Origin of the sequence: Gemmiger sp. An194, assembly GCF_002160145.1 — a bacterium.
In the GTDB taxonomy this organism is placed as follows: Bacteria; Bacillota; Clostridia; order Oscillospirales; family Ruminococcaceae; genus Allofournierella.
In genome coordinates, this window is the sequence record NZ_NFKA01000010.1 from 57,672 (window position 1) to 106,495 (window position 48,824).

Consider the following 48,824-nt stretch of genomic DNA (forward strand, 5'->3'; position numbering starts at 1 on the left):
CCGCTGGGTGAGTTCGAGAAGGAGGACATCCGCCAGATCGCCCGGGACCTGGGCCTGCCCTGCGCCGACAGCCCGGACAGCATGGAGATCTGCTTCATTCCGGACGGCGACTACGCCGCCTTCATCCGGGGCCGTGGCCTCGAGGACAAGCCCGGCCGCTTCATCGCGCCGGACGGGAAGGACCTGGGCCCCCACAAGGGCGTGATGCACTACACCCTGGGCCAGCGCAAGGGCCTGGGCCTGGCGCTGGGCAAGCCCGCCTTCGTGAAGGCCATCCGGGAAAACGGCGACGTGGAGCTGGGCTGGGCCGGTGATGAGTTCTTCTCCGGCATGACCCTGCGGGACGTATGCTGCGCCGCCGGTGGCGAACTGCCCGCCGGGGATTACCTGGTGAAGATCCGCAGCGCCGCAAAGCCCGTCCCCTGCCACTACGACGGTAACGGCCTGGTGCGTTTCGAAGAGCCTGCCCGTGCTCCCGCACCCGGCCAGAGCGCCGTGTTCTACGGCGGCGGCTTGGTACTGGGCGGCGGCTTCATCGACCAGATTCTGGACTGATCTTTTTTCAACAAAATCAAAAGCAGCCTCCTGCCGGAATACCGCGCAGGGGGCTGCTTTTTTGCTCTTTATTTGTTCGCTTCGTTCTTGTCCGTCTTGGGTCCGAGACGGCGGCGGATGTCGTCGATGATCTCGGGGCAGACAAACTCGGAGATGTCGCCGCCCATGGTGGCCACCTCCCGCACGATGGAGGAGGAAAGATACATATACTGAATGTCGGTGGTCATGAACATGGTCTCCAGGGTGGGGCAAAGCTTTTTGTTGGTGAGCGCCATCTGGAACTCGTATTCAAAATCGCTCACCGCCCGCAGGCCCTTGATGAGGGTGCAGGCCCCCACATGGGAGGCGTAGTCGGCCAGCAGGCCGCCGAAAAAGTCCACCCGCACGTTGGGCATATCCTTGGTGACCCGGCGGGCCAGCTCCACCCGCTCGGCGGGGGTGAAGGCGGTGTTGCTCTTGGCATAGTTCACCAGAATCAGCACGATCACCTCGTCAAACAGGCTCGAGGCCCGGCGGATGATGTCCAGGTGGCCCTTGGTGATGGGATCAAAGCTGCCGGGGCAGATGGCAATGCGTTTTTCCATAAAGCGTGTTCCTTTCCGCTGGGGGCCGCTGGGCCCGCTGTTGGCCATTGCCGCTGCGCGGCATGTGCTCTTAAGTATACCCCCGGAAAAGCAGCCTTGTCAATTGCCTTTTGCCGCCTGTCAGTCCTGCTCGCACAGCTCGCAGAGCTTCTGGTAGAAGGGGGTGTTGTCCAGTGTGGCGAAGTAATCCATGGGGGTCTCGGCCCGGCGGATCACCTCATGGCTGCCGTCCTCATGCAGCAGCACCTCGGCGCTGCGCAGCTTGCCGTTGTAGTTGTAGCCCATGGAGAAGCCGTGGGCGCCGGTGTCGTGGATGACCAGCACGTCGCCGATGCCGGTCTCGGGCAGGGCCCGGTCGATGGCGAACTTGTCGTTGTTCTCGCACAGACCGCCGGTCACATCGTACACATGGTCGCAGGGCTCGTTTTCCTTGCCCAGCACGGTGATGTGATGGTACGCGCCGTACATGGCCGGGCGCATCAGGTTGGCGGCGCAGGCGTCCAGACCCAGGTAGTCCTTCTGGATGTGCTTTTCGTGGAGCACGGTGGCCACCAGATGGCCGTAGGGGGCCAGCATGAACCGGCCCAGCTCGGTGAAGATGGACACATCGCCCATGCCCGCGGGCACCAGGATCTCCTCGAACTTCTTGCGCACGCCCTCACCGATGGCAGCAATGTCGCTGGCGGGCTCCTCGGGGCGGTAGTCCACGCCCACGCCGCCGGACAGGTTGATGAATTTGATCTTTGCGCCGGTGGCCTGGTTCAGCCGCACCGCCAGACGGAACAAAATCTCGGCCAGGGCCGGATAATAATCGTTGCTGGTGGTGTTGCTGGCCAGAAAAGCGTGGATGCCGAACTGCTTTGCACCCTTCTTCATCAGCTTTTCAAAGGCAGAGGCCATCTGCTCCTCGGTCATGCCATACTTTGCCTCGCCGGGGTTGTCCATGATGTCGTTGCCCATGCTGAACACGCCGCCCGGATTGTAGCGGCAGAACACGGTCTCCGGCACGCCGGCCACCCGGTCCAGGAATTCCACATGGGTGTAGTCGTCCAGGTTGATGTAGGCGCCCATCTGACGGGCCTTTTTCATGTCCTGAGCGGGGGTCACGTTGGAGGAAAACATCACATCCTGGCCGGAAAAGCCGCAGGCCTCGCTGAGCAGCAGTTCGGTGTAGGTGGAGCAGTCCACCCCGCAGCCCTCCTCCTGCAAAATCTTCAGCAGCGCCGGGGTGGGCGTGGCCTTCACCGCGAAATACTCTTTGTAGCCCTTGTTCCAGGCAAAGGCCGCATTCAGGCGGCGGGCATTTTCCCGAATGCCCTTTTCGTCGTAGATATGAAAGGGCGTGGGCACGTCCTCAATGATCGTCTGGGCCTGCTCCAGGCTGATGAACGGATGCTTTTGCATGATGATTTTCTCTCCCTTTCCCGCGGGGCTTGATTCGCCCGGTTTACTCGCGCAGCATTTATTTTAGCACAGTATAACACAAAAGGAACCCACAGCGCAACGACATGTTTTGCAGGCAGCAAAAAAGCCCTTCAAACCAAATGTTTGAAGGGCTTTGACCATGGAGCTGCTAAGCAGATTTGAACTGCTGACCTCATCCTTACCAAGGATGCGCTCTACCGACTGAGCTATAGCAGCAAGATGGCGACCCGGATGGGGCTCGAACCCACGACCTCTAGCGTGACAGGCTAGCGTTCTAACCAACTGAACTACCGGGCCATCTTTGAGTTGCCTTGTGGCGACTCTTAGTATTATACAGACACTTCCCTCAATTGTCAACCACTTTTTCAAAAAATTTTTCAGCTTTTTTTACGCCACTTTTTTGCCCCAAAAACCGGCGGCGGGCGGGGCGTTTTGCCCATTCGCCCGCCGCCCGGAAAAGGGGTTTTACTGCACCGTTTCCAACAAACCGCACACTTCCAGCAGCCGCTGGTACTCCAGCAGCATTTCCCGATTGCCGCCGCCCAGCTCGGCGATCACCTGATCCGCCACCCGGCCGCAGCTGCGCGCCCCGTCGATGTAATAGCCGCACAGCGCCTCCTGCATCTCCTTGTCCGGCTCGGCCTCATGGCGGCGGTTATATTCCCGTACCAGGGCCAGCTTGTCCGGCTCGTCCAGCATCCGCTTTTCCAGCGATTCCAGCGGGTCGCCAAAGAGGCGGCGGTACACCGGGCCCTCCTCGGCCCACTGCACCCGGCCGGGCAGCAGGGCGTTCAGTCTGGCCAGCGGCTTTGCCGGGTCCAGCCCCGCCTGTTCACACAGCCGCCGGGCAGCTTCGGTATAGAACTCCTTCAGCGCCCCCAGCTGGGCCGCCAGCTCCCTGGGGTCACTGTGGACCAGCATGGCCCGCTGGGTGATGGCCTCCATCCGGGCCATGAGGCGGGTGCACTGGTGGTTCAGGATCAGCCGGGCATCCCCTTTTTGCAGATCGCACAGGGTATACACATACACCGCCGCCAGCAGGGTGGAGAATTTCAGCACGTTCATATCCATCCGCTCGATGGTGTCGGCGCTGGTGTGGTAGTATTTGTCCGGCCACTGGCCCAGCATGATGCTGGGGATACCCACCTGCGGGTCGCTGAGAATGAAGTGGTCGCTGCCCAGGCCGAAGGGCACCGCATCGGTGCGCACATTCTGCAGCAGCAGGTCCTCCCGGCTGTTTGTCTCCTGCTTGAGCTCCTGCAGCAGCAGGGTGGCCAGGTCCCCCTCAAAGCCCGGCATGGCAAAGGGCAGGCCGGTTACAGTGATGGGGCCGGTGGTGTCCTCCTGTTTTGCGCCGATCATATCCAGATTGATGCCTGCGGTGTAGAGGGACTTGTCCCGCCCGTCGTTCAGATAATTATAAGTGCCAGTGAACTCGGGCACCAGAATCATCCGGATGGTCTTTTTCAGCGGCGGCAGCTGGCCCGCCTCCACCGCGTCCCGGATGGCTGCCATCAGGGTCATGGCTCCGGCCACGCCGGAGGCATTGTCGTTGGCACTGGCGCAGGGGTGGCACAGATGGGCGCAGACCAGCACACTCTCCTCGCTCTCGCCGGGCAGCACCGCCTCCACCACCTCGCTGGTGCCGTTTTCCAGCGTGGCCTCCACATAGGCGTTCACTGCAAGATAGGGGCTTTCGCACTCCCCTTTTTCAAAGGCCTGCCGCCGCTGGCGGCACAGCTTCTGCAGCCGCAGCGAGGTGCGGGGCGACACCACAAACCCGAAGGCCTGCCGCTCGCCGGGGGTGTGCTCCCACCAGTAGGAGGTGTAGTTCAGCGCGTCCAGCAGCTCCTCCGGAATGCGCACGTGGGGCGTCTCGTTCAGATAGTCCGACACAAGGCCCAGCGCGCCCCGCTTCTGGATGGCCCAGCTGAATTTGTTGATGTGCTGGTGGGTGAACAGCACCTTGCCCTCCAGGTCCCAGCCCTCGTAGGCTTCTTCCCCGCAGCCCTCAGTCATCTCCACCAGGTCCAGCGTTTTGTCCCGCCAGTCGCAGGCGCAGCTTTTCTGGATCAGGGAGATGGGCTCCACCGAGTAGTCCGCCAGCACAAAGCCCTCCGGCCCGGCCAGACGGCACCAGCCCGCGGTGCAGTTCCACTCCTGAAACAGCCGGTAGCTGCCCGCGTAGCCCCCTGCCGGGGCCGGATAGGAAATCACCCGGGCCTGCACGCCCCGGCGGTTCAGCCAGTCGCAGCACCAGTTGGCCGCGGCCCGGAAGCCGCCGCTTGCCTGGATGCGGTGGAAACTGCTCACCTCTTTCACGATCTGATACAGCCCCCGGGTCTGTATCCGTTCCTTCATTGTCTTTATGGTCTGCTGCATCATCTGCCGCGCACCCCGTTTCGTTTTTTATTCCATTATATCACCCTGCCGAACCGATTTCATCCGCTAGCGCAAAAAAGTATATGGACAAAAACCAATCCCCCGAAGCGCCGCTCCGGGGGATTGCTGCAAGGCTTATGAAATTGGCTCAGTTGAAGCCGAAGATCTTCTGGCTGATTTTGTAGGCGGTCACTGCGAAGGCACGGCCCACCGGATTGTTCCAGTTCATGGCCTGGCCCATCACGCCCCGGCGCAGCCGGTAATAGGCCCAGGGGTCGTTGGCCTTGATGTGGTTCCACAGCTCCTGCTTCTTGGCCAGATTCTCGGCGGTGCCGCTGCGGATCATCAGGATGGAGGAAACCACAGTGATGATCTCCAGATAATTGTACAGGTACTGGCGCAGGCGGGTGTTCTTGATGCTCTGCAGGCGTACCTGCTGCAGCATCAGCTTGTTCACCTTGATCTGCTGGTCGATGCGCTTGATCATCACGCTCTCGTTCACCGACTGATCGCCCCGGCCGATGAAGTAGTGGTAGAAATCCACATTGATGTAGTAGATGCTCTTCACGTACTGCATGGGCACGTACACGAACAGGTTATCCACATAGAAGGTGTGGCGGGGCAGATCCAGACCGCTGTCGATCAGCAGCTGGGTGCGGTAGATCACCGAGTGCATCAGGATGTACTGGCCCTTGTGGAAGCGGCCCACCTGATCCCAGCCGATCACCTGCTCTTCGGGCAGGGCGTTGCCGTAGCTCATCACCTTTTTATGGCGGGCGCCCACCTTGTCGTACACAAAGTTGCTCACCACCAGGTCCACCTCCTGGTCGCCGTGCACGAAGCCGCGCAAAGCGCACAGGATCTTGGCAAAGGCCTCTTCATCCACCCAGTCGTCGCTGTCCACGACCTTGAAGTAACGGCCCCGGGCGTTTTTCAAGCCGGCCATCACCGCCGCGCCGTGGCCGCCGTTCTCCTGATGCACCGCACGCACGATGCCGGGATACAGTCGCTCGTATTCATCCGCAATGGCAGCGGTATCGTCCTTGGAGCCGTCGTTCACAATCAGGATCTCCACCTCGTCGCCGCCGGTGAGCAGGGTATCCACACAATGGCGCATGTAGTCCTGCGAGTTGAAGCAGGGCACTGCGATCGATAACAGTTTCATGTTTCACACACCTTTATATTGATTTGCCGCCCGCCGCCCCTCAACGGAGAGAACGAACCGGCCCGCAAGCTGTTTTGGTCATAATTTTGACAAAATGTTACTTGTATATCATCGCGCGAACATCGTTCAAAGTCAAGTGAATCCCACAAATTCATGCGACTTTTCTCCATTTTTTACAACTTTTACACCAAAAACGGCGCATCCCGCCAAGGGATACGCCGTTTTTTGATGATTTTAACAGGAAGCTTCTCTGCCCGGTCAGCAGGTGGCGCCGCCCTTCATATGCTTCTGGGCAGCCAGGTTCTCCTGCTTGCGGGCCAGCAGCTCATCGCTCAGCAGCTGGCGCTGCACCTCCTCGAAGCCGATGCGGGCCACGGTGTCGGCAAAGCGCTCGCCGGTGATGCCCTGCTCGCGGAACAGCAGAATGGCCTTTTCGATCACATCCAGCACCTCCTGGCGGTCGGTAAAGACCTTATCCAGGTAACGGCCCTGGGCAACCTTCTTGCCCCAGCGGCCGCCGATGTAGACGCGGTAGCCGTCGATGTGGTCCTCCACGGCCTTGAAGGGGCACTTGCCCACGCAGCGGCCGCAGTGGTTGCAGGCCTCGGGGTCGATGTGGATTTTGCCGTTCTCCATCTTGGCCACGTGGATGGGGCAGGTCTCCTCGATCTGGCAGACCTTGCAGCCGCGGCACTTGTCCAGCTGGATCTGGGGAATGCGCTGGCCGATCACGCCCAGGTCGTTCAGGTCCGGCTTGACGCAGTTGTTGGGGCAGCCGCCCACGGCGATCTTGAACTTGTGGGGCAGCTTGACCTCATGGTAGCCCTTGTAGAACCGCTCGTGGATCTCCTGAGAAAGCCCGAAGGTGTCGATCAGGCCGTACTGGCAGGTGGTGCCCTTGCAGGAAACCACCGGGCGCACCTTGCTGCCGGTGCCGCCCATTTCCAGGCCGGCGTTCAGCAGGTACTCCCGCAGGGGCTCGATGTTGGCAAAGGGCACGCCCTGAATCTCCAGAGTCAGGCGGCTGGTCATGGTCACCTCGCCGCTGCCGAACTTCTCGGCGGCCTGGGCCACTGCCATCTGCTCGGCGGCGGTGAGCTTGCCGTTGCGGGTGATCACCCGGCCGTTGAACTTGTCCGGGGTGCGCTTGTCCCACAAAAAGCCCAAGGCCTTCACCCGGGTGACCTCAGCGGAGGACACCTTCGCGCCCACAGACTCCACACGCACGTCATTGAAGAAGCTGGCGCCCTCCAGCACCAGAGTATTGGTGTAGCCGTAGCTGCGCAGCCGGTTCTGCATGAAGTAGGCCCGCTTGCCCTTGTTGCACACGATCAGCAGCTTGTCGTCCTTGTCCAGACCCTCCACCGGGCCGTTCAGGGTCTCCAGCTGCACGAAGGTGGCGCCGTGGATGCTGGGGGCGGGGGTGGCATCCACCACCCGGTAGCCCTTGGCCGCGCCCGCCTGATACTCGGCGGGGGTGATGCTGGCGATCTTGCCCTCCAGCTTGTTTTCCAGCAGATACACCGCCTGCACAAAGGGATGGATGGCGGTGGAGAAGGGCGGCGCATAGGCCAGGTCCAGATTGTCGAAGTCCTCCAGGGCCGCGCCCATGGAGATGCCGGTTACCGCGATGTCCACCATCTTGTCCACCGCGCCGGGGCCCAGCACCTGGATGCCCAGCAGCTTGTGAGTGGCCTTGTCGGCGATGAGCTTGGTGGCAAACCAGGCGGAATCCGGATAGTAGTGGGCCTTGTCGTCGCTCACCAGCAGGGCGGTGGCCACGTCATAGCCTGCCTGACGGGCGGCAGCCTCGGTCAGACCGGTGCGGCCGCAATTCAAACCGGGCAGCTTGACCACGCCGGTGCCCAGCACACCGGGATAACGCTTGTTCTCGCCGGTCAGCGCCAGGGCCAGAGTGCGGGCCTCCATGTTGGCGGAGGAGCCCATGGGCGACCACTGGGCCGCGCCGGTGAGCCGGTTGGTCACCAGAGCACAGTCGCCCGCGGCGTACACATCCGGCAGGTTGGTGCGCAGCTGGCCGTCCACCGGGATGGTTCCCTTGACCATCTCCAGGCCGCTGCCCTCCAGAAAAGCGGTGTTGGGACGGATGCCCGCGCTCACCACCACCACATCGGCAGGCAGAGTGCCCGCCTCGGTCTTCACGGCGGTGACCCGGCCGTCGCCCAGAATGACCTGGGCCGCGGTGCCGGTCATCACCCGGATGCCGGCCGCCTGCAGCTTCTTGCGGGCAAAGCCGGCCATTTCCTCATCCAGCACGCCGGGCATGATCTGACCCGCCACGTCGAGTACCGTCACATTCAGCCCTTGAGTCAGCAGGTTCTCCGCCGCCTCCAGGCCGATGAAGCCGCCGCCGATGACCACTGCGTTCTTGGCGGCGTTCTGCTCCAGATAGCCGCGCAGAGCGATGGCGTCGTCCGGGGTGCGCAGCTTGAACACGCCCTGCTGGGCCGCGCCCTCGATGGGCGGGATCACGCTGGACGCGCCGGTGGCAATGATCAGGGAATCGTATTCATAGGTCTCGGTCTCACCGCTGGTCAGGTTCTTGGCGGTCACGGTCTTGGCCGCCGCGTTCAGGCCCACGGCCTCCCGGCCGGTGAGAACCTTGGCGCCGGTGAGGGCGGTGTACTTTTGCGGGGTATTCACGATCAGCTCGTCACGGGTCTCAATCAGGCCGCCCACATAATAGGGCAGGCCGCAGCCCGCGTAGGAGATGTCCCGGTCCATGACCAGAATGGTCACATCCGCGGACTGATTCTGCCGTTTAATTTTGGCAGCAGCCTTGGTACCGGCGGCAACGCCGCCCAGGATCAACACCTTCATTGCTCTTCCTCCTGTTCTCTCAAATCGCCTGTGCTCTTAACCGTGGCAGTGACCGCCGCAGCTGTGGGAAGCGCCGTGGCTGCCGCAGTCGTGGCCCTCGCCCTCCTCGTGGTGATGATTGCAGGTCACATCGCCGTTCATGGGCAGAGCGCCCTGCAGCAGCTGCTCCACCACTGCGTCGGTGCTGCCGGCCGCGCCCGCGTATACCGCGATACCCGCCTGGGCCAGCGCCTGGCGCGCGCCGCCGCCGATGCCGCCGCAGATCAGCACCTGCACACCCTGGGCCTGCAGAAAGCCCGCCAGCGCACCGTGGCCCTGGCCATTGGTGTCCACCACCCGGCTGCCGGTGATCTGCTTGCCCTCGGCCTCATACAGCTTGAACTGCTCGGTGTGGCCAAAGTGCTGGAATACGTTGCCGTTTTCGTAAGTAACCGCGATTTTCATTCTTCTTCAACCTCTTTTACGCAAAGAAACGGCCGCCCACGGGCAGCCAAAGGCCCCGGTCCGACCGCGCTTTGATAATTTTATACCTCTATATTACGCCTTTCGGGGCAGCTTTTGCAATTGACAAAGTCACAAAAGCTGCCCCGAATCACTTTATTTGTGCGCAGGCGTAAAATAATATTCCCCCGCTTGGTCCCGGTGGCCCCGCACACCGAACACCCGGTCGATGCGGCCGGAGGCGAACATCTGCTCCGGCGTTTCAAAGGCCACCAGCTGCCCGGCCTCCATCAAAGCGATGTGATGGCTCACCCGCAGCGCCTGAGCCAGGTCGTGCAGCACCATTACGATGGTCTTTCCCTGCTCGTTCAGCCGCTGGAGAAGGCTCAGAATCTCGAACTGGACCCCCAGGTCCAGATAGGTGGTGGGCTCGTCCAGCAGGATGATCCGGGTGTCCTGCGCCAGAGCCATGGCGATGTAGGCCCGCTGGCGCTCGCCGCCGGAAAGCTCCCGCAAATCCCGCCCGCGCCATTGCTCCACTCCGGCGGCCTGCATGGCCCGGGCCACCTGCTGCCGGTCCTCCGGGCGCATGCGGCGGGAAAGGCCCAGGTAGGGGAACCGCCCGTGGGCCACCAGTCTTTCCACCGTGATGGCGGGCACGTCCCGCACCTGGGGCATCAGCGAGGCAAACCGGGCAAACTCCCGGCGGTCGTAGCCCTCAACCGGGCGGCCTGCCGCCAGCACCTGGCCCGCGGAAGGGGTCAGCTGCCGGGCCGCCACCCGCAAAAGAGTTGTCTTGCCGCAGCCGTTGGGGCCGATCAGGGTAGTGATGCGCCCTGCGGGGATGGTGAGCGACACATCCCGCAGGACCACGCCGCCCTGATACCCGGCGGTGATGTGCTTCAATTCAATCATAGACCCGGCTCCTTTTCTGACGCAGCAGCAAAAACAGGAAAAACGGCCCGCCCAGGAAGGACATGAGGATGCCCACCGGCAGCTCGAAGGGGGCAAACAGCACCCGGCCCAGGCTGTCGCACGCCAGCACAAAGGCCATGCCCAGCAGCGCCGAGGCGGGCAGCAGAAACCGGTTTTCGCCGCCCACCAGCCGCCGGGCCGCATGGGGCACCAGCAGGCCCACGAAGCCCAGCAGGCCCGCAAAGCTCACCGCCGCGCCTGCCAGCAGGCTGGAGGCCAGAATACACAGAAAGCGCACCAGACCCACCCGCATGCCCAGCGAGGAGGCGGTCTCCTCCCCCAGCTGCAAAAGGTCCAGGTCCGCCGCCAGAAACAGCGCCAGCACAAAGCCCGCGCCGATGTAGGCCGCCGCGGGCCACAGAGAACTGAGGGCCACGCCGGAAAAGCTGCCGGTCATAAAGCCGGTGGCTCCCACCACCTGGTCCGGATAGAGCAGGGTGATGGTGTCGATTCCGGCGGAGAGAATCCCGCTCACCGCGATGCCCGCCAGCACCAGCGTGACCCGGGAAAGCCCCGCCTTTGCCGCCAGGCCGTAGATGAACAGGGTGGTGAGCAGCGCCCCCAGAAAGGCGGCCGCCGCCATGATTCCCGGCACGCCGGGCAGTAAAGTGGCCGCCGCGATGGCGAAAAAGCCTGCACCGGAGTTCACGCCGATCACGTTGGGGCTGGCCATGGCGTTGTTCAGCACCCCTTGAATGAGGGCACCCGCCACCGCCAGCGCAAGGCCCGCCAGCATGCAGGCCAGCGTGCGGGGCAGGCGCACATACACAAAGATGCGCCAGGTGGTGGAGCCGGTGTCGCCGGTGCGCAGCACCTGCCACAGCTGGCCCAGCGAAAGGGTCTGGCTGCCGCTGCACAGGCTGATGGCCGCAGCAACAACCGCAGCCACCGCCAGCACGGCCAGCACCGTCAGCTTGCCTTTAGCCGATCTGGCCGGCAAGCTCCGGGTAAAGGATCTTGGCAAGATATGCATAGCTCTCCCCCCAGCGTGCATTGGGCTTGTAGTGGAACAGGTCCTTGGGCAGGGTCAGGCAGCGGTCGTTCTGCACCGCGGTCAGCTGCTGCCAGGCCGGATTGTTCTCCACATTCTGGGCCATGTAGTCCATGGCCTGCTGCTCCGAGCCCATGGTGGTGATGAAGATGTAGTCCGGGTCCTCGGCGATGATCTCCTCCAGGTTGATGTCCTCCAGAAGCGACTCATGCCGGGCCACCATGTTGTCGGCGCCCAGGTCCTCCAGCATATAGCCCACCATGTTATCGGCGCCCTTGGCCTTCACACCGGTGGAGTAGGCCCGCAGCAGCAATACCGTGGGACTTTCCTCGTCCTTTACCAGCTCACGGATCTGATCGATCTGTTCTTTGACTGCCAGTCCGTTCTGCTCGTACAGGTCCTGACGGCCGGTGAACTGACACAGCTGGGCCAGCATATCCAGGTATTCCTCAAAGGAATCCACCCGGTAGTAGGCATGGGTGATGCCCGCCTGGGTGAGCGCCTGGTCCATGTCCACCTGGCTGGAGGTGTCCGCATTCATAATCACGAAGTCCGGGTCGGCGGCGATGATCTCCTCCAGATTGGGCTCCTTCACAGTGCCAATGATGGCCACCTCCTCGCCCAGGTCCATGCCCCGTTCCTCAATGGCATCCTGGGTGGCGCCCACCAGGGTACCGCCCGCCAGGGTCCAGGTCTCGGCGTAGCTGCCGTAGGTGGCCACCACCCGTTCGGTACTCTCCACCGTGACCGTGTTGCCCACCGCATCGGTGAAGGTGTAAGCCCCGTCGCTCTGGCTGGTGCTGCCCGGCTGAGCCTGCTGGGAGGCCGCACTGGCCGCCGCGCTGCTGGCCGTACTGCTGCCGCTGCTCTGGGCCGTGCCGCAGCCCGCAAGCAGGGCGGCGGAAAGAGCCGCAGCCAGCACAGCCGCGCCGATCTGTTTGCCTGTTTTCATGTTTGATTCTCCTTTGTGCGTGGCAATAAGCTTAGTCAAAAATCTGCCGGGCCACGTCCGCCGAGCATTTGGCATCCTTCACGTAGTAATCCGCACCGATCATTTTAGCGTAGTCCGGCGTGAGCACCGCGCCGCCCACCATGATCTTGCAGTCCACTCCGGCCGCCCGCAGCGCCTCGATGGTCTGCTGCATGGCGGGCAGGGTGGTGGTCATCAGGGCGCTCAGGCCCACCAGCTTTGCGCCGTGGCGGCTGGCCGCCTCCACCACCGTTTCCGGCGGCACGTCCCGGCCCAGGTCGATCACCCGGTAGCCGTAGTTTTCCAGAATCACCTTCACGATGTTCTTACCGATGTCGTGGATATCGCCCTTCACGGTGGCCACCACGATGGGGCCCTTCTTCTCGCCGGAAACACCCTGCTTTTCGATGGCAGTCTTCACCTCATCGAAAGCCACCTGGGCCGCTGCCGCGCTCTGCAGCAGCTGGGGCAGAAAGCAGGTGCCCTTTTCAAAGGCGTCGCCCACCTGGTCCAGCGCCGGGATCAGCACCCCGTTCACCAGCTCCTGGGGGTCGGTGGTCTCCAGCGCCAGCCGGGCCGCCTCGCCCGCTTGGGCCTTCAGACCCAGAATCACCGCGTCCTTCAGGTCCACCGGCGCGCCGGGCTGGGCCGCAGTCTGCACCGGGGCGGCGGTCTGACCGCCATAGGCCGCGATGTACTCCGCCGCGCCCTCGTCCTGGGCGGTGAACACCCGGAAGGAGCGCACCGCTGCCATCATGGAGGGCTCGTTGGGATTCATGATGGGCAGGTCCAGCCCGTGGGCCAGTGCCGTGCCCAGGAATGCCGTGTTCAGCTGGGGCCGCATCGGCAGGCCGAAGGACACGTTGGAAACGCCCAGCACGGTCTTCAGGCCCAGCTCTTCCTTAACGGTGCGCACCGCCCGCAGGGTGTCCCACACGTCCTGCTGCTGGGCGCTGGCGGTCAGGGTCAGGCAGTCGATGTACACATCCTCTTTGGGGATGCCCGCCTCAAGCGCCGCGTCCAGAATGCGGCGGGCCATCTCCACCCGGTCCTCCGCTTTGGCGGGGATGCCGCTGTCGTTGAGGGTCAGGCCAACCACCGCCGCGCCGTACTTTTTGCACAGGGGCAGCACCGCCGCCAGCACCGCGGGCTCGGCGTTCACCGAGTTCACGATGGGCTTGCCGTTGTAGACCCGCAGGCCCGCCTCCAGCACATCAGGACGGGTGGAGTCCAGCTGCAGGGGCAGCTCGGTCACGCCCTGAATGGCGGTCACCGCCCGGCGCATCATCTCCGCCTCGTCGATCTCCGGCAGACCCACGTTCACATCCAGAATCTGCGCGCCCGCCTGAGCCTGCTCCACTGCCTGGCCCAGCAGGTAATCCATGTCACCGGCCCGCAGAGCTTCCTTCATCTTCTTTTTGCCGGTGGGGTTGATCCGCTCGCCGATCACGGTACCAGGGCGCACCTTCACCGCCTGCATGGCCGAGCAGACCCAGCTTTCCGGCTGGTAGGCCGCCCGCTTGGGGGCACAGCCCGCAAAGCATTCCGCCAGCTCCTTCAAATAGGCCGGGCTGGTGCCGCAGCAGCCGCCCACAGCGGCCACGCCCAGCCGCTTGTACTGTTCCATCTGGTCCCGGAAATCCGCCGGGTGCAGGTCATACAGACCGGTGGCCGGGTCGGGCAGGCCTGCATTGGGCTTTGCGAACACCGGCAGACGGCAGGCGGCGCAGAGCCGCTCCACCAGAGGCATGATCTCGGCGGGGCCCAGCGAGCAGTTGATGCCCACCGCGTCCGCGCCCAGGCCCTGGGCGGTCACCGCGAAGCTTTCCACCTGACAGCCGGTAAAGGTCCGGCCGGTGGACTCAAAGGTCATGGAGGCCATCACCGGCAGATCGCAGGTTTCCTTTGCGGCCAGGATACCCGCCTTCACCTCCAGCAGGTCGGTCATGGTCTCAAAATACACCGCATCCGCACCGGCGGCAGCGCCCGCCGCCACCACCTCTTTGAACAGGTCACAGGCCTGTTCAAAGGGCAAAGTGCCCATGGGCTGAAGCATCTCGCCCAGAGGGCCGATGTCCAGCAGAATTTTCGCATTGGTGCCCTCGGCGGCCTTTTTGGCGCACTGCACTGCGGCGGTGACCACCTGGGCCACCGTGTAGCCGCAGCCCGCCAGCTTTTTGCCGTTGGCGCCGAAGGTGTTGGTGCTGATATAGTTGGAGCCAGCCTCCAGATAGGCCTTATGGATGCCGGTCACCACCTCCGGATGGGTCGCGCTCCACACATCCGGGATCTCGCCGGGAGCCAGACCCGCCTGCTGCAGCATGGTTCCCATGGCCCCGTCCAGAATCCAGACGCGGCTCTCGTCAAACAATTTATTGGGCACAGGGTTTGCCCTCCTTTCGTTTTGTGCAGGTCTCCCGCAAGGCGCAGGTGGCGCAGCCCGCCAGCTTTCCCTTCACCGGGTGGTCCGCCGCGCCGCACAGGGCGGTGATGCTTTTGCCCGGGGTAAGCACACAGCTGGCAGTGGAGCAAATCCCTGCCTGACGGCCCGCGTCCAGCCACTGCACAAAGGCAGGCTGCACCGTGATGGGCCAGTCGCCGTAGCCGGGGGAAAACCGCCCGGTCAGGTAGCGCCCTTCAGACTCCAGCAGCGTCCGCTGCTCCGCCTCCAGGGCATCGGCCAGCTGCTCCACCAGGGTGCTTGCGGCAGCGTCCAGCACCACGCCGTAGGCCATATCGGTGGCCATGGCCCGGCGCAGAGCGCTGTCCACCCCGGCGCCCAGGGTCACCGCCAGCAAAAGGCCCTCGTCGCAGCCCTTCAGATGAGCAGCAATGTCCCGCCCGGCCAGCAGGGGAGAAAGCTTGTCCGCGCTCACCCGGCGCACGGCAGCCCGGGGCGCAGCAGTTCGCCACAGCTCGGCGGCGGCTTTGTCCAGCAGAGCGTCCACCGCCGGAGGGACCTCCTTGCCCGCGCCGCCCAGATACCGCAGCGCCTCGGCCCGGTCCAGCGCCGGGGGCAGCGGCCGGATCACGCCTTGGCCTCCGGCAGCAGGTCCCGGATGCCCTCATACACCCGGCGGGCCACCTCGGGGTTGTTCATGGCGTACAGGTGCACGCCGTCCGCGCCGCCCTCGATCAGATCCCGCAGCTGCTCGATGGCATAGTTGATGCCCGCGTCGAACAGGGCGGCGTCGTCGCCGTCGTACCGGCTGATCATCTTGGTGAACCGGGGCGGCAGGCTGGCGCTGCTCAGGGCCACGGTGCGCTGCACCTGCCGGGCGGACACAATGGGCATGACGCCCGCCTGCACCGGGGCCTGGATGCCTGCCTTGCGCACCAGATTCATAAAGCGGTAGTAGCGGGCGTTGTCGAAGAACAGCTGGGTAACCAGATGCTCCACACCCGCATCCAGCTTGTATTTCAGATTCTCCACATCCTGGCGCAGGGTCTCACTCTCCACATGGCCCTCCGGGTAGCAGGCGCCCGCCAGATAGAAATCCCCCTTGCCCTTTACAAAGGTGGCCAGATCGCTGGCATGGAAAAAGTCCTTGCTGCGGGGAGCATCGGGGCAGATGTCGCCCCGCAGGGTGAGCACGTTCTCAATGCCTGCATCCTGCAGCGCCTGCACGGTTTCGGCCACCTGCTCGCGGGTGGAGTTGATACCGGTCAGATGGGCCAGCGGCTCCACCCCCAGCTCCTGCTTCAGGTGCCGGGCAATCTGCACGGTGGACAGACCCGCCTTGCCGCCGCCCGCGCCGTAGGTCACGCTGATGTAATCCGGCGAGAGGCCGGCCAGCTTCTCCAGCGTGGGATAGAGACTTTCGGGTGTGGCCCCGTTCTTCTTGGGCGGAAACACCTCGATGGAAAACACACATTCTTTTTGCCGGAACACCTGCGACAGACGCATAGCGCTAGCCCTCCCCTTCTATTTGCTTTGGTTTGGGCAATACCGCACAATTCCAGGTGGTGGAGCGCGTCAGAAATTTTTTGTGATATGAACCCAAAAGCGCAGGCAATCCTTGGTGGATTGGCGAGCATTTTGGGAAAATAGCACGGAAAATTCTGGCGCGACACGCCGCCTGAGCCGTTAGGCGTGAATTGTGCGGTGTTGCCTCTTTATTGCATTAGCAGTAACAATTGTTCTATTATAGCATAGATGCCGGGCTTGAAAAAGTTTTTTCTTTTTGTCTGCAATAATCCGGCCTGCCCAGGCGTATTCCGTGCAGCAGGCGCAACAAACCGCCCCCGCCCGGGCATACTAGGCAGTGCGGCGGCCCGGCGGCCTGCATTGGTTTAACACAAGAAAAAGGAGTTATTTTTATGAAAAAGCTTGCAATCACCCTCACCGCCCTGACCCTGGCCCTGGCTCTGGCCGCCTGCGGTTCCACCGCCGGCAGCTCCTCCAGCACCGCCACCTCCGGCGCGGCTTCCTCCTCCGCTTCTTCCTCCGCTTCCTCCTCCACCTCTTCCGAGAGCAGCTCCACTGCCGCTGTGGACACCAGCGACCTGACGAGCCTGATGGACGCTCTGTTCAGCGGCATCGCCGAGGACCAGATGCCTATGCTCATGCCCCAGGAGGACGGCAGCAAGTACGCCCCCATCACCGAGGAGAACTCCGAGTACAACACCGGCGTTGCCCTGAGTGCTTATAAGGAGGGCATCTGCGCCGAGGCCGCCATCAGCGCCCAGGCCCATTCCGTCTGCCTGCTGAAGGCCAACAGCGCCGACGAGGCCGCTCAGCTGGCCGAGGATGTGGCTGCCAATGCCAACCCCAACAAGTGGATCTGCGTGGGCGCCGAGCGCACCATCGTTGCCTACTCCGGCGATACCGTGCTGCTGGCCATGAGCTTCAACGATCTGGCCCAGACTGTTCTGGACAACTTCACCGCCCAGTTCGGCGCTGAGAACGTGACCGTTGTGAAGGACGAGGCCAGCGCCGACATGGCCATGCCCGAGGGCGACATGACCTCTGACCCGGTGGCCGCTATGCCTGAGGACGCTTCCGGTGCGCTGTAAGCCGGTTGCGATCAGCTGCGCGGCGGCCGCCCTGCTGCTGGCCGCCGCGCTGGCCCTTCCGCTGGCCGCCCAGCGCCGCCAGCCGGACGAAAACGGAATGTATCAGCAGGAGGGCTACTGGGTGCAGTATCTGGGTGAGCGCAACGAAAAGAGCGCCGATTCCTTTGTAAAAAAGATAAACGGCCTGTGCGACACCCTGCTCACCGAAGAGAACAGCGTCTTTTGCTCCATCATTCCCGATAAATCCCACTACCTGCCGGACGAGGGCTGGCCGGTGCTGGACTACGACACACTGGCCCGACAGGTGCAGGCCGGGCTGGATGACTCCATCACCTGGATCGGCCTTGCGGACCGCCTTACCCTGACGGACTACTATAAAACCGACGCTCACTGGAGGCAGGAAACGCTGCAGCCGGTGGTGGACGCACTGGGCGAGGCCATGGGCTTTTCCCAGGACCTGTCCGGCTGGGAGGAGAATGTGTTCGAGGGCTTTGTGGGCAGCTACGGCAAGTACATCCCTGAGGGGGCCGAGCCGGAAACGCTGGTCTGGCTGACCAGCCCGGCCACCGAGACCGCCCGGGTGGATAACTTCCAGTACCCGGACGCCACCGCGGTTTACGACACCTCCAAACTCAGCGGTGCGGGCAGCTACGATATGTTTCTGAATGGGGCCACCCCCTTGCAGACCATCGAAAACCCGAACGCCGCCACCGACCGGGAGCTGGTGATTTTTCGGGATTCCTTCGCCAGCAGTCTGGCCCCGCTTTTATGCGAACAGTACCGCACCATCACCCTGATCGACCTGCGCTATATGGTCAGCGGTCTGGTGCCCCAATACGTGACCTTCACCGACCAGGACGTGCTGTTTCTGTTCAGCAGCTGGGTGGTGAACGAGAGTGCCATGCTGCGCTGAAACAAGGCCGCTTTTCCGCCCCGGGAAGCCCCGGAACGGAAGGCGGCCTTTTGTGCGCCCGGTTTGCAAAAGCGGGTGGAGTATGGTAGGATATTGGCAAGAGAATTTTCGCCCGGAAAGGGGGCTTTTAGCCATGAAGATCATGGAATCCGCCGAGGATTATCTGGAGACTATCCTGGTGCTTCTGCACCGGAAGGGCCACGTGCGCTCCATCGACATCGCCAACGAGATGTCCTATTCCAAGCCCAGCGTTTCCACTGCCATGAAAAAGCTGCGGGAAAACGGTTACATCCATGTGGACGAGATCGGCCTGATCACCTTGACCGACGAGGGCCGCGCCATCGCCGAGAGCGTGTACGAGCGGCACACCCTGCTCAGCCAGGTGCTCATCGACCTGGGTGTTCCCGAGGACATTGCCCGCGAGGACGCCTGCCGTCTGGAGCACGACCTGCATCCGGTCAGTTTTGAGCGGATCAAGGAATGCTATCATCGCCACAAAAAGGAGGCCTGAACAGGGCCATGCCGCGGGCAGCCCATCACTCACCGGGCTGCCCGCCTTCTGCTTTAATATAAACCAAACAGATACGAGGTGTTGTTTGCATGAATTACGAAGAAATCCGCGCCCAGAGCGCACAGGCCGTGCGGGAGCTGCTGGCCGCCGCCAACCTGCGGCCGGGCAGCATTCTGGTGGTGGGCTGTTCCTCCAGCGAGATCGTGGGCAGTCAGATCGGCCACGGCTCCAGTCTGGAGGCCGCACAGGCCGTGTATGAGGGCATTGCGCCGGTGCTGCGCGAGGCCGGGGTCTTCCTGGCCGCTCAGTGCTGCGAGCATCTGAACCGGGCCATCATCCTGGAAGCGGAGGCCCTGCCCGCCGGGGCCGAGCCGGTGAACGTGATTCCCCAGCCCAAGGCGGGCGGCAGCTTTGCCACCACCTGCTGGCAGCGGTTTGCCCATCCGGTGGCGCTGGAGGTCATCCGGGCGGATGCGGGCATGGACATCGGCGACACCCTGATTGGCATGCATCTGAAGGCGGTGGCCGTGCCGGTGCGTCTGAGCCTGCGCCGCATCGGTGAGGCCAATCTGGTGTGCGCCCGCACCCGCCCCAAATACATCGGCGGCAGCCGGGCTGCCTACGCCGAAGCGTAAAGGAGGCCGCCGCAATGAACGAACTGCATGAACAACTGGCCCAGCGCACCGCCCAGGTGCGCCGCCGCATGGACGAGGCCTGCCGCGCCGCCGGGCGTGCGCCCGACTCGGTGCAGCTGTGCGCCGCCAGCAAGACCCAGACCGCCGACACCGTGCGCGCCGCCTGGAACGCAGGCATCGATGTATTCGGCGAAAACCGGGTGCAGGAGCTGGTGGAAAAACGGGCCGCCGGGGCCTACGGCTCCACCCCGCTGCATTTCATCGGTCATCTGCAAACCAACAAGGTGCGCCAGGTGGTGGGCGCGGCCGATCTGATCGAGTCGGTGGATTCCGAGCATCTGCTGCTGGCCGTCCAGAAGGAGGCCGCCCGCCAGGGCATCGTGCAGCCGGTGCTGCTGCAGGTGAACATCGGCGCTGAGGCCAGCAAGGGCGGCGTTGCCCCCGAGGGGCTGACCGCACTTTTGGAGCAGGCGGACGGAATGGAGAACATTCTGGTGAAGGGCCTGATGTGCATTCCCCCGAAGGAGACCGACCCCGCCGCCCAGCGCCGCTGGTTCGCCGCCATGCGCGCCCTCTTTGATGAGGCCGCCGCCCGTTGCTGGACCCGCACCCGTATGGAGATTCTGTCCATGGGCATGAGCGGTGATTTTGAGGCCGCCATCCAGGAGGGCGCCACCCTGGTTCGGGTGGGCACCGCCATCTTCGGGCCCAGAGCCTACCCCCTGCCCGCCGAGCCCTGAGCCCCTGTACCTTCTGCCCAAAACAACTTGCTGCCCCGGCCATCCGCCGGGGCTTTTTTGCGCCCGTCTCCCCCGCTGCAATCTGGCAATATACCACAATAAAGTGGTAGCAAAACGCACTGTTCTTCCGCTTTTTTCACAAAACAGGGGCAATTTTCTGCATCTTTTCACCAAGCTTTTTGCCATGGATTTGCCCCCACCGCACACAATTGCCGAACCTTGCCCCAAACCCTTGCAATGCAGCCAAAGCGTTGTATACTTTTATTTATATTGCAAAATCGTTCTGTCCTTTTGAACAAAGGCGTTTGGGAGCGATGGGAAAGGCGGTCGTTTTGGATGAAACAGTTTAAGGTGCCGCGCAGGCTGAGGAACCTGCTGCTGGTGCTGGCGGGCAACGCCCTTTATGCCCTGGCGGTGGACATGTTTGTTCTGCCCTGCGGGCTGATTACCGGCGGTACCACCGGCCTGGCCCTGATCGGCCAGCACTGGCTGGGCATCTCCATCTCCACCTTCGTGATGATCTCCAACGTGATCATGTTCATTCTGGGCGCGGCGGTCATGGGCCGCTGGTTTGCCTTCAACACGGCGGTGTCCACCTTCTGCTACCCCATTTTCCTGGAGCTGTTCAGCTGGATTCCCGGCATTGGCGACATGACCCGCGACCCCATGCTGGCCACCGTGTTCGCCGGTGTGATGATCGGCGCGGCCATCGGCCTGGTGATCGGCGCGGGCGCTTCCAGCGGCGGTATGGACATTCCACCCATTGTGGCCAACAAGTTCTGGGGTGTGCCCATCTCGGTGGTCATGTACGGGCTGGACTTTGCCATCCTCATCGGGCAGATGTTCTTCGCCGAGAACCGGGAGCAGATTCTCTACGGCATCCTGCTGGTGCTGCTCTACACCATCGTGCTGGACAAGGTGGTGCTGATGGGCCACTCCAAGATTCAGGTGAAGATCCTCAGCGAAAAGAGCGACGAGATCCGCCAACTGATTCTGAAGGTTCTGGACCGGGGCTGCACCCTGCTGCACGCCCAGACCGGCTACGCCCGCAACGAGTGGGATATGGTGCTCACCGTCATCACCAACCGGGAGCTGGCCAAGCTGAACCACCTGGTGCAGGAGGTGGACCCCCAGGCCTTCATCATCATCGACTCGGTGAATGAGGTGCACGGCCGCGGCTTCACCCTGCGCAAACAATACAAGTAAATCTTTGCTTTCTGATGCGTCTCATCTGAGACGCATCTTTTTTTGCTCTTTTGAGGGCAGGCCTTCAGTTTTTTGCATTTTTTTGCTTGTTATCTTGACATTTTGCTTCGGGTGTGGTAAAAAGAATCAGGCATTTGTTAGTCAGAGCTAACTAAATGCAGTTTAAACTAACCAATTACAGTCGCGGCTAACCGCCGCGTGACCACTATCACCAGGAGGACACACTGCCTTGATGATTAACAAACGGCTGATCGGGATGGTCAGCGATTCCAAACAGCACATTGCAAAAAACGTGGCGTTCCAGTGGGCGGCGCTGGCGGCAAACATCGCCATGCTGCTCACCATCGCCCGGTATCTTTCCCGGCTGCTGGCCGGGCAGCCCGCCTCGCTGGCGGCCACCCTGCTGGTGGCGGCTGCCGCCGCGGCGGTCCGCTTTGTCTGCGCAAGGCAGGCGGCGGTCTGCTCCTACCGGGCCAGCCGCAGCGCCAAGCAGGCGCTGCGCCGCACCATTCTGGAAAAGCTTTTGCGGCTGGGGCCGGGCTATTCCAGCCGGGTCTCCACCTCCGAGGTGGTGCAGGTGACGGTGGAGGGCGCCGAGCAGCTGGAAAGCTACTTCGGCGCGTATCTGCCCCAGTTCTTCTACAGCCTGCTGGCCCCGCTGACCCTGTTCTGCGTGCTGGCCCCCATCAGCCTTTCGGCGGCGGTGGTGCTGCTGATCTGCGTGCCGCTGATCCCGGTTTCCATCGCGCTGGTGCAGACCTTCGCCAAAAAGCTGCTGGCCCGCTACTGGGGCCAGTACACCGCATTGGGCGACAGCTTTCTGGAAAACCTGCAGGGCCTGACCACCCTGAAAATCTATCAGGCGGACGAGGAGCGCCACCGGCGGATGAACGAGGAGGCCGAGCGCTTCCGGCGGATCACCATGAAGGTGCTCACCATGCAGCTGAACTCCATCACCATCATGGATCTGGTGGCCTACGGCGGCGCGGCGCTGGGCATCATCGTGGCCGCCCGGCAGTTTGCCGCCGGGCAGATCGGCCTGTTCGGCTGCTTTGCCATCATCATGCTCTCGGCAGACTTTTTCCTGCCCATGCGTCTGCTGGGCTCCTACTTCCACATTGCCATGAACGGCATGGCCGCCTCCGAGAAGATCTTCAAGCTGCTGGATCTGCCGGAGCCCCAGGCCAAGACCGGCGTGATCGACCCCGCTGACTGCACCCTGCGCTGTGAGGATGTGCGCTTTGCCTACGATGCCGAGCGTCCCATTCTGAAGGGCGTGGATCTGGAGCTGCCCCGCACCGGTCTGGTGGCCCTGGTGGGCGAATCCGGCTGCGGCAAATCCACCCTGGCGGGCCTGCTGGCCGGCCGTCTGGAGGGCTACGCGGGCAGTATCACAGTAGGTGGTCAGCCCCTGAGCGAGATCAGCCTGGAAAGCCGGATGAAGCAGATCACCACCGTGGGCTTTGCCGCCCGGCTGTTCAAGGGCACCGTGGCCGAGAACCTGCGCATGGCGAAGCCCGATGCCAGCGACGAGGCTCTGTGGCAGGCGCTGGAGCAGGTGAAGCTGGCGGATTTCCTGCGCAGCGAACAGGGGCTGGAGACCCCGGTGGCCGAAAAGGGCGCCAACTTCTCCGGCGGTCAGTGCCAGCGGCTTGCCCTGGCCCGTGCCCTTCTGCACGACAGCCCCATCTATATTCTGGACGAAGCCACCTCCAACATCGACGTGGAGAGTGAAAATCAAATCATGGCCCTGGTGCACCGGCTGGCCGAGACCAAGGCGGTGCTGCTCATCTCCCACCGGCTGGCCAACGTGACCGGCGCGAAACGCATCTACGCGCTGGAGGAGGGCCGGGTAGCTGGCTGCGGCACCCATGCCCAGCTGCTGGCCGCCTGCCCCTGCTATCAGCGGCTGTGGAACAGCCAGCAGGCGCTGGAACACTACACCCCCGACATCCAACAGGAGGCTCTTGCATGAAAAAACGTTCTGATCTGGCGGTAATGCTCCGGCTCGTGGGGCTGGTCAAGCCGCTGATGGGCTTTATGGCCCTTGCCATCGCCATGGGCGTGGCGGGCTTTCTGTGCGCCCAGTTCATCCCCATCTTCGGTGGCTTCGCCATCGTGAAGGCGCTGGGCGGCGCGGGCCTGCCCGCTCTGGGCGTGCTGTTCGCCTGCATGGGCGTGTTTGCTCTGGCCCGCGGCGTGCTGCGCTACGCCGAGCAGGCCTGCAACCACTACATCGCCTTCAAGCTGCTGGCCCTCATCCGGGACAAGGTCTTCGGTGCGCTGCGCCGCCTGGCCCCCGCCAAGCTGGACGGCCGGGACAAGGGCGACCTGATTGCGGTGATCACCTCGGACATCGAACTTCTGGAGGTCTTTTACGCCCACACCCTCTCCCCCATTGCCATCGCGGCCATCATGTCGGTGATCATGACTCTGTTCATCGGCAGCTACCACTGGCTGCTGGGCCTGATCGCCGCCCTGGGCTTTTTCGCCGTGGGCGTGGTGGTGCCGGTACTGGCCGCCCGCTTCGGCGGCAGCCGGGGTCTGGAATACCGCACCCAGGCCGGTGCGCTGAGCGCCTTTGTGCTGGACAGCCTGCGCGGCCTGGGCGAGCTGCTGCAGTACGACGCGGGCCAGCGCCGTCTGGACGAGCTGGATGCGCGTACCGGCAGCCTACTGGCCACCGAGAAGAAGATGAAAACCGCGCTGGGCACCGCCACCGCCTGCACCGGCGCGCTGATCTGGCTGTTCTCCCTCTCCATGCTGGCGGCGGGCAGCCTGCTTTATATCAATGGTCTGATCGGCTTTGACGGGGTGCTCATTCCCCTGATCGCCATTCTCAGCTCCTTCGGGCCGGTGGTGGCGCTGGCCAACCTGGGCAGCACCCTGCAGCAGACCTTCGCCGCCGCCAACCGGGTGCTGGACATTCTGGACGAGGAGCCGGTGGTGGCGGAAAACACCACCGGGCGCACCATCCCCTTCACCGGCGCGGCCTGCGACAATGTGAGCTTCACCTACCAGGCCGAGCCCATTCTGAAAAACGTGAGCCTGACCCTGCCGGAGAACAAAATCATCGGCATCACCGGCCGCAGCGGCAGCGGCAAGTCCACCCTGCTCAAGCTGCTCATGCGCTTCTGGGACGTGGGCAGCGGCCAGGTGGCCATTTCCGGCGAGGATGTGAAAAACATCCGCACCGCAAGCCTGCGCAGCCTGCAGAGCTACGTGACCCAGGAGACCTACCTGTTCCACGACAGCATCGAGGAGAACGTGAAGCTGGCAAAGCCCAACGCCACCCACGAGGAGGTGGTGGAGGCCTGCAAAAAGGCCTCGGTACACGACTTCATTATGAGCCTGCCCAATGGCTACGACACCAATGTGGGCGAGCTGGGCGACACCCTCTCCGGCGGCGAGCGGCAGCGGCTGGGCATTGCCCGGGCATTTCTGCACGACGCGCCCCTCATCCTGCTGGATGAGCCCACCAGCAACCTGGACAGCCTGAACGAGGCGGTGATCCTGCAAAGCCTGCACCGCCAGCGCAAGGGCAAAACGGTGGTGCTGGTCAGCCACCGGGCCTCCACCATGCGCATTGCCGACACCACCTACAGCGTGGAGCACGGGCGGCTCAGCTGAGCCGCCCCACTCCGGCGCCACACAGAAAGGATTGTTTGTTTATGAAATACCTCTACATTGCATTGGGTCTTGTCTGCCTGGCGCTGGGCGCCGTGGGTGCGGTGCTCCCTCTTCTGCCCGCCACTCCCTTTCTGCTGGGCACCTGCTTCTTCTTCGCCAAGGGCAGCGACCGGCTGAACCGGTGGTTTCTGTCCACCAAGCTGTATCAGAAGAACTTCAAAAGCTTCCGGGAGCAGCGGGCCATGACCTGGCGCACCAAGATCGGTATCATGGTCACCGTGACCCTGACCATGAGCATCGGCTTCATTATGATGCACGAGGTGCTCATCGGCCGCATCGTGCTGGGCTGCGTGTGGCTGTTCCATGTGTACTACTTCATCTTCCGCATCCGCACTCTGGACGCGGAGTAAACAAAAAACGAGTGAGTTCCCGCGGGAACTCACTCGTTTTTCTGTATCCAAAGGCTGCGATCAGCCCAGCTCTTTTTTCACCAGCTCGGCCAGATGGTCGGCGATGGCCTGGATCTCGCTCTCGTCCTGGCCCTCCACCATCACACGGATCAGCGGCTCGGTGCCGCTCACACGAACCAGCACCCGGCCGGTATCGCCCAGGGCCTCCTTCTGCTGACGGATGGCCTCCTTGATCACGTCGTTGTTGTAGAATTCCAGCTTGCCCTCGGCGCTCACGGTCACGTTCACCATCACCTGAGGCAGGCGGGTCATCACCTTCGCCAGCTCAGACAGGGGCTTTTGGCACCGCTTGAGCAGGCACAGCAGCTGAATGGCGGTGAGCTGACCGTCGCCGGTGGTGGCGAAATCCCGGAAGATGATGTGGCCGCTCTGCTCGCCGCCCAGGGTGTAGCCCTCCAGCTCCATCTCCTCCAGCACGTAGCGGTCGCCCACCTTGGTGGCGGCGAACTTCATGCCGTTGGCCTCACAGAAACGGGCAAAGCCCAGGTTGGTGAGCACGGTGCCCACAATGGTGGACCGGCGCAGCTTGCCCCGCTGCTGCATATCCAGGCCGCAGATGGCCATGATGTAGTCGCCGTCCACCACCTCGCCGGTCTCATCCACGAAGAGGCAGCGGTCCGCGTCGCCGTCAAAGGCAACGCCCGCGTCCACCTTGTGGGTGCGCACATAGTCCTGCAGCTGCTCCAGATGGGTGGAGCCGCAGCCCTCGTTGATGTTCACACCGTCCGGCGCGTCGTGCAGGATCACCGCATTGGCACCCAGCTCCTCGAACAGAGTGCGGGCGGTAGCGCTGGCGGAGCCGTTGGCGCAGTCCACCACGATATTCATGCCCTCCAGCGAGTAGGGAATGGTGCTTTTCAGATGCTCGATGTAATCCCGTGCGCCGGTGGTGCAGTGGCTGATCTGGCCCAGGTTCTCGCCCTTGGCGTAGGTGAAGTCGTTTTTCTCGATCAGGCGCTCGATCTGCTCCTCCAGCTCATCCGGCAGCTTGAATCCGTCGCCGTTGAAGATCTTGATGCCGTTGAAGGCGTAGGGGTTATGGCTGGCGGAGATCATCACGCCCGCGTCCGCCTTGTACTTGCCCACCAGGTAGGCCACCGCCGGGGTGGAAAGCACGCCCAGGTCGATCACATCCGCGCCCACCGAGCACAGGCCCGCGGCCAGTGCAGCGCCCAGCATATCGCTGGAGATGCGGGTGTCCTTGCCCATCACCACCAAAGGACGGCGGCGGCGGCCATAGGCCAGCACGGTAGCGGCGGCACGGCCGATGGCCATTGCCAGCTCACAGGTCATATCCTCGCCGGCAATGCCGCGCACGCCGTCGGTTCCAAACAGTCTGCCCATATTCCAAACACTCCTCTGTTTTTCTTAAGTACGGGGTACGATGTGCTGCGCGTCCTTGTAGATATGGCCCGGGGCCACCACGCCCCGCACGCAGCTGGTGGGATAGATCTGGCAGCGGCGGCCCAGCACCGAGCCGGGGCACAGCACACTGTTGCAGCCCACCTCGGCCTCGTCGCCCACCAGAGCGCCCAGCTTCTTGCGGCCGGTCACCAGGATCTCGTCCTCCTGGCGGATGCACACCAGAGATTTGTCGCTCTTCAGATTGCTGGTCACAGCGCCCGCGCCCATGTGTGCCTTATAGCCCAGAATGGAATCGCCCACATAATTGAAATGGGGCACCTGCGCGCCGTCGAACAGGATGCAGTTCTTCAGCTCCACGCTGTTGCCCACCACGGCGCCCGCGCCCACCAGAGCGCTGCCCCGGATGAAGGCGCAGTGACGCACCTCGGCCTCCGGGCCGATGATGCAGGGCCCGGCCAGCGATGCACTGGGAGCCACCTTCGCGGTTTTCGCCACCCACACGCCGGGGGCGGGCTGGTCATATTCCTCACTGGGCAGGCTTTTGCCCAGCTGCTCGATAAAGCCTTTCAGTTCGTCCAGCACTTCCCAGGGGCGCTCCTTGCCTTCAAACAGCGGAGCGGCCAGGGTGTGGGAAAGATCGAACAATGCTTCGGTACGGCAGACATCCATACAGCAGATGCTCCTTTCAAAAAATCACTTGAATAAATTATAAGCATCGTATTTTTAAAATACAACTTGAAAATATAAAAAACGCGGACGAAAAAACAAATTCAGTGGAAGTTACGAATTTTTCATCAAAGAAGCACCCAAAATTGTCACAAAAATCCTCGAAATTTTAATAATTAGTCTCTTTATTCGCAAAAGAGCCCCATACATCTTACTCAGATGCAGGGGCTCTTTTTGTATGAAACCGGGCCGACCGGCTTATTTCTGCTGTGCCTTGGCTCCGGCGGCCAGCCAGCGCATCCGGCTGAGATAGACCACCAGACTGGCCAGAGGGCCCAGAATATCCGAGATGGGCTCGGCGTAAAAGGCCGCCATACCGCCGAACAACGCGGGCAGAATAAACAGCGGCACAAAGTAGGCCAGCTTGCGGAAGAAGGAAAGAGGCAGCGAATAGCGCATCATACCCATGCCGGTGAAGCCGTCGATGATGGTATACTGCAGCCCCAGCGGAATCACCGCCAGCGTGCAGATGCGGATGGCCCGCACTGCCAGAGGCAGCACCTGGGCATCCTGAGTGAAGATGGAGGCAAAGGCCCCGGGCAGCAGCTGACCCGCCGCGCAGAGCAGCGCCGTATACCCAAGGCTCAACGCCAGGATGAACTTCTGCGCCTGGAGGATGCGGTCCGGCCGGCCCGCGCCGTAGTTAAAGCCCAGAATGGAGCCGGTGCCGCCGGTGATGCCGCCCAGCGGCATGGTGACCACCAGCATGAAGCTCTGGGAGATGGTGGCCGCCGCCACCAGCAGATCGCCCTCGGTGGGGCCGCCGTACTTCTGCAGCAGGGCGTTCAGGGCGATGATCATCACATTATCAAAGGCGATGATGGCAAAGGGGGTGAAGCCGGTGGCCAGCACACGGCCCATCACCCGCAGATCATAGCCGCCGAAGGTGATGTGGATGGGCGGGATTTTGCTGAACAGAAAACGCAGCACGAACAAACAGCTGCCCAGCTGGCTGAGAATCGTGGCCAGCGCCGCGCCGGTCACGCCCATGTCCAGCACAAAGATGAACACCGGGTCCAGCAGAATGTTCAGCACCGCGCCCAGCATCACCGACTGCATGCCTTTTTTGGCAAAGCCCTGACAGATGATAAACTGGTTCATACCGGTGGAAAGCAGAGCGAAGGGAGTGCCCAGCAGATACACGGTATAATACGCCATGGCGTATGGCAGGGTGGAACCGCTTGCGCCAAACAGCAGCAGCGTCTGCTCCCGGGTGGCAAGAGCCAGCGCCATGAGCACCACCGAAAGGCCGCAGAGCATCAGAAAGCAGTTGGCCAGAATCTTCTGGGCGGCTTTCTGATCGCCCGCACCCATGCGGATGCTCATTAAGGGCGAACCGCCCACGCCCACAAGGAAGGCCACCGAGCCGATCATGGTCACGATGGGCCCGCAGACACCCGCGCCCGCCAGAGCCAGCTTGCCCACCTCGGCAATGTTGCCGATGTACATCCGGTCCACCACGCTGTACAATACGCTCACAAACTGCGCCAGCATACTGGGGATGGCAATGCGCAGCACCAGCTGCGGAATGGGGTCCCGCCCCAGATCGTTTTCCAGTTTTGCAGCCTGTTTCGCCATGATCTTCTTCACTCCTGTTTGGTGTGATGGTTTTGCAGCGCAAGCGCCGCCCGGCTATTATAGCATTCCCCAATGGGAAAGTAAAGCGGTCCGCCGCCGGGAAAATCCGGCAGCGGCCCGCTTAGCTTTTTCTCTTCTCAATCACAGGTTTTTCAGGATGGCGTCGCCCATTTCCGAGCAGCTCACCGGGGTGCAGCCCTCGGCCATCATATCGCCGGTGCGCAGGCCCGCGTCCAGCGCCTTATTGACCGCGGCCTCGATGGCAGCGGCCTCCTCGTCCAGATCGAAACTGTATTTCAGCATCATGGCGGCGGAGAGGATGGTGCCGATGGGGTTGGCCTTGTTCTGGCCCGCGATGTCCGGCGCGGAGCCGTGGATGGGCTCATACAGGCCCCGGCTGCCCTCGCCCAGGCTGGAGGAGGGGATCATGCCAATGGAGCCGGTGATCATGCTGGCCTCGTCGGACAGAATGTCGCCGAACATGTTCTCGGTGACCACCACATCAAACTGGCTGGGGTCCTTCACGATCTGCATGGCGGTGTTGTCCACCAGCATGTCGGCATACTCCACATCCGGGTACTCCTCCGCCAGCCGGTGCATCACCTTGCGCCACAGGCGGCTGGTGTCCAGCACGTTTGCCTTGTCCACGCTGGTGACCTTGCTGCGGCGCTTGCGGGCGGTCTCGAAGGCGATGCGGCCGATGCGCTCGATCTCATGCTCGGCGTAGCTCATCACGTCGGTGGCCTTCTGCTCGCCGCTGCATTCCGCGGTGGTGTGGCTGCCGAAGTACACGCCGCCGATCAGCTCCCGCACCACAATGAAGTCGATGCCCTTTTCCACGATCTCCGGCTTCAGGGGGCTGGCAGCCGCCAGCTGGGGCCAGAGCTTGGCCGGGCGGTTGTTGGCATAAAGGCCCATGCCCGCCCGCAGGGCCAGCAGGCCCTTCTCCGGGCGCTTGTCGCCGGGCAGGCCGTCCCACTTGGGGCCGCCCACCGCGCCCAGCAGCACGCTGTCCGCCGCGAGGCACTTGTCCAGCATGGCGGCGGGCAGCGGCTCGCCCCATTTGTCGATGGCGATGCCGCCCATGTCCACATCGGTATAGGTAAAGGTGTGGCCGTATTTTGCGGCCACCGCGTCCAGCACCCGCAGGGCCTGGTCCACAATCTCAGGGCCGATGCCGTCGCCCCGGATCACTGCGATCTGCTTTTCCATGGGAATCTCCCTCTCTTTTCTGTATTTACTGCTTGATGCTGTTCATCAGCCCGCCTGCCTTGATGATCTCCTGAATGAAGGGCGGGAAGGGCTGGGCCTGGAAGGTCTGGCCGGTGGTCTCGTCGGTGATGACGCCGGTGTCGAAATCCACATGGACCTTGTCCCCCGCCCGGATGGCCTCGCTTGCCGCCGGGCATTCCAGAATGGGCAGGCCGATGTTGATGGCGTTGCGGTAGAAGATGCGGGCGAAGGTGGCCGCGATCACGCAGGAGACCCCCGCCGTTTTGATGGCCAGGGGCGCATGCTCCCGGCTGGAGCCGCAGCCGAAGTTGGCGCCGCCCACCATGATATCGCCGGGCTGGACCTTCTTCACAAAATCGGGGTCGATGTCCTCCATGCAGTGAGCCGCCAGCTCCTTTGCGTCGGGGGTGTTCAGGTACCGGGCCGGGATGATCACGTCGGTGTCCACATTGTCCGGATATTTATGTACAAAACCGTTTGCCTGCATTGGTGATTCCGCCTTTCTTATTCCGCAATGGTGCGGGGGTCGGTGATATAACCGGTGAGGGCGCTGGCCGCCGCGGTGGCGGGGCTGGCCAGATAGACCTCGCTCTCCACATGACCCATGCGGCCCACGAAGTTCCGGTTGGTGGTGGAGATGCAGCGCTCGCCCTGGGCCAGAATGCCCATGTAGCCGCCCAGGCAGGGCCCGCAGGTGGGAGTGGAAACCACGCAGCCCGCGTCGATGAAATCGGTGGTCCAGCCCCGCAGGATGCACTCCTTGTAAATGGCCATGGTGGCGGGGATGATGATGGCCCGCACGCCGGGGGCGATGTGCTTGCCCTTCAATACCTTCCAGGCGGCCTCCATATCCTCCAGACGGCCGTTGGTGCAGCTGCCGATGACCACCTGGTCGATCTTCACGTCCTTGCCGTCGGCGGCGGGCTTGGTGTTCTCGGGCAGATGTGGCCAGGCCACGGTGGGCTCCAGCGCGGAGAGGTCGATCTCGATGGTCTGCTCGTATTCCGCGTCCTCGTCCGCCTCGTACACGGTCCAGGGGCGCTGGCTGCGGCCGGTGAGGTACTGGATGGTCACCTCGTCCACCGGGAAGATGCCGTTCTTCGCGCCCGCCTCAATGGCCATGTTGCAGATGCAGAGCCGGTCGTCCATGGTCAGGCTGGCCACGCCGGGGCCGGTGAACTCCATGCTCTTGTACAGCGCGCCGTCCACGCCGATCCTGCCGATGATGTGCAAAATCAGGTCCTTGCCGCTCACCGGGGGCTGCAGCTGGCCTTTGAGCACAAAACGGATGGCGGCGGGGACCTTAAACCAGCATTTGCCGGTGGCCATGCCCGCGGCCATGTCGGTGCTGCCCACGCCGGTGGAGAAGGCGCCCACCGCACCATAGGTGCAGGTGTGGCTGTCCGCGCCGATGATGCAGTCACCGGCGGTCACGATGCCTTTTTCCGGCAGCAGGGCATGCTCGATGCCCATCTGGCCCACGTCGTAGAAGTTCAGAATGTCATATTTGTTGGCAAAGTCCCGGCACTGCTTGGACTGCTGAGCGGCCTTGATGTCCTTGTTGGGCACAAAGTGGTCCAGCACGATGTTGATGCGGGTCTTGTCGAACACGCTGGTGAAGCCCGCCTTGTTGAACTCGTTGATGGCCACCGGGGTGGTGATATCGTTGCCCAGCACCTCGTCCAGCCGGGCGCTGATCAGCTGGCCCGCCTCCACCTTGTCCAGCCCGGCGTGAACGGCCAGAATTTTTTGCGTCATTGTCATTCCCATGATCGTTTCTTCCCCTTTATTTGTTGTTGGCCGCGCTGACCATTGCCTTGATGCCCGCGCGGATGATGTCAGTGTCGGTTCCGGCGCCCCAGGTTACGGTGCCGTCGCCCCAGCGCAGGCCCACATAGGCCGCCGCCTCACTGGTGGAGCCGTGCTGCAGGCTGTGCTCGGAATAGGTCTCGATGGTGAAGTCCTGCCCGGTGGCCGCCTTCAGGGCGTTGCACACCGCGTCCAGACGGCCGTTGCCCTGGGCGCTGCTCTCTTTGGTGGAGCCGTCCGGCATGGCGACGGTGATGGCCGCGAAGATGCCGTTTTTCTGAATGAAGTGGGCATCCGGGATGTCCACCGGAGTGCATTTGTTCAAATAGGTATCGTAGAACACCTGGGCCACCTCGTCGGGCGAAAGCTCCTTGTGGGCGTGGTCCGAGATGGATTTGACCGTGTAGCCGAAATGCTCCCGCATCTTGGGGGGCAGATCGTAGCCGAACTTCTGCTGCAGCAAAAATCCGATGCCGCCCTTACCGCTCTGGCTGTTGATGCGGATCACATCGCCGTCATACGTGCGGCCGATGTCGGTGGGGTCGATGGGGATATAAGGCACGTTCCACTGGTGCAGGCCCTTTTCCTTGCGCCAATTCATCCCCTTTGCGATGGCGTCCTGATGGCTGCCGCTGAAGGCTGCAAAGACCAGTGCGCCTGCGTAAGGGGTGCGCTCGTACACATGCATCCGGGTCACCCGCTCATACAGCTCCACGATGGAGGGCATATCGCTGAAATCCAACTTGGGGTCCACGCCGTGGGTGTACAGGTTCATGGCCAGGGTGATCAGGTCCACATTGCCGGTGCGCTCACCGTTGCCGAACAGGGTGCCCTCCACCCGGTCCGCTCCGGCCAGCAGGGCCAGCTCGGTATCGGCCACGCCGCAGCCCCGGTCGTTGTGGGGGTGCAGGCTGAGCACCACACTGTCCCGGTATTTCAGGTTGTCGCTCATGTATTCAATCTGGTTGGCGTAGATGTGACTCATGCTCATGGCCACGGTCACCGGCAGGTTGATGATCATGGGCTTTTCCGGGGTGGGCTGCATGATGTCCAGCACCGCGTTGCAGACCTCCAGAGCGTATTCCGGCTCGGTGCCGGTGAAGCTTTCCGGGCTGTATTCGAACCGGAAGTTACCCGGGTACTCGGCGGCCAGCTGCTTGACCAGGGTCGCGCCGTCGGTGGCGATCTTCTTGATCTCCTCCTTGCTCTTTTTGAACACCTGTTCCCGCTGGGCCACGCTGGTGGAATTGTAGAAGTGAATCACCGCGCTGGGCGCGCCCTGCACCGCCTCGAAGGTCTTGCGGATGATGTGGTCCCGGCACTGGGTGAGCACCTGCACGGTCACGTCCTCGGGGATCATGTTCTGCTCGATCAGGGTGCGCAGGAACTCGTACTCGGTCTCGCTGGCGGCGGGGAAGCCCACCTCGATCTCCTTGAAGCCGATCTTCACCAGCAGCTGGAAGAACTCCAGCTTTTCCTCCAGGCTCATGGGCACGATCAGGCTCTGGTTGCCGTCCCGCAGGTCCACGCTGCACCAGGCCGGGGCCTTTTCGATGTGGTCTTTGTGCACCCAGCGGTACTCGGTCTTGGGCGGGTTGTAGTAGCCGATCTGATACTTGCTGACATCCATCATAAAACAATCGCTCCTTATTTTGTTTTGCCTGCGGGGCGGATGCAGACAAAAAAGGCCCTCGTCTCTCAAGGGTCTTTGCCCCTGAGAGACGAGGGCCACATCGTTCATGTAAGCTCCCGCGGTACCACTCTCATTGCTGTGTGTCAGCCGCTCTGTACGGTCGGCGGGCAATGCCGCGAACCGCGCCCCGGATAACGGTGGGGTTCCGCCCTGACCTACTGACCGTCTCCTAAAACGGGGTTCCGCCGGGTGCTCAGGGGCCAGTATACAGATTCCGCGCCGCTGCCTTGCACCGACCGGCAGCTCTCTGAAGGCGTATGGGCTCTGCTTTTTCCCCGTCCACGCATTTGGATTTTTATCTTGGTAGTAGTTTAACGCATTAAATCCAGTTTGTCAACCCTGTTTTTCGCCGCCCAGCATCCATTTTACCAGCTCCACCGCCGGAATCACCGCTGCCGCCAGCGCCAGACTCAGGCCATACTGGGGCAAGTTCAGCGTTGCAAAGCCGAAGGCGGCCGCTGCCGGAGGCCAGAGCAGCACCCCGGTGGTGAGGGCCAGACTGCCTGCCAGCGCCGCCCAGAGGTAGGGGTTTTCTCCCTGCTGGGCAAAGATGCTTCCCCGGCGGCTGCGCAGGTTAAAGCTGTGGAAGAGCTCGGCCATGCTCATGGTGAGGAAGGCCATGGTCACCCCCAGCTGGCTTTGCGCCACCTGCCAGAGGCCGGTCTCCAGCCGCACCCCCGCAAAGTATGCCCCCAGTGTGAGCGCCGTGACCAGTGCCCCCTGCCACAGCACATCCACGCCCAGGCCTCCGGCGAAGATGCCCTGCCCCCGGGGGCGGGGCGGCCGGTGCATGCTGCCCGGCTCCGCCTGCTCCATGCCCAGCGCCAGCGCGGGGAAGCAATCGGTGATCAGGTTGATCCAGAGCAGATGCACCGGCTCCAGAAGTCGGATGCCCAGCAGGGTTGCCAGAAAGATGCTGGCCACCTCGCTCATGTTGGAGGCCAGCAGAAACTGGATGGCCTTGCGGATGTTCTCGTAAATGCGCCGCCCCTCGGCCACCGCCGCGGCGATGGTGGCGAAGTTGTCATCCGCCAGCACCATATCCGCCACGTTCTTGGTCACGTCGGTGCCGGTGACGCCCATGCCCACGCCGATGTCCGCCGCCTTCACCGCCGGGGCGTCGTTCACCCCGTCGCCGGTCATGGCGGTCACGCAACCCCGCTGCTGCCAGGCCCGCACAATGCGCGCCTTGTGCGGGGGCTGCACCCGGGCGTACACCGAAAACTCCGGGGCTCTGCGCCGCAGCTCCTCGTCGCTCATGGCGTCCAGCGCCGCGCCGGTGACCACCTGCCCCGCGCTGCTCACCAGCCCCAGCGTGCGGCCGATGGCGGCGGCGGTGTCCGGGTGATCGCCGGTGATCATCACGGTGCGGATACCCGCCGACCGGCAGGCCCGCACCGCCCCCGGCACCTGGGGCCGCACCGGGTCCAGCATGCCCACCAGCCCCAGAAACACCAGCTGATTTTCCGTCGCGGCGGGCGTTAAGGGGGCGGGCAGCTTTTCCCACCGGCGGCAGGCCGCCGCCAGCACCCGCAGCGCCTGCGCTGCCATCCGCCGGTTCTCGGCCAGAATGCGGCTGCGGTCCGCCTGGGTCAAAGGCCGGGGCTGGCCGTCCTGCATCCAGTGGGTGCATTTTTGCAGCAGCACATCCGGCGCGCCCTTGGTGTACTGGACGATGCCTCCCCCCTGCTTATGAAAGGTGCTCATGCACTTGCGTTCACTGTCGAAGGGCAGCTCGGCCACCCGGGGCTGAGCCGCCGCCAGCGCCGCCTTGCGCAGTCCCAGGCGGGCGGCGTATTCCACCAGCGCGCATTCGGTGGCCTCGCCCTGCGCCGTGCCGTCCGGCTCCAGCTCCGCGTCGGTGCAGAGGGCCAGGGCGGTGGCCAGCGGCTTCTGCGGACCGTGGCAGCTCTGCACCTCCATCCGGTTCTGGGTGAGGGTGCCGGTCTTATCGGTGCAGATCACCTGAGCACAGCCCAGCGCCTCCACCGCGGTCAACCGCCGGATCACCGCCCCCTGGCGGCTCATGCGGGTCACCCCCACCGAGAGCACGATGGTCACCACCGCCGCCAGACCCTCCGGCACCGCGGCCACCGCCAGGCTCACCGCCACCAGGAAGGTATCCAGCACCACCGGCAGGTCCACGCTGCCGCTGCGCCACAGACTGAACCCGAACAGAAACACACAGATGGCCAGCACCAGCGCGCTCAGGGTCCGGCTCAGGCCCGCCAGCGTCTGCTGCAGGGGCGTTTTGCCCTGGGCGGTATCGGCCAGCGCCCCGGCGATGCGGCCCATCTCGGTGTTCATTCCGGTGGCGGTGACCAGCAGCTTGCCCCGGCCATACCGCACCGTGCTGCCCAGATAGGCCATGCACCGGCGCTCGGCCAGCGGGGTGTTTGCCGCCGCCGGGCGGGTGTTCTTTTCCACCGGCAGGCTCTCGCCGGTGAGAGCCGCCTCCTCGGTGCGCAGGCTCACGCATTCCAGCAGCCGCCCGTCCGCCGGGACCGCATCCCCCGCCTCCAGCAATACCACATCCCCCGGCACCAGCTCCTCGCTGGCCACCTCCAGCGGACGGCCGCCCCGCAGCACCCGGCTGTGGGCCGCCGTGAGCTTCTGCAGCGCCTGGATGGCCTGCTCAGCCTTGTGCTCCTGATAAACGCCCAGCACCCCATTGATGACCACCACCGCCAGGATGATGAACACATCCGCAAAGCTCTCCCCTGCCACGGCCGCCGCCCCGCCGGACACCGCCGCCGCGGCCAGCAGCACCACGATCATGGGGTCGGCCATCTGCTGCAAAAAACGCTGGAACAGCCCGGCCTGCTTTTGTTCCTTCAGTCGGTTGGGGCCGCACTCGGTCAGGCGGCGGGCGGCCTCTGCTTCGCTCAGCCCCTGACGGCTGCTTTTTGCCCGCCCCAGCGCGGCCTCGGTCTCCAGCTGATACCATTCCATTCCCTCGTCCTCCTTTTTCCGCAACCGGTTCTTTTCAGTGTATGCGGCAGAAAAGCGGGGCATGAATGGGAAAAGCTGCCCGTTTTTGATATATTTCAATCAATTTATACAATTCGTATATCAAATGAACAAAAGAAAACCGCCCCGGCCAGAACCGGGGCGGCGAAATGCAAAGCTTATTTGATGCGCAGGATGCTCTGGATGAGCAGCACGCCCACCAGGATGGGCAGCACGAAGGTCACATAGCCGCGCACCCAATTGGGTACCTTGGGGCCAACGCCCTGGTTGGCCTCCTCCTGGTAGTTCTTGAAGCCCCAGCCGATGCGGCTGACACAGAACAGCAGGTAAACCAACGAGCCGCCGGGCAGCAGGATGTTGCTGACCAGGTAGTCCTCCAGATCCAGCACCGCGGTGCCGGCCTCAAAGGGCACGAAGCTGCTCCACACATTGTAGCCCAGGATGCAGGGCATGGAAATGATGGCCACGATGATGCCGTTCACCAGCGCGGCCTTTTTGCGGCTCCAGCCGGAAAGGTCGATGGTGCAGGCCAGAATGTTCTCGAACACCGCCACGATGGTGGAGAAGGAGGCAAAGCTCATGAACAAAAAGAACAGGGTGCCCCACACACGGCCCGCCTCCATGGAGTTGAACACGTTGGGCAGGGTCATGAAGATCAGCGGAGGGCCGCTGTCCACGGGAACATCGTAGGCAAAGCAGGCCGGGAAGATGATCAGACCGGACACAAAGGCCACGAAGGTATCCAGAATGGCAATGTTAATGGACTCGCCCAGCAGCCGCCGCTCCCGGCCCAGATAGCTGCCGAAGATCAGCATGGCACCGATGCCTAAGCTCAAAGTGAAGAAGCTCTGGTTCATGGCAGCGGTGATGGTGCCCAGAATACCGGTCTCCTGCACCTTGCTCAGATCCGGCACCAGATAAAAGCGGATGCCCTCGGAGGCACCGGGCAGAAACAGACTGTTCACCGCCAGCACCACCATGATGACCAGCAGGGCCACCATCATCCATTTGGTGATGCGCTCCACGCCCTTCTGCAGGCCGAAGGAGCAGATCACAAAGCCCAGCACCACAATAATGAGCATCCACACGGTCATGGTCACCGGCTGGGTGAGCATACCGGAGAAGGCGCTGTCGATGCCAGCCTTATCCAGCCCGCTCATCTCACCGGTGAGGAACCGGTAGAAGTAATAGAGCATCCAGCCCGCCACAGTGGTGTAAAAGGCCATGAGCACATAGTTGCCCAGCATGGCAAAGATGCCGTGCCAGTGCCACTTGGACCCCTTGGGCTCCAGCTCCTGATAGGCCTTGATGCAGCTTTTGCGGCTGGCCCGGCCGATGGCAAATTCCATGGTCAGCACGGGAATGCCCACCACTGCCAGAAAAAACACATACAGCAGCACAAACAGGCCGCCGCCATTCTGGCCGACCACATAGGGGAAGCGCCACACGTTGCCGATGCCAATGGCGCACCCGGCACTGAGCAGCAGAAAGCCCAGCCGGGAACCGAATTTTTCACGTTGCATAATTCTCTTCCTCTCGCCGTTCGTTGATCCGCACCGGGCGTCGCGCTCCGCAAGCACTTTGCTGCAGTACCTCTTTATTATACATTCACAGTACAGTGACTACAAGCCATAAGCCGCATTTTGTGACTTTTTGTGACAAACAAAAAGCGCCGTGCCCGCCCGGGCAAACTGCCCAAGGCAGGCACGGCGCGCGGTTCCCTCAGCTCAGCTCGAACATGCCGTGATACAGCTGATAATATTCACCCTTCTGGTCCAGCAGCTCCTGATGGCTGCCCCGCTCCACGATCTGCCCCTGCTCCAGCACGATAATGGCATCCGCGTTGCGCACGGTGGACAGCCGGTGTGCGATCACAAACACGGTGCGGCCCTCCATCAGCCGGTCCATGCCCTTTTCGATCAGGGCCTCGGTGCGGGTGTCGATGCTGCTGGTGGCTTCATCCAGAATCAGCACCGGCGGGTCCGCGATGGCCGCCCGGGCGATGGCCAGCAGCTGGCGCTGCCCCTGGGAAAGGTTCTTGCCGTCGCCGGTGACCGGGGTGTCGTAGCCCTTGGGCAGACGGCGGATGAAGGAATGGGCGTTGGCCAGCTTGGCCGCCGCCACCACCTCCTCGTCGGTGGCGTCCAGCTTGCCGAAGCGGATGTTGTCCGCAATGGTGCCGGTGAACAGGTGGGTGTCCTGCAGCACCACCGCCAGCGACCGGCGCAGGTCCGGCTTCCGGATGCGGCGCACATCAATCCCGTCGTAGGTGATGCGCCCGTCGGTCACGTCGTAGAACCGGTTGATCAGGTTGGTCACGGTGGTCTTGCCCGCGCCGGTGGAGCCCACAAAGGCAATCTTCTGGCCGGGCTTTGCATAGAGGCTGATGTCCTTCAGAATCAGGCGGGAGCTGTCATACCCGAAGCTCACATGCTCAAAGCGCACATCGCCCCGCAGCGGGGTCTGCTGGCCGTTTGCCCGGTCCTTCCAGACCCAGGCGTCCTGGGTGCCGGTCAGCTCCACGCTGCCCTTGTCCACCTCCGGGGCCTCCTCCATGGCGTTGAAGATGCGCTCCGCACCCGCCAGCGCCGCCAGCAGGAAGTTGGACTGCTGGGTGAACTGGTTGATGGGCATGGCCGCCTGGCGCACGAACACCAGATAGCTGGTCAGGCTGCCCACGTCGGTCATGCCGTGAATGGCCATCAGACCGCCCAGCACCGCCACAATGGCATAGTTCACGTAGGAGATGCTCACCACGGTGGGCACCATGGTGGCCGCGTAGCTCTGGGCACTGGTAGCTGCCTGGCGCAGCGCCTCGTTCTGGGCACAAAAGGCCTCCACGTTCTGGCGCTCATGGTTGAACACCTTGATTACCTTCTGGCCGCTGATCATCTCCTCGATGGTGCCGTTCAGTTTGCCCAGCACCTGCTGCTGGCTCTGGAAATACCGCTTGCTGCGCTGGCCGCTGTAGCGCACGGTGGCGAACATGGCAACGTAGCCCAGCACCACCACCAGCGAGAGCTGCCAGTTCAGCACGAACAGCAGCGTCAGGGTGCCCACAATCTGAATAAAGCTCTGGATCACCATGGCAAAGCTGTTGTTCAGCGCGTCCGCAATGGTGTCCACATCGTTGGTGAAGCGGCTCATGATGTCGCCGTGGCTGCGGGTATCGAAGTAGCGCAGCGGCAGGGTCTGCACATGGCCGAACAGGTCCCGCCGGATCTCATACACGATCTTCTGGGCAGCCTTCACCATCAGCTGGGTATAGCCGAAGGCGGACACCACGCCCACCGCGTAGATGGCCGCCACAATGCCCACCGCCGCCAGCAGACCGTTTGTATTGGCGGGCAGGATGTAGCGGTTCACCAGAGGCTTGAGCATGAAGGTTCCCAGCAGATTGGCGGCGGCGCTCAGGCTCACCAGCACCGCCACCAGCGCCATGATCAGCTTATGGTGACCCATGTAGGCCAGCAGCACCTTCAGGGTGTGGCCCAGGTCGTTGGGCCGTCGGGCCGTAAACTGCCGTCTGCTCATTCTTCGCCGCCCCCTTTCATCTGGGATTCATAGATCTCCCGGTAGATGGCGTTTTCCGCCAGCAGCTGGCTGTGGGTGCCGATGCCGTTCACCCTGCCGTCCTCCAGCACCAGAATCTGATCCGCCTCCATCACCGAGGTTACCCGCTGGGCGATGATGATCTTGGTGGTATCCTTCAGCGTCGTCAGGCCCGCCCGGATGCGGGCCTCGGTGGCAGTGTCCACTGCGCTGGTGGAATCATCGAAGATCAGCACCTTGGGCCGCTTGAGCAGGGTGCGGGCAATGCAGAGGCGCTGCTTCTGGCCGCCGGACACGTTCACGCCGCCCTGACCCAGCTCGGTGTCCAACCCTTTGGGCATCCGGCTCAAAAATTCATCGGCGCAGGCGGTGCGGCAGGCCCAGTCCAGCTCCTCATCGCTGGCCTGTTCGTTGCCCCAGAGCAGATTTTCCCGGATGGTGCCGCTGAACAGCACATTCTTCTGCAGTACGATGCCCACCGCATCCCGCAAGGCCTCCAGCCGGTACTCCCGCACATCCCGGCCGCCCACCTTGACGCAGCCGCCGGTCACGTCATACAGGCGGGGGATCAGCTGCACCAGCGAGGTCTTGGCCGAGCCGGTACCGCCCAGAATGCCCAGTGTCTGCCCCGCCGGGATGCGCAGACAGATGTCCTCCAGCACATTTTCCCGGGCTGTGGCGCTGTATTTAAAGTCCACATGGCAGAATTCCACGCTGCCGTCCGCGATTTCCTCCCGCTCCTCAGCCCCGTCGGTCAGGCTGGGGGAATGGTCCAGCACCTCCATCACACGGGCCGCGCTGGCCAGCGAACGGGTGAGCAGCAGAAACACATTGGAGATCATCATCAGCGAGTTCATGATCTGCAGCACATAGCTCAGAAAGCCGGTGAGCTTGCCCACCTGCATACTTCCCGCAATGACCATGTTGCCGCCGAACCAGAGCAGCAGCGTCACCGCCGCATACATGGTAAACTGAAAAGCGGGCAGGTTCAGCACCGCGTAGTGGAAGGTACGCTGGCTGGTCTGCATCAGGCCCCGGTTCACCCGCTCGAACTTCTCCTCCTCATACTCGCCCCGCACGAAGGCCTTCACCGCACGGATGGCGGTCAGGTTTTCCTCCACGATCACGTTCACCCGGTCCACAGCCACCTGCAAACGGCTGTACATGGGCGCCACCTTATACACGATAAAGGCCAGCACCGCCGCCAGCACCGGCACACAGCACAGGAAGATCAGGCTCAGCCGGGCGTTCATGAAAAAGGCCAGCCCCACGCCCATGATCAGCATGGAGGGACCGCGTACCATGGGCCGCAGCCCGCCGCTCACCGCATTCTGCAGCACCGTGATATCGGTGGTCATTCGGGTGATCAGCGACGAGGTCTCAAACCGATCCAGATCCGAGAAGGAATACTCCTGAATCTTCTCATACTGCTCCCGGCGCAGGATCGCGCCGAAACCGCAGGCCGCCCGGGCCATATAGCGGGCATAGAGCATGCCGGTCACCAGCGAGAGCAGGGCGCACACGCCCATCTGCACACCCTTCACCAGAATATAATTCACATCCCGGTTGGCCACGCCCACGTCGATGGTATCGGCCATGATCACCGGAATGAACATTTCCAGGCCGGTTTCCAGCACCACAAACAGCACCGCCAGGATGAACTCTTTTTTATAACGGCCCAGATGCGCGAAAACACGCTTCAGCTGTTCCATACGCAGCTCCTCCTTTTTCAACTTGATGGGGAACAAAACGGCCCCCCGGGCAGATTCCGGTCAGGCCGGAACCGCCCAGGGGGATTTTGTCTTTGGGCGATCAGCCCAGCTTGCTCACATTCATATCGGTGGGTTTGGGGATACCGGGCACCGAGCCGGTGCTGCTGTACTGCCAGATATCGTAGTTGTAATCGAAGGACAGCTCGTCCCGATACTGAGCGATCCAGATGCTGTAGGGCGAGAGGCTGGCCATGTTCAGCTGATTGTAGAACCAGCTGGCGTAGCTGTAAACGCCCGCCTTGTAGCCGGAGTTGCGGATGGTCTCGCAGAAGGCCACCGCATTGGCAGTGCGCTGGGCACGGCTGATGTTGTCGGCCCGGCCGGTGTCGCCTGCCACCTTCTCGGTATCGAAGTAGATGGGGTAGCTGATGTTGTAGCCCTGGCACAGGCTGATCACCATGCTGGCCTCCTCCACGGCCTCGGTCTCATTGATGGCCTGGCTGTAGAAGTACAGACCCACCTTCAGACCCGCCGCGGTGGCGCCCTTAATGTTCTGGCGGAAGGTGGAGTCCTCAACCAGAACGCCGGTGCCGTAGCCACGGTAGCCCACGCGGATGATGGCAAACTCGATGCCGGAGGCCTTTACCTTGTTCCAGTCGATGTTGCCCTGATACTTGGACACATCCACGCCCTTTACCCAGGTGGTACCGCCGCCATTGCCGCTCGAGCTGCCCTCGCTGTTCGAACCACTATTCGAACCGCTGTTGCTCTCTTCCTTGACCAGCGTGCCGTTCTCATCGAACTTGTATGTAGTGCCGGCGATCACCTTGGTGCCGGTCACCTTCTGGTGGGTGCTGGGATCGTAGTAAGCCTGCTTGTCCGAGGTGCTGGGGTACCAGCCGGAATACAGGGTCACGATCACCTTTTCCACCGCTGTCATGGCAAAACCGTCATGGGCGATGCCTTGCATGGCTCCCTCGTCATAGAAGCGCAGTGTGGGCTCCAGCGACAGGGTGCTCACGCCATCGGCCGCACCGGCTGCCAGCAGGCCACCTCGGGCCCATACGCCCAGATCCAGCCCGAAGATACCGCCCGCCGCAGTCTGCACCGAGGTTGAAGCGGAAGCAGGCACGGAATTGGAGGTGCTGTCCGCCGGGGCCTGGGTAGACTCCGGAACAGCAGTGGGTTCCGGTGTAGGCACCTCAGTGGGTGCAGGGGTAGGCGTGGGAACCATGCCCGCGTCCAGCGTGGCTTCCACCAGGAACTCGGTGCCATCCTGCGCGGTGGCCGTCTTGCTTACATAGTAAGGACTGATGCTGCCGTCCGCATATTTCAGATATCTGCGGCCGTTCTGCTCCACCACATCGGGAATGTAAACCGTGGTCTTACGCTCTTCCGCAGCGGATTCGTTGTAATCGTAGTCGTTGCCGGAGGGAACGGCTGTGGGGGCCGCAGTGGGCTCAGGCAGAGTGGGGTCCTTGCCGCTTCCGGTGCCGGCACCCGCATGGCTGGCGTTGCCGTTATCCTCCGTGGCCTCGTTGACCTCGCTGGACTGCTTGATCTGGTCCTTAACAGCTTCCACATCAGCCTTGTACTGGACCTTTTCCTTCACCGCCAGGGTCACCGGTTCGGGGGTCACAAAGCCCTCCCGCTCGGTCACCGAGACCGTGTATTCGCCAATGTTCACCTGCTTGATGAGCAGCGTACCGGTCTCCGGGTCCACTGTATAAGTGCTTGCCTTGCCGGATTTCGGGGTCAGCTGTACCTCAAAATCCTGGCCCAGCACCGGCAGACCGCTGTCAGCGTCCATCACGGTAACGCCCACGCTCTGCTGCACGGCAGTGGCCTCGATCTCCAAACGGACCGGGGCCTGGGTGGGCTCCGGCGTTGCGGTTGCCTCCGGCTGGCTCTGGACTTCACTGGATACCGGCTGTACCACGCTCACCGATACCGACGAGCTGTTGTTGGCCGCGTTCACCGCGGTGAAGGCAATGCCAGCGCCGCAGCTCACAGTAACCGCCAGCGCACAGCTCAGCGCAACCAGCGCCTTGCCCAGGGGCATACGGGAAAATTTGCTGCCCGAAAAATAGCGGGAAAGATCCCGTTTGTTCATAGGACGAGCTTCCTTTCTCTTTCTATAATCGATCAACTTTTCCGCTTTGCGGCGAAAAAGGCTGTAATCACGTATAAGTATATCATATTTTCCCCATGGGGAAACAGTCTTTCCGAATTCTTGCTCTTTTTCAGAACTTTGCACGAATCCCATTCCCGCTTCTTGTTATCTTTTTCCTCTTTGCTCTACCAATCGCCGTTCTCTTTAACCCTCCACTGGAATTTTTCCCGTTCTTGTTGTAAGATGTAAGGGAAATAAAAGCAATGTCGCCTGCGCTTTGCCGCGTAAGTTCTGCGGCGGTGCTGAACGATCTGCATTTTCCTCATTGAAACAAAGGAGTTTTCCCCATGGATCTTCCCATGCTACCCACCGAATTCCACACCGGTCTGTGCTTTGATGCACACCATATGCTGGGCGCGCACCCGGCCCCGGACCAGGGCCCCGAGGCCTGGCGGTTTCGCATCTGGGCGCCCGGTGCACAGCGGGTCCAGGTCTGCGGCGACTTCAACGGCTGGTCCGGCCAGGACCTGACCCGGGATGCCGCCGGTGTGTGGAGCGGCTATGTGCCAAAAGCACATCAGGGCCAGTTTTACAAATTCAACATTCAAAAACAGGACGGCGGCTGGGCGCTGCACACCGACCCCTACGGCTTTTATACCGAGCTGCGCCCCGGCAGCGCCAGCGTGCTGTGGGGCATGCCCGCCCACAAGTTCAAGGACGAGGCCTGGATCGCCGGCCGCAGTGCCCGCTACGACCAGCCCCTGAACATCTACGAGCTGCACGCAGGCAGCTGGAAGCGCCATCCGGACGGTCGGTGGTACACCTATCGTCAGCTGGCCGGGGCGCTGATCCCCTGGCTGCGGGAGCAGGGGTATAATTTCATCGAGCTGCTGCCGCTGGCGGAGCACCCCTTCGACGGCAGCTGGGGCTACCAGTGCACCGGCTATTTCAGCGTGACCAGCCGCTACGGTACGCCGGAAGAGTTCGCTGCTTTTGTGGATGCCTGTCACCAGGCAGGCATCGGCGTGCTGATGGACTTCGTGCCGGTGCATTTTGCCTGCAACGGAGACGCACTGGCCCGGCTGGACGGCGGGCACCTTTACGAATACGACAGCGATGTGGGCCTGAGTGAGTGGGGCAGCTATAACTTTAACCTGTACCGGGGCGAGGTGCGCAGCTTTTTGAACAGCGCCGCCGCCTTCTGGTTGGAGGCCTACCATTGCGACGGCTTGCGCATGGACGCGGTAAGTCGGGCACTCTACTGGCAGGGTGACGATGCCCGGGGTGTGAACCAGGGCGCGGTGAACTTTTTGCAGACCATGAACCAGGGCCTGCACCAGCGTTTCCCCGGGGTGATCCTGGCCGCGGAGGACAGCACCAACTATCTGAAGGTCACCGCCCCGGTACAGTACGAAGGTCTTGGCTTCGACTACAAATGGGATATGGGCTGGATGAACGACACGCTGCGCTACTTCTCCGCCCCCTTCGACCAGCGCCCCGGCCTCTATCACACCATTACATTCTCCATGGAGTATTTTTACAACGAATTATACCTTTTGTCATTATCCCACGACGAGGTGGTGCACGGCAAACGCACTCTGATCGATAAGATGTGGGGCAGCTACGAGGAGAAATTTGCCCAGGCCCGGCTGCTGCAGTTTTATTTCATGCTGCATCCCGGCAAAAAGCTCAGCTTTATGGGCACCGAGCTGGCCCACTTCCGGGAATGGGACCAGGACCGTGCCATGGACTGGTGTCTGCTGGAATACCCCATGCACCAGGCCTTCCTCCGGCTGGCCAGGGATCTGAACAAGTTGTATCTGCAGGAACCCGCACTATACAGCGGTGAATACCACAGCGGACGGTTCCAATGGGTCACCTGCGAAGCGGTGGAGGACGGCGTGTTCGCTTTCACCCGCACCAGTGCGGACGGCTCCACCTTCCTGATCGTGCTCAACACGCAGGATAAATCTCACGATCAATACCCGCTGTATTTCGACAATGTCTGCCACGCCCGGCTGGTTCTCTGCACCAATGCCCCGCAGTATGGCGGAGACGGCTGCCCTGCTGCCGAATGCTGGGCAACGCCAGGCGGTGTACTTGGCAAGAGCCACACCCTTCGTCTGGACCTGCCCGCTTTGAGCGGCAGCCTGTACCGGCTGTAAGATACCTGCCGTCGGATTGACAGTATTTCTCTTTCCCGTTACAATGAAGGCAACAGAAATCTTTGGGCAGCCCGGCTGCCCCCATTACAATTTAGGAGGTACGTTTCTATGCTGCGTATCCTGACTGACTCCACCGCTGATTTGCCCGCGGCGCTGGCCCAGCGCATGCAGGTGGAGATCGTCCCCCTGCAGGTAACCTTTGAAAACGGCGACACCTATCGGGATGGACTGGATCTTCCTCCCGAAGAATTCTATCAGCGGCTCAGCGAATGCCACAAGCTGCCCAGCACCAGCCAGCCCAGCCCGGAGGCCTTTGAGAAGGCCTTCAACGACGCCCGGGACGCAGGCGACGAGCTGATTGCCATCCTGCTTTCCGGCAAGATCTCCGGTACCTACCAGTCCGCGCAGATCGCTGCTTCCCTGGTGGATTACGACAAGATCTATCTGATCGACGGTCTCAGCGCCACACTGGGCAACCAGCTGCTGGTTCGTCTTGCGGTGGAGCTGCGGGATGAAGGCCGTTCCGCAGGCGAGATTGTAAGCATTCTGGAAGAGGAAAAACACAAGGTCCGGCTGCTGGCTGTGGTGGATGACCTGAAATATTTCCGCAAGGGCGGGCGGCTTACCGGCGCGGAGGCCTTTGCCGGTGCCGTGCTTGGCATCAAGCCGGTGGTCGGCATGAAGGACGGTCATGTGGCTCTGGTGGGCAAAGCACGCGGTCTGCCCGGTGCTTATGTGGCCCTCTTCAAGCAGCTGGATCAGGACGGCGGTCTGGACCCGGACAAGCGGTATCTGGTGGGCTATACTGCTCATCACCGTGCCATGGAGCCCATTCAGAAATATCTGATCGGCAATCTGCATCTCCCGGCTGCCGAAGTGTTCCACATCGGACCGGTCATCGGCACCCACGCCGGCCCCGGTGCGGCAGGTATCGCCTATTTTGCCAAGGACGAGGATTAACTGTTTTGCAACGCAAAAAGCTCTGTGCTGAAAAATCAGCACAGAGCTTTTTCTATTATGATTCTGCTTTTATTCAGGCTGCAGATCAATACACACAATTTCCGGCGGCGACAGCAGCCGCAGCGGAAGCCGCGTGGTTCCGATGCCGCTGCTCACATAAATCTGAGCGGAACGCTCCGCGTCATCCAGTGCATACAATCCGCGTACAAAGCCACCGGAGCCTGGCGGCAGAATCCGGCGGGCGATCCAGGGGATTCCAACCTGTCCGCCATGGGTATGACCGAACAGCATCAGCGCACGCTCCGGTATGCCCGAAAGCAATTGCGCCGTATATGGCTCATGGGCAACCAGCAAAGGGAATACCCCTTCTGCAAAGGCGGGCAATTGACCTCCCAGCTCGCCGGTCAGATAGTCGTCATAACCCAGCAGCTGGAGCTGATACGCCTCCAGAAGCAGGCTTTCATTTTTCAGGACCCGGAAGCCGAAGGATTCCATAAATTCCTGATAGATGCGCGCTGCACCGCCGCCCCAGTCGTGATTGCCCCAAACCGCGTATTTTCCGCCCGGGGCTTCGATATTGCTCAGCTGCTGCCGCAGCAGCTCCAGGTCCAGCTGTTCCCGGTCGCGGGCGTAGTTGTCCAGCAGGTCACCTCCGAAAATCACCAGATCCGGTTCCAGCCGATTGATGCGGTCTGCCAGCTGTTTTGCGGAATCAACGGATTTGTCTTCCCCAAAATGCGTGTCGGTAAAGAAGACAACACGGCAGTCGGCTGCGATTCCCTGTGCCTGAAAGGAAAGTCTGCGCACTACCAGCAGATTCGGTTCCACGAAACGGGCATACAGCCCTGCCAGCAGAGCAGCAAGCACGATCCAGAACAGCACCCAAATCCAGCGCCGTTTTCTTTTTGTTTGTTTGTATTTCATGGATTTATTTCTCTATATAAAAAGCCCTATGCCGCAGTCCATGCAGCTTTTAAGCCAAAGATGATAGAAAAAATTTATGAGTTTCAAGCCGTTCCAGCAGTGGGACTCCCGCAAAATTTTGTGGGGTTAAGGAGGAATGACGAAATGGTATGAGAAAAGCCCAGCCATTCGGCTGGGCTTTTTGAATGGAATGGAGTCCATTCTGCCGGGGTGCCTGTCTGCCCCGGCAGCGGGGCCCCCGCAAAAATTTGCCTCGCAAAATTTTGTGGGGTTAAGGAGGAATGACGGAATGGTATGAGAAAAGCCCAGCCATTCGGCTGGGCTTTTTGAATGGAATGGAGTCCATTCCGACGTGGTGACCCGTGGGAGAATCGAACTCCCGTTTGCGGCGTGAGAGGCCGCCGTCTTGACCGCTTGACCAACGGGCCATATGAAAATAAAGAGAAGAGAAAAGCCGGCGCCTACCTATTTTTCCAGGTCGTCTCCAACCAAGTATCTTCGGCACAACAGAGCTTAACTTCTGTGTTCGGAATGGGAACAGGTGGGACCTCTGCGTCATCGGCACCGGCCATAT

General features: G+C 62.3%; 37 protein-coding genes, 3 tRNA genes and 1 rRNA gene (1 of these 41 only partly in view). 12 read left to right on the forward strand and 29 right to left on the reverse strand.

What is annotated here, in order from left to right; genetic code table 11:
* Positions 1–555, forward strand: partial view of a tRNA 2-thiouridine(34) synthase MnmA gene (gene mnmA, locus B5F28_RS08000; protein ID WP_087295055.1) — the 3' portion only. Its footprint begins 516 nt before the window's first position; 555 of the gene's 1,071 nt are visible here — the last part of the coding sequence; its start codon lies beyond the left edge, outside the window; it ends in the stop codon at positions 553–555.
* A gap of 68 nt (positions 556–623) precedes the next feature.
* Here the strand turns inward: mnmA and coaD are convergent, their stop codons facing one another.
* From coaD to B5F28_RS08070, 14 genes are all read right to left on the reverse strand, one after another.
* On the reverse strand, positions 624–1,139 hold the full coding sequence (coaD, locus tag B5F28_RS08005; RefSeq protein WP_087295057.1) for a pantetheine-phosphate adenylyltransferase: 516 nt from the start codon (positions 1,137–1,139) through the stop codon (positions 624–626).
* Positions 1,140–1,259: 120 nt separating this feature from the next.
* A complete protein-coding gene (locus tag B5F28_RS08010) occupies positions 1,260–2,543 on the reverse strand; it encodes a diaminopimelate decarboxylase (RefSeq protein ID WP_087295059.1) in 1,284 nt (427 codons plus the stop codon).
* A 161-nt stretch (positions 2,544–2,704) separates the two neighbouring features.
* Positions 2,705–2,780: transfer RNA gene (locus B5F28_RS08015), tRNA-Thr, on the reverse strand.
* A gap of 4 nt (positions 2,781–2,784) precedes the next feature.
* Positions 2,785–2,861, reverse strand: a tRNA-Asp gene (locus B5F28_RS08020).
* Positions 2,862–3,029: 168 nt separating this feature from the next.
* A complete protein-coding gene (locus B5F28_RS08025; protein ID WP_158097549.1) occupies positions 3,030–4,925 on the reverse strand; it encodes a DUF4910 domain-containing protein in 1,896 nt (631 codons plus the stop codon).
* A 169-nt stretch (positions 4,926–5,094) separates the two neighbouring features.
* Entirely contained in the window at positions 5,095–6,111 is a 1,017-nt protein-coding gene (locus tag B5F28_RS08030) for a glycosyltransferase family 2 protein (RefSeq protein WP_087295063.1), read from the reverse strand.
* A gap of 258 nt (positions 6,112–6,369) precedes the next feature.
* Positions 6,370–8,952, reverse strand: a complete 2,583-nt coding sequence (locus tag B5F28_RS08035; RefSeq protein ID WP_087295065.1) for an FAD-dependent oxidoreductase — start codon at positions 8,950–8,952, stop codon at positions 6,370–6,372.
* Positions 8,953–8,988: 36 nt separating this feature from the next.
* Positions 8,989–9,396: a NifB/NifX family molybdenum-iron cluster-binding protein gene (locus B5F28_RS08040; protein WP_087295067.1), complete on the reverse strand. Its 408-nt coding sequence runs from the start codon at positions 9,394–9,396 to the stop codon at positions 8,989–8,991.
* A gap of 153 nt (positions 9,397–9,549) precedes the next feature.
* Positions 9,550–10,308: an ABC transporter ATP-binding protein gene (locus B5F28_RS08045; RefSeq protein WP_087295069.1), complete on the reverse strand. Its 759-nt coding sequence runs from the start codon at positions 10,306–10,308 to the stop codon at positions 9,550–9,552.
* On the reverse strand, positions 10,301–11,308 hold the full coding sequence (locus B5F28_RS08050) for a FecCD family ABC transporter permease (RefSeq protein WP_247643438.1): 1,008 nt from the start codon (positions 11,306–11,308) through the stop codon (positions 10,301–10,303). Before B5F28_RS08050 ends, B5F28_RS08045 begins: the two co-directional genes overlap by 8 nt.
* Entirely contained in the window at positions 11,289–12,311 is a 1,023-nt protein-coding gene (locus B5F28_RS08055; protein WP_158097550.1) for an ABC transporter substrate-binding protein, read from the reverse strand. Before B5F28_RS08055 ends, B5F28_RS08050 begins: the two co-directional genes overlap by 20 nt.
* A gap of 31 nt (positions 12,312–12,342) precedes the next feature.
* Positions 12,343–14,712, reverse strand: a complete 2,370-nt coding sequence (locus tag B5F28_RS08060; RefSeq protein ID WP_275532614.1) for a homocysteine S-methyltransferase family protein — start codon at positions 14,710–14,712, stop codon at positions 12,343–12,345.
* On the reverse strand, positions 14,702–15,361 hold the full coding sequence (locus B5F28_RS08065; protein ID WP_087295075.1) for a vitamin B12 dependent-methionine synthase activation domain-containing protein: 660 nt from the start codon (positions 15,359–15,361) through the stop codon (positions 14,702–14,704). Before B5F28_RS08065 ends, B5F28_RS08060 begins: the two co-directional genes overlap by 11 nt.
* Complete coding sequence (locus B5F28_RS08070; RefSeq protein ID WP_087295077.1) at positions 15,358–16,236, reverse strand: methylenetetrahydrofolate reductase; 879 nt, start codon at positions 16,234–16,236, stop codon at positions 15,358–15,360. The genes B5F28_RS08065 and B5F28_RS08070 overlap by 4 nt, the downstream gene beginning before the upstream one ends.
* Positions 16,237–16,649: 413 nt before the next feature.
* Here B5F28_RS08070 and B5F28_RS14885 point away from each other — a divergent pair, with 413 nt between their 5' ends.
* The 9 genes from B5F28_RS14885 (at position 16,650) to B5F28_RS08115 (ending at position 25,390) form a co-directional block, all read left to right on the forward strand.
* Positions 16,650–17,345: a hypothetical protein gene (locus tag B5F28_RS14885; protein ID WP_087295079.1), complete on the forward strand. Its 696-nt coding sequence runs from the start codon at positions 16,650–16,652 to the stop codon at positions 17,343–17,345.
* Positions 17,335–18,258, forward strand: a complete 924-nt coding sequence (locus B5F28_RS08080) for a DHHW family protein (RefSeq protein ID WP_087295080.1) — start codon at positions 17,335–17,337, stop codon at positions 18,256–18,258. Before B5F28_RS14885 ends, B5F28_RS08080 begins: the two co-directional genes overlap by 11 nt.
* A 133-nt stretch (positions 18,259–18,391) precedes the next feature.
* The gene (locus tag B5F28_RS08085; RefSeq protein ID WP_087295082.1) at positions 18,392–18,769 is read left to right on the forward strand and encodes a metal-dependent transcriptional regulator; all 378 of its coding nucleotides are present in this window, start codon (positions 18,392–18,394) and stop codon (positions 18,767–18,769) included.
* 89 nt (positions 18,770–18,858) lie between these two features.
* The gene (locus tag B5F28_RS08090; protein WP_087295084.1) at positions 18,859–19,404 is read left to right on the forward strand and encodes a TIGR01440 family protein; all 546 of its coding nucleotides are present in this window, start codon (positions 18,859–18,861) and stop codon (positions 19,402–19,404) included.
* Between the two features lie 14 nt (positions 19,405–19,418).
* Entirely contained in the window at positions 19,419–20,144 is a 726-nt protein-coding gene (locus B5F28_RS08095) for a YggS family pyridoxal phosphate-dependent enzyme (RefSeq protein ID WP_087295086.1), read from the forward strand.
* A 336-nt stretch (positions 20,145–20,480) separates the two neighbouring features.
* Entirely contained in the window at positions 20,481–21,350 is an 870-nt protein-coding gene (locus B5F28_RS08100) for a YitT family protein (RefSeq protein ID WP_087295088.1), read from the forward strand.
* A gap of 232 nt (positions 21,351–21,582) precedes the next feature.
* Positions 21,583–23,325, forward strand: coding sequence for an ABC transporter ATP-binding protein/permease (locus B5F28_RS08105; RefSeq protein ID WP_087295090.1), 1,743 nt, complete (start codon positions 21,583–21,585; stop codon positions 23,323–23,325).
* Entirely contained in the window at positions 23,322–24,980 is a 1,659-nt protein-coding gene (cydC, locus tag B5F28_RS08110; protein ID WP_087295092.1) for a thiol reductant ABC exporter subunit CydC, read from the forward strand. The genes B5F28_RS08105 and cydC overlap by 4 nt, the downstream gene beginning before the upstream one ends.
* A 41-nt stretch (positions 24,981–25,021) precedes the next feature.
* Positions 25,022–25,390, forward strand: coding sequence for a YbaN family protein (locus tag B5F28_RS08115; RefSeq protein ID WP_087184461.1), 369 nt, complete (start codon positions 25,022–25,024; stop codon positions 25,388–25,390).
* Positions 25,391–25,450: 60 nt separating this feature from the next.
* Here the strand turns inward: B5F28_RS08115 and glmM are convergent, their stop codons facing one another.
* From glmM to B5F28_RS08175, 12 genes are all read right to left on the reverse strand, one after another.
* On the reverse strand, positions 25,451–26,794 hold the full coding sequence (glmM, locus tag B5F28_RS08120) for a phosphoglucosamine mutase (RefSeq protein WP_087295094.1): 1,344 nt from the start codon (positions 26,792–26,794) through the stop codon (positions 25,451–25,453).
* A 24-nt stretch (positions 26,795–26,818) separates the two neighbouring features.
* Complete coding sequence (locus B5F28_RS08125) at positions 26,819–27,484, reverse strand: acyltransferase (RefSeq protein WP_087184463.1); 666 nt, start codon at positions 27,482–27,484, stop codon at positions 26,819–26,821.
* A 255-nt stretch (positions 27,485–27,739) separates the two neighbouring features.
* A complete protein-coding gene (locus B5F28_RS08130) occupies positions 27,740–29,119 on the reverse strand; it encodes an MATE family efflux transporter (protein WP_087295096.1) in 1,380 nt (459 codons plus the stop codon).
* Between the two features lie 141 nt (positions 29,120–29,260).
* Positions 29,261–30,331, reverse strand: a complete 1,071-nt coding sequence (gene leuB, locus B5F28_RS08135) for a 3-isopropylmalate dehydrogenase (RefSeq protein WP_087295098.1) — start codon at positions 30,329–30,331, stop codon at positions 29,261–29,263.
* Positions 30,332–30,356: 25 nt separating this feature from the next.
* On the reverse strand, positions 30,357–30,839 hold the full coding sequence (gene leuD / locus B5F28_RS08140) for a 3-isopropylmalate dehydratase small subunit (protein WP_087295100.1): 483 nt from the start codon (positions 30,837–30,839) through the stop codon (positions 30,357–30,359).
* 17 nt (positions 30,840–30,856) lie between these two features.
* A complete protein-coding gene (leuC, locus tag B5F28_RS08145; protein WP_087295102.1) occupies positions 30,857–32,122 on the reverse strand; it encodes a 3-isopropylmalate dehydratase large subunit in 1,266 nt (421 codons plus the stop codon).
* A 16-nt stretch (positions 32,123–32,138) separates the two neighbouring features.
* Positions 32,139–33,794: a 2-isopropylmalate synthase gene (locus B5F28_RS08150; RefSeq protein ID WP_087295104.1), complete on the reverse strand. Its 1,656-nt coding sequence runs from the start codon at positions 33,792–33,794 to the stop codon at positions 32,139–32,141.
* A 393-nt stretch (positions 33,795–34,187) separates the two neighbouring features.
* A complete protein-coding gene (locus tag B5F28_RS08155; protein ID WP_087295106.1) occupies positions 34,188–36,806 on the reverse strand; it encodes a cation-translocating P-type ATPase in 2,619 nt (872 codons plus the stop codon).
* Between the two features lie 176 nt (positions 36,807–36,982).
* Positions 36,983–38,347, reverse strand: coding sequence for a sodium-dependent transporter (locus B5F28_RS08160; RefSeq protein WP_087295109.1), 1,365 nt, complete (start codon positions 38,345–38,347; stop codon positions 36,983–36,985).
* Between the two features lie 199 nt (positions 38,348–38,546).
* Complete coding sequence (locus B5F28_RS08165) at positions 38,547–40,358, reverse strand: ABC transporter ATP-binding protein (protein ID WP_087295112.1); 1,812 nt, start codon at positions 40,356–40,358, stop codon at positions 38,547–38,549.
* Complete coding sequence (locus tag B5F28_RS08170; protein ID WP_087295114.1) at positions 40,355–42,088, reverse strand: ABC transporter ATP-binding protein; 1,734 nt, start codon at positions 42,086–42,088, stop codon at positions 40,355–40,357. The genes B5F28_RS08165 and B5F28_RS08170 overlap by 4 nt, the downstream gene beginning before the upstream one ends.
* A gap of 100 nt (positions 42,089–42,188) precedes the next feature.
* Positions 42,189–44,201, reverse strand: a complete 2,013-nt coding sequence (locus B5F28_RS08175; RefSeq protein ID WP_158097551.1) for a glycoside hydrolase family 25 protein — start codon at positions 44,199–44,201, stop codon at positions 42,189–42,191.
* A gap of 347 nt (positions 44,202–44,548) precedes the next feature.
* Here B5F28_RS08175 and glgB point away from each other — a divergent pair, with 347 nt between their 5' ends.
* Both glgB and B5F28_RS08185 read left to right on the forward strand, forming a co-directional pair.
* Positions 44,549–46,366 carry a 1,4-alpha-glucan branching protein GlgB gene (gene glgB, locus B5F28_RS08180; RefSeq protein WP_087295118.1) on the forward strand — a complete coding sequence of 606 codons (1,818 nt, stop codon included), beginning with the start codon at positions 44,549–44,551 and terminating at the stop codon, positions 46,364–46,366.
* A 108-nt stretch (positions 46,367–46,474) separates the two neighbouring features.
* Positions 46,475–47,326 carry a DegV family protein gene (locus B5F28_RS08185; RefSeq protein ID WP_087295120.1) on the forward strand — a complete coding sequence of 284 codons (852 nt, stop codon included), beginning with the start codon at positions 46,475–46,477 and terminating at the stop codon, positions 47,324–47,326.
* 69 nt (positions 47,327–47,395) lie between these two features.
* Here B5F28_RS08185 and B5F28_RS08190 read toward each other — a convergent pair whose 3' ends face one another.
* The 3 genes from B5F28_RS08190 to rrf all read right to left on the reverse strand — a co-directional run bounded on the left by B5F28_RS08190 (position 47,396) and on the right by rrf (position 48,819).
* A complete protein-coding gene (locus B5F28_RS08190) occupies positions 47,396–48,250 on the reverse strand; it encodes a metallophosphoesterase (RefSeq protein WP_087295122.1) in 855 nt (284 codons plus the stop codon).
* A gap of 353 nt (positions 48,251–48,603) precedes the next feature.
* A tRNA-Glu gene (locus B5F28_RS08195) sits at positions 48,604–48,678 on the reverse strand.
* 24 nt (positions 48,679–48,702) lie between these two features.
* Positions 48,703–48,819: ribosomal RNA gene (gene rrf / locus B5F28_RS08200) — 5S ribosomal RNA — on the reverse strand.
* Positions 48,820–48,824 lie beyond the last annotated feature (5 nt).

Bases quoted from the DNA above. Each gene is read 5' to 3' on its own strand.
- coaD (WP_087295057.1), bottom strand. From the start codon at position 1,139: ATGGAAAAACGCATTGCCATCTGCCCCGGCAGCTTTGATCCCATCACC.
- B5F28_RS08010 (WP_087295059.1), bottom strand. From the start codon at position 2,543: ATGCAAAAGCATCCGTTCATCAGCCTGGAGCAGGCCCAGACGATCATT.
- B5F28_RS08025 (WP_158097549.1), bottom strand. From the start codon at position 4,925: ATGAAGGAACGGATACAGACCCGGGGGCTGTATCAGATCGTGAAAGAG.
- B5F28_RS08030 (WP_087295063.1), bottom strand. From the start codon at position 6,111: ATGAAACTGTTATCGATCGCAGTGCCCTGCTTCAACTCGCAGGACTAC.
- B5F28_RS08035 (WP_087295065.1), bottom strand. From the start codon at position 8,952: ATGAAGGTGTTGATCCTGGGCGGCGTTGCCGCCGGTACCAAGGCTGCT.
- B5F28_RS08040 (WP_087295067.1), bottom strand. From the start codon at position 9,396: ATGAAAATCGCGGTTACTTACGAAAACGGCAACGTATTCCAGCACTTT.
- B5F28_RS08045 (WP_087295069.1), bottom strand. From the start codon at position 10,308: ATGATTGAATTGAAGCACATCACCGCCGGGTATCAGGGCGGCGTGGTC.
- B5F28_RS08055 (WP_158097550.1), bottom strand. From the start codon at position 12,311: ATGAAAACAGGCAAACAGATCGGCGCGGCTGTGCTGGCTGCGGCTCTT.
- B5F28_RS08070 (WP_087295077.1), bottom strand. From the start codon at position 16,236: ATGCGTCTGTCGCAGGTGTTCCGGCAAAAAGAATGTGTGTTTTCCATC.
- B5F28_RS14885 (WP_087295079.1), top strand. From the start codon at position 16,650: ATGAAAAAGCTTGCAATCACCCTCACCGCCCTGACCCTGGCCCTGGCT.
- B5F28_RS08085 (WP_087295082.1), top strand. From the start codon at position 18,392: ATGAAGATCATGGAATCCGCCGAGGATTATCTGGAGACTATCCTGGTG.
- B5F28_RS08090 (WP_087295084.1), top strand. From the start codon at position 18,859: ATGAATTACGAAGAAATCCGCGCCCAGAGCGCACAGGCCGTGCGGGAG.
- B5F28_RS08095 (WP_087295086.1), top strand. From the start codon at position 19,419: ATGAACGAACTGCATGAACAACTGGCCCAGCGCACCGCCCAGGTGCGC.
- B5F28_RS08100 (WP_087295088.1), top strand. From the start codon at position 20,481: ATGAAACAGTTTAAGGTGCCGCGCAGGCTGAGGAACCTGCTGCTGGTG.
- B5F28_RS08105 (WP_087295090.1), top strand. From the start codon at position 21,583: ATGATTAACAAACGGCTGATCGGGATGGTCAGCGATTCCAAACAGCAC.
- cydC (WP_087295092.1), top strand. From the start codon at position 23,322: ATGAAAAAACGTTCTGATCTGGCGGTAATGCTCCGGCTCGTGGGGCTG.
- B5F28_RS08115 (WP_087184461.1), top strand. From the start codon at position 25,022: ATGAAATACCTCTACATTGCATTGGGTCTTGTCTGCCTGGCGCTGGGC.
- glmM (WP_087295094.1), bottom strand. From the start codon at position 26,794: ATGGGCAGACTGTTTGGAACCGACGGCGTGCGCGGCATTGCCGGCGAG.
- B5F28_RS08125 (WP_087184463.1), bottom strand. From the start codon at position 27,484: ATGGATGTCTGCCGTACCGAAGCATTGTTCGATCTTTCCCACACCCTG.
- B5F28_RS08130 (WP_087295096.1), bottom strand. From the start codon at position 29,119: ATGGCGAAACAGGCTGCAAAACTGGAAAACGATCTGGGGCGGGACCCC.
- leuB (WP_087295098.1), bottom strand. From the start codon at position 30,331: ATGGAAAAGCAGATCGCAGTGATCCGGGGCGACGGCATCGGCCCTGAG.
- leuD (WP_087295100.1), bottom strand. From the start codon at position 30,839: ATGCAGGCAAACGGTTTTGTACATAAATATCCGGACAATGTGGACACC.
- leuC (WP_087295102.1), bottom strand. From the start codon at position 32,122: ATGGGAATGACAATGACGCAAAAAATTCTGGCCGTTCACGCCGGGCTG.
- B5F28_RS08150 (WP_087295104.1), bottom strand. From the start codon at position 33,794: ATGATGGATGTCAGCAAGTATCAGATCGGCTACTACAACCCGCCCAAG.
- B5F28_RS08155 (WP_087295106.1), bottom strand. From the start codon at position 36,806: ATGGAATGGTATCAGCTGGAGACCGAGGCCGCGCTGGGGCGGGCAAAA.
- B5F28_RS08160 (WP_087295109.1), bottom strand. From the start codon at position 38,347: ATGCAACGTGAAAAATTCGGTTCCCGGCTGGGCTTTCTGCTGCTCAGT.
- B5F28_RS08165 (WP_087295112.1), bottom strand. From the start codon at position 40,358: ATGAGCAGACGGCAGTTTACGGCCCGACGGCCCAACGACCTGGGCCAC.
- B5F28_RS08170 (WP_087295114.1), bottom strand. From the start codon at position 42,088: ATGGAACAGCTGAAGCGTGTTTTCGCGCATCTGGGCCGTTATAAAAAA.
- B5F28_RS08175 (WP_158097551.1), bottom strand. From the start codon at position 44,201: ATGAACAAACGGGATCTTTCCCGCTATTTTTCGGGCAGCAAATTTTCC.
- glgB (WP_087295118.1), top strand. From the start codon at position 44,549: ATGGATCTTCCCATGCTACCCACCGAATTCCACACCGGTCTGTGCTTT.
- B5F28_RS08185 (WP_087295120.1), top strand. From the start codon at position 46,475: ATGCTGCGTATCCTGACTGACTCCACCGCTGATTTGCCCGCGGCGCTG.
- B5F28_RS08190 (WP_087295122.1), bottom strand. From the start codon at position 48,250: ATGAAATACAAACAAACAAAAAGAAAACGGCGCTGGATTTGGGTGCTG.